This is a genomic window from Pseudomonas sp. RW409, from assembly GCF_003184125.1.
Lineage (GTDB): Bacteria > Pseudomonadota > Gammaproteobacteria > Pseudomonadales > Pseudomonadaceae > Aquipseudomonas > Aquipseudomonas chlororaphis_I.
Genome location: NZ_QHHP01000004.1, coordinates 54089 through 110936 on the forward strand (window position 1 = coordinate 54089; position 56848 = coordinate 110936).

The 56848-nt window shown below is 62.7% G+C and carries 52 protein-coding genes and 1 other RNA gene (1 of these 53 only partly in view); 19 read left to right on the plus strand and 34 right to left on the minus strand.

Going from position 1 to position 56848, the window contains the following annotated elements; genetic code table 11:
• From DK261_RS02790 to DK261_RS02825, 8 genes are all read right to left on the minus strand, one after another.
• Nucleotides 1-586: ABC transporter permease subunit (locus DK261_RS02790; protein WP_218278166.1), on the minus strand; the 586-nt coding region annotated here is incomplete at its 3' end.
• Nucleotides 583-1464: an ABC transporter permease subunit gene (locus tag DK261_RS02795; RefSeq protein WP_172833407.1), complete on the minus strand. Its 882-nt coding sequence runs from the start codon at nt 1462-1464 to the stop codon at nt 583-585. The genes DK261_RS02790 and DK261_RS02795, both read right to left, overlap by 4 nt.
• 35 nt (nt 1465-1499) lie before the next feature.
• On the minus strand, nt 1500-2642 hold the full coding sequence (locus tag DK261_RS02800) for an ABC transporter ATP-binding protein (protein WP_007928322.1): 1143 nt from the start codon (nt 2640-2642) through the stop codon (nt 1500-1502).
• 71 nt (nt 2643-2713) lie between these two features.
• Nucleotides 2714-3808 (minus strand): polyamine ABC transporter substrate-binding protein, encoded by a 1095-nt coding sequence (locus DK261_RS02805; RefSeq protein WP_009051375.1) that lies wholly within the window; start codon nt 3806-3808, stop codon nt 2714-2716.
• 186 nt (nt 3809-3994) lie between these two features.
• Nucleotides 3995-5089, minus strand: a complete 1095-nt coding sequence (locus tag DK261_RS02810) for a polyamine ABC transporter substrate-binding protein (RefSeq protein ID WP_016705051.1) — start codon at nt 5087-5089, stop codon at nt 3995-3997.
• Nucleotides 5090-5274: 185 nt separating this feature from the next.
• Nucleotides 5275-6639, minus strand: coding sequence for an aspartate aminotransferase family protein (locus DK261_RS02815; protein ID WP_016705050.1), 1365 nt, complete (start codon nt 6637-6639; stop codon nt 5275-5277).
• 57 nt (nt 6640-6696) lie between these two features.
• Nucleotides 6697-8055: a glutamine synthetase family protein gene (locus tag DK261_RS02820; RefSeq protein ID WP_009051378.1), complete on the minus strand. Its 1359-nt coding sequence runs from the start codon at nt 8053-8055 to the stop codon at nt 6697-6699.
• A 30-nt stretch (nt 8056-8085) separates the two neighbouring features.
• Complete coding sequence (locus tag DK261_RS02825) at nt 8086-8883, minus strand: gamma-glutamyl-gamma-aminobutyrate hydrolase family protein (RefSeq protein ID WP_016705049.1); 798 nt, start codon at nt 8881-8883, stop codon at nt 8086-8088.
• Between the two features lie 268 nt (nt 8884-9151).
• Here DK261_RS02825 and DK261_RS02830 point away from each other — a divergent pair, with 268 nt between their 5' ends.
• Together DK261_RS02830 and DK261_RS02835 are read left to right on the plus strand one after the other, a co-directional pair.
• A complete protein-coding gene (locus tag DK261_RS02830; protein WP_009051380.1) occupies nt 9152-10528 on the plus strand; it encodes a glutamine synthetase family protein in 1377 nt (458 codons plus the stop codon).
• 211 nt (nt 10529-10739) lie between these two features.
• Entirely contained in the window at nt 10740-11384 is a 645-nt protein-coding gene (locus DK261_RS02835; protein ID WP_103330872.1) for a TetR/AcrR family transcriptional regulator, read from the plus strand.
• A 163-nt stretch (nt 11385-11547) separates the two neighbouring features.
• On the opposite strand, the gene DK261_RS02840 is transcribed toward DK261_RS02835, so the two are convergent.
• The 10 genes from DK261_RS02840 to argE all read right to left on the minus strand — a co-directional run bounded on the left by DK261_RS02840 (nt 11548) and on the right by argE (nt 21936).
• Nucleotides 11548-11763, minus strand: coding sequence for a molybdopterin-binding protein (locus DK261_RS02840; RefSeq protein ID WP_007928303.1), 216 nt, complete (start codon nt 11761-11763; stop codon nt 11548-11550).
• A 106-nt stretch (nt 11764-11869) separates the two neighbouring features.
• Nucleotides 11870-12676 carry an aliphatic sulfonates ABC transporter ATP-binding protein gene (gene ssuB / locus DK261_RS02845; protein WP_009051382.1) on the minus strand — a complete coding sequence of 269 codons (807 nt, stop codon included), beginning with the start codon at nt 12674-12676 and terminating at the stop codon, nt 11870-11872.
• The gene (ssuC, locus tag DK261_RS02850) at nt 12673-13461 is read right to left on the minus strand and encodes an aliphatic sulfonate ABC transporter permease SsuC (protein ID WP_063433340.1); all 789 of its coding nucleotides are present in this window, start codon (nt 13459-13461) and stop codon (nt 12673-12675) included. Before ssuC ends, ssuB begins: the two co-directional genes overlap by 4 nt.
• 9 nt (nt 13462-13470) lie before the next feature.
• Entirely contained in the window at nt 13471-14619 is a 1149-nt protein-coding gene (gene ssuD / locus DK261_RS02855; RefSeq protein WP_009051384.1) for an FMNH2-dependent alkanesulfonate monooxygenase, read from the minus strand.
• Nucleotides 14620-14644: 25 nt separating this feature from the next.
• The gene (locus tag DK261_RS02860; protein ID WP_110175266.1) at nt 14645-15613 is read right to left on the minus strand and encodes a sulfonate ABC transporter substrate-binding protein; all 969 of its coding nucleotides are present in this window, start codon (nt 15611-15613) and stop codon (nt 14645-14647) included.
• A gap of 89 nt (nt 15614-15702) precedes the next feature.
• Entirely contained in the window at nt 15703-16296 is a 594-nt protein-coding gene (gene ssuE, locus DK261_RS02865; protein WP_007928287.1) for an NADPH-dependent FMN reductase, read from the minus strand.
• A gap of 254 nt (nt 16297-16550) precedes the next feature.
• Nucleotides 16551-17189, minus strand: coding sequence for a peroxiredoxin (locus tag DK261_RS02870; RefSeq protein WP_009051386.1), 639 nt, complete (start codon nt 17187-17189; stop codon nt 16551-16553).
• A gap of 272 nt (nt 17190-17461) precedes the next feature.
• On the minus strand, nt 17462-18835 hold the full coding sequence (locus tag DK261_RS02875; protein ID WP_025807108.1) for an OprD family porin: 1374 nt from the start codon (nt 18833-18835) through the stop codon (nt 17462-17464).
• 508 nt (nt 18836-19343) lie between these two features.
• Nucleotides 19344-20642: an amino-acid N-acetyltransferase gene (gene argA, locus DK261_RS02880; RefSeq protein WP_009051388.1), complete on the minus strand. Its 1299-nt coding sequence runs from the start codon at nt 20640-20642 to the stop codon at nt 19344-19346.
• Nucleotides 20643-20787: 145 nt separating this feature from the next.
• A complete protein-coding gene (gene argE / locus DK261_RS02885) occupies nt 20788-21936 on the minus strand; it encodes an acetylornithine deacetylase (protein WP_028683694.1) in 1149 nt (382 codons plus the stop codon).
• Nucleotides 21937-22094: 158 nt separating this feature from the next.
• On the opposite strand from argE, the gene DK261_RS02890 reads away from it, so the two are divergent.
• The gene (locus tag DK261_RS02890; RefSeq protein WP_009051390.1) at nt 22095-23462 is read left to right on the plus strand and encodes an inorganic triphosphatase; all 1368 of its coding nucleotides are present in this window, start codon (nt 22095-22097) and stop codon (nt 23460-23462) included.
• Between the two features lie 84 nt (nt 23463-23546).
• On the opposite strand, the gene DK261_RS02895 is transcribed toward DK261_RS02890, so the two are convergent.
• Complete coding sequence (locus DK261_RS02895) at nt 23547-24017, minus strand: Lrp/AsnC family transcriptional regulator (protein ID WP_007928270.1); 471 nt, start codon at nt 24015-24017, stop codon at nt 23547-23549.
• A gap of 124 nt (nt 24018-24141) precedes the next feature.
• Between DK261_RS02895 and DK261_RS02900 the strand changes: the two genes are divergently transcribed.
• Together DK261_RS02900 and DK261_RS02905 are read left to right on the plus strand one after the other, a co-directional pair.
• Entirely contained in the window at nt 24142-24462 is a 321-nt protein-coding gene (locus DK261_RS02900) for a hypothetical protein (RefSeq protein ID WP_009051391.1), read from the plus strand.
• 126 nt (nt 24463-24588) lie between these two features.
• Nucleotides 24589-26367, plus strand: a complete 1779-nt coding sequence (locus DK261_RS02905) for a GspE/PulE family protein (RefSeq protein WP_028683693.1) — start codon at nt 24589-24591, stop codon at nt 26365-26367.
• A gap of 9 nt (nt 26368-26376) precedes the next feature.
• Here DK261_RS02905 and DK261_RS02910 read toward each other — a convergent pair whose 3' ends face one another.
• Nucleotides 26377-27354: a hypothetical protein gene (locus DK261_RS02910; RefSeq protein WP_110175267.1), complete on the minus strand. Its 978-nt coding sequence runs from the start codon at nt 27352-27354 to the stop codon at nt 26377-26379.
• Nucleotides 27355-27562: 208 nt separating this feature from the next.
• On the opposite strand from DK261_RS02910, the gene DK261_RS02915 reads away from it, so the two are divergent.
• Nucleotides 27563-27880: a DUF2388 domain-containing protein gene (locus tag DK261_RS02915; RefSeq protein WP_009051394.1), complete on the plus strand. Its 318-nt coding sequence runs from the start codon at nt 27563-27565 to the stop codon at nt 27878-27880.
• A gap of 77 nt (nt 27881-27957) precedes the next feature.
• Here the strand turns inward: DK261_RS02915 and gcvP are convergent, their stop codons facing one another.
• Nucleotides 27958-30831, minus strand: coding sequence for an aminomethyl-transferring glycine dehydrogenase (gene gcvP, locus DK261_RS02920; RefSeq protein ID WP_110175268.1), 2874 nt, complete (start codon nt 30829-30831; stop codon nt 27958-27960).
• 174 nt (nt 30832-31005) lie between these two features.
• Between gcvP and DK261_RS02925 the strand changes: the two genes are divergently transcribed.
• The 3 genes from DK261_RS02925 (at nt 31006) to DK261_RS02935 (ending at nt 34149) form a co-directional block, all read left to right on the plus strand.
• Nucleotides 31006-32148, plus strand: coding sequence for a DegT/DnrJ/EryC1/StrS aminotransferase family protein (locus DK261_RS02925; RefSeq protein ID WP_028683690.1), 1143 nt, complete (start codon nt 31006-31008; stop codon nt 32146-32148).
• A gap of 390 nt (nt 32149-32538) precedes the next feature.
• Nucleotides 32539-33222 carry a hypothetical protein gene (locus DK261_RS02930; protein WP_009051397.1) on the plus strand — a complete coding sequence of 228 codons (684 nt, stop codon included), beginning with the start codon at nt 32539-32541 and terminating at the stop codon, nt 33220-33222.
• Nucleotides 33223-33441: 219 nt separating this feature from the next.
• Entirely contained in the window at nt 33442-34149 is a 708-nt protein-coding gene (locus DK261_RS02935) for a hypothetical protein (protein ID WP_110175269.1), read from the plus strand.
• A 92-nt stretch (nt 34150-34241) separates the two neighbouring features.
• Here DK261_RS02935 and gcvH read toward each other — a convergent pair whose 3' ends face one another.
• The 8 genes from gcvH to DK261_RS02975 form a co-directional block, all read right to left on the minus strand.
• On the minus strand, nt 34242-34625 hold the full coding sequence (gene gcvH, locus DK261_RS02940) for a glycine cleavage system protein GcvH (protein ID WP_009046109.1): 384 nt from the start codon (nt 34623-34625) through the stop codon (nt 34242-34244).
• Nucleotides 34626-34676: 51 nt separating this feature from the next.
• Nucleotides 34677-35759 carry a glycine cleavage system aminomethyltransferase GcvT gene (gene gcvT, locus DK261_RS02945; RefSeq protein ID WP_009051399.1) on the minus strand — a complete coding sequence of 361 codons (1083 nt, stop codon included), beginning with the start codon at nt 35757-35759 and terminating at the stop codon, nt 34677-34679.
• A gap of 156 nt (nt 35760-35915) precedes the next feature.
• Nucleotides 35916-37532, minus strand: a complete 1617-nt coding sequence (locus DK261_RS02950; protein WP_110175270.1) for an iron ABC transporter permease — start codon at nt 37530-37532, stop codon at nt 35916-35918.
• Nucleotides 37533-37626: 94 nt separating this feature from the next.
• Nucleotides 37627-38628, minus strand: coding sequence for an extracellular solute-binding protein (locus DK261_RS02955; protein WP_016703211.1), 1002 nt, complete (start codon nt 38626-38628; stop codon nt 37627-37629).
• Nucleotides 38629-38836: 208 nt separating this feature from the next.
• Nucleotides 38837-40054: a 2-octaprenyl-3-methyl-6-methoxy-1,4-benzoquinol hydroxylase gene (locus DK261_RS02960; RefSeq protein WP_164485218.1), complete on the minus strand. Its 1218-nt coding sequence runs from the start codon at nt 40052-40054 to the stop codon at nt 38837-38839.
• Nucleotides 40055-40175: 121 nt separating this feature from the next.
• On the minus strand, nt 40176-41363 hold the full coding sequence (gene ubiH, locus DK261_RS02965; RefSeq protein ID WP_101283896.1) for a 2-octaprenyl-6-methoxyphenyl hydroxylase: 1188 nt from the start codon (nt 41361-41363) through the stop codon (nt 40176-40178).
• On the minus strand, nt 41360-42694 hold the full coding sequence (gene pepP / locus DK261_RS02970) for a Xaa-Pro aminopeptidase (protein WP_009051405.1): 1335 nt from the start codon (nt 42692-42694) through the stop codon (nt 41360-41362). The genes ubiH and pepP overlap by 4 nt, the downstream gene beginning before the upstream one ends.
• Nucleotides 42695-42721: 27 nt before the next feature.
• Nucleotides 42722-43279 (minus strand): YecA family protein, encoded by a 558-nt coding sequence (locus tag DK261_RS02975; RefSeq protein ID WP_009051406.1) that lies wholly within the window; start codon nt 43277-43279, stop codon nt 42722-42724.
• Nucleotides 43280-43419: 140 nt separating this feature from the next.
• Between DK261_RS02975 and DK261_RS02980 the strand changes: the two genes are divergently transcribed.
• The 4 genes from DK261_RS02980 (at nt 43420) to DK261_RS02995 (ending at nt 44878) form a co-directional block, all read left to right on the plus strand.
• Entirely contained in the window at nt 43420-43629 is a 210-nt protein-coding gene (locus DK261_RS02980) for a TIGR02449 family protein (protein ID WP_007911197.1), read from the plus strand.
• Nucleotides 43626-43949, plus strand: coding sequence for a cell division protein ZapA (locus DK261_RS02985; protein ID WP_007926742.1), 324 nt, complete (start codon nt 43626-43628; stop codon nt 43947-43949). The genes DK261_RS02980 and DK261_RS02985 overlap by 4 nt, the downstream gene beginning before the upstream one ends.
• 24 nt (nt 43950-43973) lie before the next feature.
• Nucleotides 43974-44152: non-coding RNA, 6S RNA (gene ssrS / locus DK261_RS02990), on the plus strand.
• A 120-nt stretch (nt 44153-44272) separates the two neighbouring features.
• A complete protein-coding gene (locus DK261_RS02995; RefSeq protein ID WP_009051407.1) occupies nt 44273-44878 on the plus strand; it encodes a 5-formyltetrahydrofolate cyclo-ligase in 606 nt (201 codons plus the stop codon).
• Between the two features lie 34 nt (nt 44879-44912).
• Here the strand turns inward: DK261_RS02995 and DK261_RS33120 are convergent, their stop codons facing one another.
• Nucleotides 44913-45059, minus strand: coding sequence for a hypothetical protein (locus tag DK261_RS33120; protein WP_007926740.1), 147 nt, complete (start codon nt 45057-45059; stop codon nt 44913-44915).
• A gap of 195 nt (nt 45060-45254) precedes the next feature.
• Between DK261_RS33120 and DK261_RS03000 the strand changes: the two genes are divergently transcribed.
• From DK261_RS03000 to DK261_RS03015, 4 genes are all read left to right on the plus strand, one after another.
• Nucleotides 45255-45704 carry an EVE domain-containing protein gene (locus DK261_RS03000; RefSeq protein WP_028683686.1) on the plus strand — a complete coding sequence of 150 codons (450 nt, stop codon included), beginning with the start codon at nt 45255-45257 and terminating at the stop codon, nt 45702-45704.
• A gap of 134 nt (nt 45705-45838) precedes the next feature.
• Nucleotides 45839-46804, plus strand: a complete 966-nt coding sequence (locus tag DK261_RS03005; protein ID WP_009051409.1) for an HlyD family secretion protein — start codon at nt 45839-45841, stop codon at nt 46802-46804.
• A complete protein-coding gene (rbbA, locus tag DK261_RS03010; RefSeq protein ID WP_110175271.1) occupies nt 46801-49521 on the plus strand; it encodes a ribosome-associated ATPase/putative transporter RbbA in 2721 nt (906 codons plus the stop codon). The genes DK261_RS03005 and rbbA overlap by 4 nt, the downstream gene beginning before the upstream one ends.
• Entirely contained in the window at nt 49521-50636 is a 1116-nt protein-coding gene (locus tag DK261_RS03015) for an ABC transporter permease (protein ID WP_028683684.1), read from the plus strand. Before rbbA ends, DK261_RS03015 begins: the two co-directional genes overlap by 1 nt.
• A 106-nt stretch (nt 50637-50742) precedes the next feature.
• Here DK261_RS03015 and DK261_RS03020 read toward each other — a convergent pair whose 3' ends face one another.
• Nucleotides 50743-51150 (minus strand): flagellar basal body-associated protein FliL, encoded by a 408-nt coding sequence (locus DK261_RS03020; RefSeq protein ID WP_009051412.1) that lies wholly within the window; start codon nt 51148-51150, stop codon nt 50743-50745.
• 158 nt (nt 51151-51308) lie between these two features.
• Between DK261_RS03020 and DK261_RS03025 the strand changes: the two genes are divergently transcribed.
• Together DK261_RS03025 and glpT are read left to right on the plus strand one after the other, a co-directional pair.
• Nucleotides 51309-52286 carry an NADPH:quinone oxidoreductase family protein gene (locus DK261_RS03025; RefSeq protein WP_028683683.1) on the plus strand — a complete coding sequence of 326 codons (978 nt, stop codon included), beginning with the start codon at nt 51309-51311 and terminating at the stop codon, nt 52284-52286.
• A gap of 251 nt (nt 52287-52537) precedes the next feature.
• Complete coding sequence (gene glpT, locus DK261_RS03030; protein WP_007926732.1) at nt 52538-53887, plus strand: glycerol-3-phosphate transporter; 1350 nt, start codon at nt 52538-52540, stop codon at nt 53885-53887.
• On the opposite strand, the gene DK261_RS03035 is transcribed toward glpT, so the two are convergent.
• The 3 genes from DK261_RS03035 to ubiD form a co-directional block, all read right to left on the minus strand.
• Entirely contained in the window at nt 53884-54531 is a 648-nt protein-coding gene (locus DK261_RS03035; protein ID WP_009051415.1) for a gamma-glutamylcyclotransferase, read from the minus strand. The genes glpT and DK261_RS03035 overlap by 4 nt on opposite strands.
• 221 nt (nt 54532-54752) lie before the next feature.
• Nucleotides 54753-55721, minus strand: a complete 969-nt coding sequence (locus DK261_RS03040; RefSeq protein ID WP_038635977.1) for a CDP-6-deoxy-delta-3,4-glucoseen reductase — start codon at nt 55719-55721, stop codon at nt 54753-54755.
• A protein-coding gene (ubiD, locus tag DK261_RS03045; protein WP_009046125.1) for a 4-hydroxy-3-polyprenylbenzoate decarboxylase crosses the window boundary here: on the minus strand, nt 55721-56848 show its 3' portion. It continues 339 nt past the right edge of the window; 1128 of the gene's 1467 nt are visible here — the last part of the coding sequence; its start codon lies beyond the right edge, outside the window; its stop codon occupies nt 55721-55723. Before ubiD ends, DK261_RS03040 begins: the two co-directional genes overlap by 1 nt.

Consider the following 56848-nt stretch of genomic DNA (forward strand, 5'->3'; position numbering starts at 1 on the left):
CGCCCGCCGCCAACGAGGGCGCGATCATCGGGATGGTGATCAGGAAGAACACCTTCCACGGCCGTGCCCCCAGGTCCATGGCCGCCTCTTCAATGGACAGGTCCAGCTCACGCAGGCGCGCCGACACCACCACCGCCACATAGGCCGCGCAGAACGTGGTGTGGGCGATCCAGATGGTGACGATGCCACGCTCCTGCGGCCAGCCGATCATCTGCGCCATGGCCACGAACAGCAGCAACAGCGACAGGCCGGTGATCACTTCCGGCATCACCAGCGGCGCGGTGACCAGGCCGCCGAACAGCGTGCGGCCCTTGAAGTGAGTGATACGGGTCAGCACGAAGGCCGCCAGGGTGCCCAGGGCCACCGCGGCAATCGCGGTGTAACAGGCGATCTCCAGGGAGCGCACCACCGAGCCCATCAACTGCGAGTTGTCCAGCAGGCCGACGTACCACTTCACCGACCAGCCGCCCCAGACCGTCACCAGCTTGGAGGCGTTGAACGAGTAGATCACCAGGATCAGCATCGGCAGGTAGATGAATACCAGCCCCACCACCAGCATCAGGTTCGAGAAACTGAAGCGCTTCATTCCTTGCCCTCCATTTCTTTGGCCTGACTGCGGTTGAAGAGGATGATCGGCACAATCAGGATCGCCAGCATCACCACTGCCAGGGCCGAGGCCACCGGCCAGTCACGGTTGTTGAAGAACTCTTGCCAGAGCACTTTACCGATCATCAGGGTTTCCGGACCGCCGAGCAGTTCCGGGATCACGAACTCGCCCACCACCGGGATGAACACCAGCATGCAGCCGGCGATGATGCCGTTCTTCGACAGCGGCACGGTGATTTTCCAGAAGCTGTTGAAGGTGCTCGAACCCAGGTCCGAGGCGGCTTCCAGCAGGCTGGTATCGTGCTTCACCAGGTTGGCGTAGAGCGGCAGGATCATGAACGGCAGGTACGAATAGACCACGCCGATGTACACCGCCAGGTTGGTGTTGAGGATCTGCAGCGGCTCGTCGATCAAGCCCATGCCCATCAGGAAGCCGTTGAGCAGGCCGTTGTTGCTGAGGATGCCCATCCAGGCGTAGACGCGGATCAGGATCGCGGTCCAGGTCGGCATCATGATCAGCAGCACCAGCACGGTCTGCAGCTCTTTGCGGGCGCTGGCGATGGCATAGGCCATCGGGTAGCCGATCAGCAGGCACAGCAGGGTGCTGAAGAAGGCCATCTTCAGCGAGCCGAGGTAGGCGGCGATGTACAGTTCGTCGTCGCCGAGCATCGCGTAGTTGCCCAGGTTGAGCAGCACCTGCAGCTTCTGGTCGATGAAGCTGTAGATCTCGGTGTACGGTGGAATGGCCACGTCCGCTTCGGCGAAGCTGATCTTCAGGACGATGAAGAACGGCAGCATGAAGAACAGGAACAGCCAGAGGAACGGGACTCCGATGACCATCTGGCGGCCACCGGGAATTATTCGATTGAGGCGGCGCTTGAGCTTTCGCATGTTCATGAGCGCAGTACCACGCCGCTGTCGTCTTCCCACCAGACGTACACCTGGTCGCCCCAGGTCGGCCGCGCGCCGCGACGCTCGGCGTTGGCCACGAACGACTGCACCAGCTTGCCGCTCGGCAGCTCGACGTAGAACACCGAGTGCCCGCCCAGGTAAGCGATGTCGTGCACCTTGCCGCTCGACCAGTTGTATTCGCAGGTCGGCATGTCCGGGGTCACCAGGAGTTTTTCCGGGCGGATGGCGTAGGTCACCGACTTGTCCTGCACCGAGGTGCTGATGCCGTGGCCCACGTAGATGTTGCGATCCAGGTCCTTGCAGGTGATGGTCGCGTGGCCTTCGGCGTCGTCGATCACTTCACCTTCGAAGATGTTGACGTTGCCGATGAATTCGCAGACCAGGCGGCTGGTCGGGGTTTCGTAGATGTCGATCGGGCTGCCGATCTGGGCGATCCAGCCCAGGTGCATGATCGCAATACGCTCGGCCATGGTCATGGCCTCTTCCTGGTCGTGGGTCACCATCACGCAGGTCACGCCGACGCGCTCGATGATCTCCACCAGCTCCAGTTGCATCTGCGAGCGCAGCTTTTTATCCAGCGCGCCCATCGGCTCGTCGAGCAGCAGCAGTTTCGGCCGCTTGGCCAGGGAACGGGCCAGGGCCACGCGCTGGCGCTGGCCGCCAGAGAGCTGATGCGGCTTGCGCTTGGCGTACTGGCTCATCTGCACCAGCTTGAGCATCTCGGCCACGCGGGCATCGATCTCGGCCTTGGGAATCTTGTCCTGCTGCAGGCCGAAGGCGATGTTCTGCGCCACGGTCATGTGCGGGAACAAGGCGTAGGACTGGAACATCATGTTGATCGGCCGCTCGTAGGGCGGCATGTCGGTGATGTCCACACCGTCCAGGTAGATGCGTCCCTCCGTGGGCCGTTCGAACCCCGCGAGCATGCGCAGCAAGGTGGACTTACCCGAGCCAGAACCGCCGAGCAGGGCGAAGATCTCGCCTTTCTTGATTTCCAGGGACACGTCGTCCACGGCAATCGTCTCGTCGAACTTCTTCGTGACCCGGTCGATCTTGACCAACACCTGCTTCGGTGTCTGGTCGCCCTCGAGGGCTTTCTTGTAGGCGCCGGAGGCAACTGCCATTTACGAAACTCCCAACAGAATTTGCAGTTCGCCCCATGCGGGCGAACTCTGGATAGTTTGAGCGATTGACGCTATTTGCCCGACTTGACCTTGGTCCAGCTGCGGGTCATGAGTCGTTGGATCTTGGGCGGCAACTCTGAGTTGACATACAGCTTGTCGACAATTTCCTGCGCCGGGTAAACCGCTTCGTCCTTGCGCACCGACTGGTCCATCAGCTCACCCGCCTTGGGGTTCGGGTTGGCGTAGCCGACGGAGTCGCTGACCTGGGCAATCACCTCAGGCTTGAGCAGGTAATTGATGAAGGCATGGGCCTGCTTGACGTTACCGGCGTCCTTGGGAATGGCCAGCATGTCGAACCAGAGGTTGCCGCCTTCCTTGGGGATCACATAGGCGATCTCGATGCCCTTGCCGGCTTCGGCGGCGCGCGCCTTGGCCTGGAACACATCGCCGGAGAAGCCCGCGGCCACGCAGATTTCGCCATTGGCCAGGTCGGAGATGTATTTCGAGGAGTTGAAGTAGGTCACGTAAGGCCGCACCGCCAGCAACTTGGCTTCGGCCTTCTTGTAGTCGTCGGGGTTCTGGCTGTTGGGGTCCAGGCCCATGTAGTTGAGTACCGCCGGGAGCATTTCATCGGCGGAGTCGAGGAAGGCGACGCCGCAGCTCGACAGTTTCTTGATGTTTTCCGGTTCGAACAGCATGGCCCAGGAGTCGATCTTGTCCACGCCCAGCGCGGCCTTGACCTTCTCGACGTTGTAGCCGATGCCGTTGGTGCCCCACAGGTAAGGCACGGCGTACTGGTTGCCCGGGTCGTTCTTCTCCAGGCGCTTGAGCAGCACCGGGTCGAGGTTCGAATAGTTGGGCAACTGCGCCTTGTCGAGCTTCTGGAACGCCCCGGCCTTGATCTGCTTGCCCAGGAAGTGGTTGGACGGCACGACCACGTCATAGCCGGTACGACCGGCGAGCAACTTGCCTTCCAGGGTTTCGTTGGAGTCGAACACGTCGTACAGCGGCTTGATGCCGGTGGCCTTTTCGAAGTCCGCCAATGTGCTCTGACCGATATAGTCAGACCAGTTATAAATATGCACGGTTGGCGCGGCATAGGCGCTGACGGCCAGCGTCAGCCCGGCGCCCACCAGCATGGCTTTGCGAAATAAAGAAATAGGCAAGTGGAGGTCCTCTAAACAATTGGGCCTGAGTTGCCCGCACTACATGACAGCCAAGAGCTGCCCAGCAACAAAACCGGCGCGCAACTTACCTTCGATAAACCGATCCAGCAAAACTTTCTGTCATTTAATTGCACCGCTGACCGCCCTCGCGGGGACGACGGCCAGCGGTTGCTGCCTCAAACCGGCTTATTTGCCGGATTTGATCTTGGTCCAGCTGCGGGTCAGCTCACGCTGGGTAGCGGCCGGCAGATCGGCGATCGCATACAGCTTGGCCTGCACGTCGGCTGGCGGGTAGATGCCTGGATCGCTGGTGATGTCTTTTTCCACCAGTGCCGTTGCGGCGGCGTTGCCGTTCGGGAAACGCACGGCGTTGGTGATGCTGGCCATGACTTCAGGCTTCTGCAGGAAGGTCATGAACTTGTAGGCGCCCTCGACGTTTTCCGCATCCTTGGGGATAGCGACCATGTCGTAGAAGGTGCCGGCGCCTTCTTTCGGAATGGCGTAGCTGACTTTCACCTTGTCGCCGGCTTCGGCGGCACGGGACTTGGCCTGCTGCACGTCACCCGAATAGCCGACCGCTACGCAGATGTTGCCGTTGGCCAGGTCCGAGATGTACTTGGAGGAGTGGAAATAGGTGATCGAAGGACGAATCTTGAGGAACAGCTCTTCGGCTTTCTTGATGTCGTCTTTCTTCTGGCTGTCGGTCGGCAGGCCCAGGTAATGCAGGGCGACCGGGATCATTTCGGTTGGCGAGTCGAGGAAGCTCACGCCGCAGCCCTTGAGCTTGGCAATGTTCTCGGGCTTGAGCAGGGTGTCCCAGGAATCGATCTTGTCGACGCCCAGCGCAGCCTTGACCTTCTCCGGGTTGTAACCGATGCCGATGGAACCCCACATGTATGGGAAAGCGTGCTTGTTGCCCGGGTCACTGACCGAAACTGCCTTGAGCAGATCCTGGTTCAGGTTTTTCCAGTTGGGCAACTTGGAGACATCCAGCTCCTGATAGACACCGGCCTTGATCTGCTTGGCCAGGAAGTTGTTCGACGGCACGACCACGTCGTAACCGGACTTGCCTGCCAGCAGTTTGGCTTCCAGGGTTTCGTTGCTGTCGAAAACGTCGTAGACCACCTTGATCCCGGACTCTTTCTCGAAGTTCGCGATGGTGTCGGGTGCGATGTAGTCGGACCAGTTGTAAACGTGCAGCACCTTGTCGTCTGCCTGGGCCACTGCCGCCATCGCGCCCATCAGGGACATGGCGAGGAGGGTCTTGCCAGCTTTCTTCATACCTATTGCCTTCATGCGTCATGCTCCAATTATTCTTTTTAACCTTGTGTTCAGCGACCGGTTGCCAGGCAACTAAAAACAGGCGGTAGTCTGGCAAGTTCCAAGGCGGGCTTTCAACAAAAGACCCAGCCTTTATGGCCGCCCCGAGCGAAGTACCACGGGGTACTTCGCTCAGAGCCTAGCACTTAGCCCTGCAACGCACTCAAGGTCAGGTCCAGGCACTTGCGGGCCTTGCTCACCAGCTCATCGATCTCCTCCTTGGTGATCACCAGGGGCGGAGCAATGATCATGGTGTCGCCCACGGCGCGCATGATCAGGCCGTTGTCGAAGCAGAACTGCCGGCAGATCATGCCGACGCCTTTTCCGACATACCGCGCACGGGTGGCCTTGTCCTGAACCAACTCGATGGCGCCCAACAGGCCGACTCCGCGAACCTCACCCACCAGCGGGTGATCGTTCAGTTCCCGCAGACGTTTCTGCAAATAAGGTGCCGTTTCTGCCTTGACGCGCTCGATAATTTTCTCGTCGCGCATGATGCGGATGTTTTCCAGGGCCACGGCGGCGGCCACCGGGTGCCCGGAATAGGTGAAACCGTGGTTGAAATCGCCGCCCTCGTTGAGCACCGCCACCACTTCGTCGCGCACGATCAGGCCACCCATGGGGATGTAGCCGGAGGTCAGGCCCTTGGCGATGGTCATCATGTCCGGCTTGAGGTCGTAGAAATCGCTACCGAACCACTCACCGGTACGCCCGAACCCACAGATCACCTCGTCGGCGACGAACAGGATGTCGTACTTGGCAAGGATCTCCTTGATCCGCGGCCAGTAGCTTTCCGGCGGCACGATCACGCCGCCCGCGCCCTGGATCGGCTCGGCAATGAAGGCACCGACGTTGTCGACGCCGAGTTCGAGAATCTTCTCTTCCAGCTGGTTGGCCGCCCAGATCCCGAACTCGTCCGGGGTCATGTCGCCGCCTTCGCCGAACCAGTAAGGCTGCGGGATATGCACGATGCCCGGGATCGGCAAGTCGCCCTGTTCGTGCATATAGGTCATGCCGCCCAGGCTCGCGCCGGCCACGGTGGAACCGTGATAGCCGTTGACCCGGCTGATGATGGTTTTCTTCTTCGGCTGGCCCTTGATCGCCCAGTAATGGCGAACCATGCGCAGCATGGTGTCGTTGCCTTCGGAGCCGGAACCGGTGAAGAACACATGGTTCATGCCCTGCGGGGCAACATCGGAGATGGCCTTGGCCAGTTCCAGCGCCGGCGGGTGAGCGGTCTGGAAGAACAGGTTGTAGTACGGCAGCTCGCGCATCTGCTTGCTGGCGGCTTCGGCCAGTTCTTCGCGGCCGTAACCGATAGCCACGCACCACAGCCCGGCCATGCCGTCGAGGATCTTGTTGCCCTCGCTGTCCCAGAGGTAAACGCCCTCGGCATTGGTGATGATCCGCGGCCCCTTCTCCTTCAACTGCTTGAAGTCGCTGAAGGGTGCCAGGTGGTGCTCGCTGCTGAGGGTTTGCCACTCACGGGTTTGCGGGTTGTTGCTGGTCATTGGAACTCTCCTGATTTTCCGGTGAGGGCGCCGCCGGTGACGGCGGCGCCCCGCGCATCAGACGGCGAAGAGCAGGAACTCCCGCTCCCACGAACTGATGACGCGCTTGAAGTTTTCATGCTCGGCCCGCTTGACCGCGACGTAGCCAGTGATGAATTTCTTGCCCAGGTATTTCTCGATGGTCTTGCTGTTTTCCATGCGCTCCAGAGCGTCCTCGATGGTCAACGGCAGGCGCAGGTTGCGGCGCTCGTAACCGCGGCCGACCACCGGTGCGCTCGGGTTGTGGCCTTCGACCATGCCGATGAAACCGCACAGCAGGCTGGCGGCGATGGCCAGGTAAGGGTTGGCGTCGGCGCCCGGCAGGCGGTTTTCCACCCGACGGTTCTGCGGCCCGGCATCCGGCACACGCAGGCCCACGGTGCGGTTCTCTTCGCCCCACTCCACGTTCACCGGTGCCGAGGTGTCCGGCAGGAAGCGGCGGAACGAGTTGACGTTGGGCGCGAACAGCGGCAGCAGCTCGGGGATGAACTTCTGCAGGCCGCCGATGTGGTTGAGGAACAGCTGGCTCATGGTCCCGTCGTCATTGGAGAAGACGTTCTTGCCAGTCTCGATGTCGATGATGCTCTGGTGCAGGTGCATGGCGCTGCCCGGCTCGCCGGTCATCGGCTTGGCCATGAAGGTGGCGGCCACCTCGTGCTTGAGCGCGGCTTCGCGCATGGTGCGCTTGAACACCAGGATCTGGTCGGCCAGGGACAGAGCGTCGCCGTGACGGAAGTTGATTTCCATCTGCGCCGTGCCGTCTTCGTGGATCAGCGTGTCGAGGTCCAGTTCCTGCAGTTCGCACCAGTCGTAGACGTCCTCGAACAACGGGTCGAATTCGTTGGCCGCTTCAATGGAGAACGACTGGCGACCGGTTTCCGGGCGACCGGAACGGCCGACCGGTGGCTGCAACGGGTAGTCCGGGTCGTCGCTGCGCTTGGTCAGGTAGAACTCCATCTCCGGCGCCACGATCGGCTGCCAGCCGTGGTCGGCGTAGAGTTTCAGGACCTTCTTGAGCACGTTGCGCGGCGACAGCTCGATCGGGTTGCCCTGCTTGTCGTAGGTGTCGTGGATCACCTGGGCGGTCGGTTCGATGGCCCAGGGCACGAGGAATACCGCGTTCTGATCCGGGCGGCAGACCATGTCGATGTCGGCCGGGTCCAGCAGTTCGTAATAGATGTCGTCTTCGACATAGTCGCCGGTCACCGTCTGCAACAGCACGCTCTCGGGCAGGCGCATGCCTTTTTCGGCGATGAACTTGTTGGTTGGCGAGATCTTGCCCCGGGTGATCCCGGTCAGGTCGCCAATCATGCATTCGACTTCTGTGATCTTGTGGTCTTTCAACCAATCGGTGAGCTGGTCGAGGTTGTTACTCATAAATGCCTCTAGGCGTGAGTTTCCTGGCTCTTATAAGCCAGGTTTTTGTGACGCATTGGCGTCGCGTTGCATTACCCGCTTGCGACAGGCATCGCCAAATGCCTGGAAGATGGCGAGGTAGTGAGGGTTAGAGCTTACCTGCCATTCAGGGTGCCATTGCACCCCCAAAGCAAAAGCCTTGCCTCCCTCGATCGGCGCGCCCTCGACGGAGAAGGCTTCGATCAAGCCGTCGGGTGCCAGGGCCTCTATCTTCAGGCCCGGCGCCAGACGTTCAACGCCTTGGCCATGAATCGAATTGACTTCAATCTGCGCCGGCAGGCCGAGGCCGGCCAGCACCCCGCCCGGCTGCACATGCAGCGCATGGGCGGGGCCGTATTGCACTTCCACCGGCTGGCTCTCGTCCTCACGGTGGTCCATGAACGGGCCGGCTTCGTGGACCCGCTGGTGCAGGCTGCCGCCGAAGGCCACGTTCATTTCCTGGAAGCCGCGGCAGATCCCCAGTACCGGAACCCCGGCCGCCACTGCGGCGCGGATCAGCGGCAGGGTGCTGGCATCACGGGCAGGATCGTGCGCGGTTCCCGGCGCGCTGGCGGGACCTCTATAGTGAAAAGGCTCGATATTGGAGGGTGAACCGGTAAAGAGGATGCCATCCAGACCGTCCAGAATATCGGACGGGCTTAGAATATCGGCCAGGGACGGGAGGATCATGGGCACGCCCTTGGCTGCTACTGCCACTGCGCGGACGTACTTGTCGCCACTGATGTGATAAGCATGCAGACCGATCTGCCTGGAGCAGGCGGTGACGCCGATTAACGGCAGGCGAGACATGAAACACCCCGGTATTATTGCTGTTATGGGTTTAAATCGAGCTTAGCCTTGTTCATTTTTTTACACAACACCCCCGTAAAAAATACAACACGGCCCGCTCAAGGCCGCGGCGGCCAAGCCCTCCGAAGCCAGAAAAGCGCCCCAAAAATGCCCCGCAGGCGCTTTTTTAGGGCAAAAAAGGCCTCGCTTGACTTCGGCATGCCGTTCGGGTTGACTGAAACCTGAAAAGATCAATGATTGATATTTTTAACAACAAAGGTGTTGCATCATGTCGGTACCCCCGCGTGCCGTTCAGCTTAACGAAGCGAACGCGTTCCTTAAGGAACATCCTGAGGTTCTGTACGTTGACCTTCTGATTGCGGATATGAATGGTGTGGTGCGCGGCAAGCGCATCGAACGCACCAGCCTCCACAAGGTTTACGAGAAAGGCATCAACCTGCCGGCCTCTTTATTTGCTCTGGATATCAATGGCTCGACGGTGGAAAGCACCGGCCTGGGCCTGGACATCGGCGACGCCGATCGAATCTGCTATCCAATCCCCGATACCCTGTGCAATGAACCCTGGCAGAAGCGCCCCACCGCGCAACTGCTGATGACCATGCACGAACTCGAAGGCGACCCTTTCTTCGCCGACCCGCGCGAAGTGCTGCGTCAAGTCGTGGCCAAGTTCGACGAGCTGGGCCTGACCATCTGCGCCGCGTTTGAACTGGAGTTCTACCTGATCGACCAGGAGAACGTGAATGGCCGGCCACAGCCGCCACGCTCGCCGATCTCCGGCAAGCGCCCGCATTCGACCCAGGTGTACCTGATCGACGACCTCGACGAATACGTCGACTGCCTGCAGGACATTCTCGAAGGCGCGAAAGAACAAGGCATCCCGGCCGACGCCATCGTCAAGGAAAGTGCTCCGGCGCAGTTCGAAGTGAACCTGCACCACGTCGCCGACCCGATCAAGGCCTGCGACTATGCGGTACTGCTCAAACGTCTGATCAAGAACATCGCCTACGACCATGAGATGGACACCACCTTCATGGCCAAGCCTTACCCAGGCCAGGCGGGTAATGGTCTGCACGTCCACATTTCGGTCCTGGACAAGGACGGCAAGAATATTTTTGCCAGCGAGGATCCCGAGCAGAACGCCGCACTGCGTCACGCGATCGGCGGTGTGCTCGAGACCCTACCGGCGCAGATGGCTTTCCTCTGCCCGAACGTCAACTCCTACCGTCGTTTCGGTGCGCAGTTCTATGTGCCGAACTCGCCGAGCTGGGGCCTGGACAACCGCACCGTCGCCCTGCGCGTACCGACCGGCTCCGCCGACGCGGTCCGCCTGGAGCACCGTGTGGCCGGCGCCGATGCCAACCCGTACCTGCTGATGGCTTCGGTCCTGGCGGGCGTGCACCACGGCCTGGTCAACAAGATCGAACCGGGCGCGCCAACCGAAGGCAACTCCTACGAGCAGAACGAGCAAAGCCTGCCGAACAACCTGCGCGACGCACTGCGCGAGCTGGACGACAGCGAAGTCATGGCCAAGTACATCGACCCGAAATACATCGATATCTTCGTGGCCTGTAAGGAAAGCGAGCTGGAGGAGTTCGAGCACTCGATCTCCGACCTCGAGTACAACTGGTACCTGCACACCGTGTAAGCGGCTGTAGCCCAGAAAAACGCCACCGGCCGAAGGGCCCGTGGCGTTTTTTATGGCCGCCTTGCGGCGGATCGCGGGCAAGCCTCGCTCCTACAGGTTCGAGGTGTATGCCATTTCCATCTTGTAGGAGCGAGGCTTGCCCGCGAAGGCGTCCTGGCAGACAACACCCGACACGCCTCGTACAATGCCCGCTGCCCCGCAGGAGACTCCAATGACACGCGTAGCCACCCCCCGCAAACCCCGCGCACGCAGCCAGGCCCGGATCGACTCGATACTCGATGCCGCCCGCACCCTGCTTGCCGCCGAGGGCGTGGCCAGCCTGTCGATCTACAGCGTGGCCGAGCGCGCGGAGATCCCGCCCTCCTCGGTCTATCACTTCTTCGCCAGCGTTCCCGCCCTGCTTGAAGCCCTGACTGCCGACGTCCACGCCGCGTTCCGCGCCTGCCTGCAAGAGCCTATCGACCACGCGACCCTGAGCAGCTGGCACGACCTGTCGCGGCTGGTCGAACAGCGCATGCTCGCCATCTACAGCGCCGACGCTGCGGCTCGCCAGTTGATCCTGGCCCAGCATGGCCTCACCGAGGTCACCCAGGCCGACCGCCAGCACGACATCGAACTGGGCGACCTGATGCACAAGCTGTTCGACCAGCACTTCCAGTTGCCGGCGCTGCCCGCGGATGTGGATGTGTTCGCCCTGGCCATGGAACTGGGCGACCGCGTCTATGCGCGCTCGGTCCAGCAGCACGGGCAGATCACCGAGCGCATGGCCGAGGAAGGCATGCGGGTATTCGATGCCTACCTGGGGCTGTACCTGCCGCCCTACCTGCCCAAGCGCGAGATAGCACGGTCGGGCTGATGCCCTATCGCGAGCAAGCTCGCTCCTACAAAGGTTCGCGCCGTTCTTGTAGGAGCGAGCTTGCTCGCGATAGCGGCCTTGCTCCTTCCGCACCGCTCAAGCCCTGCCCCACAAAAAAGCCCCGAAGGGCTCACGCCGTCCGGGGCCGGTTGTCGTGCATCGATCACAACTTGGCGATCGACACCTCGGTGGATTTCACGAACGCGATCACTTCGCTGCCGATTGCCAGTTCCAGCTCCCGCACCGAACGGGTGGTAATCACCGACGTGACGATGCCGGAGGCGGTCTGCACGTCGATTTCCGAGAGCACGTCGCCTTCGACGATTTCCTTGATGGTGCCTTTGAACTGGTTGCGAACGTTGATGGCCTTGATAGTCATGGTATTTCTCCTGAGGTCGAAATAAGCCACAAGCTTCAAGCGATAAGCTGCAAGCAAAAGCGCTCGGCTCTTTCTTGCCGCTTGCAGCTGGAAACTTGCTGCTGCTTTAAAGCGCCCAGCGCAATTGCGTGGGCAAGGGTGAAACGGGTTCCGGCTCGGGTGGCGACCCGGGCAGCGACAACACGCGGTTGAGTACTTCGGCTTCCAGCGCTGCCAGCCGATGGGAGCCACGCACCCGTGGGCGCGGCAGCTCCACCAGCAGATCGAGACCGACCTCGCCTTCTTCGATCAGGATCACCCGGTCGGCCACCGCCACCGCTTCGCTGACATCGTGGGTCACCAGCAGGACGGTGAAGCCATGCTGCTGCCACAGGCGCTCGATCAGTTGCTGCATCTCGATCCGGGTCAGGGCATCCAGCGCGCCCAGGGGCTCGTCCAGCAACAACAGGCGTGGCTGGTGAATCAGCGCCCGAGCCAGGGCCACGCGCTGCTTCTGGCCGCCGGACAAGGCGGCCGGCCACTCATTGGCGCGATCGGCCAGGCCCACCGCCTCCAGGGCTTCCAGGGCCTGGGGGCGCCAGTCGCCCTTGAGGCCCAGGCCGACGTTGTCGATGACCTTCTTCCAGGGCAGCAGGCGCGCCTCCTGGAACATCAAGCGGGTGTCCTCGATGGCCTGGCTCAGCGGCGCGGCACCGGCCAGCAGTTCGCCGCCGGTGGGTTTGTCGAGGCCGGCCAGCAAGCGCAGCAAGGTGCTCTTGCCGCAGCCGCTACGGCCAACCACCGCGACGAATTGCCCGGCCGGAATATGCAGGTCGATCTCGCGCAGCACCTGGCGCGAACCGAAGGTCTTTTGCAGCTTGCGCACCACCAGCGGAATACCGCGCAGCAGGCGTGGAGGTTGTTGAGCCGTCATTGCGCACCTCCCTTGGCCACTTGATAGGCCGGATGCCAACGCAGCCAGGCACGTTCCAGACCGCGTGCGGCGAGGTCCGCCAGTTTGCCGAGCACGGCGTACATGACGATGGCCAGCACCACCACATCGGTCTGCAGGAATTCCCGGGCGTTCATCGCCAGATAACCGATGCCGGAGCTGGCGGAGATGGTTTCCGCGACGATCAGCGTCAGCCACATGAAGCCCAGGGCAAAACGCACGCCCACCAGGATCGAAGGCAAGGCGCCGGGCAGTATCACCTGACGGAACAGGCTGAAGCCGGACAGGCCATAACTGCGCGCCATTTCCACCAGCGCCGGGTCGACGTTGCGAATGCCGTGGTAGGTGTTCAGGTAGATCGGGAACAGGGTGCCCAGGGCCACCAGGAAAATCTTCGCCGACTCATCGATGCCGAACCACAGGATCACCAGAGGAATCAGCGCCAGGTGCGGTACGTTGCGGATCATCTGCACCGAGCTGTCGAGCAGGCGTTCGCCCCACTTCGACAGACCGGTGATGAAACCCAGGGCCAGGCCGATGCTGCCGCCGATCAGGAAGCCGATTGCCGCGCGCCAGCCGCTGATAGCCAGGTGGGTCCAGATTTCGCCGCTGCGCACCAGGCCGACCCCGGCTTCGATCACCGCGCTGGGTGCCGGCAGGATTCGCGTCGACAGCCAGCCGGCCGAGACCGACAATTGCCACACCGCTAGCAACAGCAGCGGCAGGGCCCAGGGTGCCAGGCGATGGAACAAGGATTGTCTGTTCATGGCCACGCCTCAGCTCTGGGACGCAGCTTTGGGAATGATGTCGTTGGCGACCATTTCGCCGAACGGGCTGACGTACCCGGCGCCCTTGGGCAGCTCGGGACGTTCGATATCCAGATGCGGGAACAGCAGCTCGGCCACCCGGTACGACTCTTCCAGGTGGGGGTAACCGGAGAAGATAAAGGTGTCGATACCCAGGTCCGCGTACTCCTTCATCCGCGCCGCCACGGTCGGGCCATCGCCGACCAGCGCGGTGCCCGCGCCCCCCCGTACCAGGCCGACGCCGGCCCAGAGGTTGGGGCTGACTTCCAGTTTGTCGCGGCGCCCGCCGTGCAGCGCCGCCATGCGCTGCTGGCCGACCGAGTCGAAGCGCGCCAGGGAAGCCTGGGCCCGGGCGATGGTGTCGTCGTCCAGATGGGAGATCAGGCGTTCGGCTGCTTGCCAGGCCTCGGCGTTGGTTTCACGCACGATCACATGCAGGCGAATGCCGAAGCGCACACTGCGCCCCTGCTTGGCGGCCTTGGCCCGGACCTGCTCGATTTTCTCGGCCACCGCGGCCGGCGGTTCGCCCCAGGTCAGGACCATGTCCACCTGTTCGGCGGCCAGGTCCTGCGCGGCTTCCGAGGAGCCGCCGAAGTACAGCGGCGGACGCGGCTGCTGGATCGGCGGATAGAGCAGCTTGGCGCCCTTCACGCTGATGTGCTGGCCATCGTAGTCGACGGTTTCGCCTTCCAGCACCCGACGCCAGATACGGGTGAATTCCACCGAAGCCTGGTAGCGCTCTTCATGGCTGAGGAACAGTCCGTCGCCGGCCAGTTCGTCCGGATCGCCACCGGTCACCAGGTTGAACAGCGCCCGGCCGCCGGACAGGCGATCCAGGGTTGCCGCCTGGCGTGCCGCCACCGTCGGGGAAATGATCCCGGGGCGCAGGGCGACCAGGAACTTCAGGCGCTGGGTCACCGGGATCAGCGAGGCCGCCACCAGCCAGGAGTCCTCGCAGGAACGCCCGGTGGGGATCAGCACGCCGCCGAAACCGAGGCGGTCGGCCGCCTGGGCGATCTGCTGCAGGTAACCGTGGTCGACGGCGCGAGCGCCTTCGGCGGTGCCAAGGTAATGGCCGTCGCCGTGGGTAGGCAGGAACCAGAAAATATTGAGGCTCATGGAGTTGTCTCCTAAGGGGATCGAGTTACGGCGCTTTGGCAACGGCGGCTGGAGGCGTCCAGATCACGTCTTTGATGTTCAGGGGCTTGGGAATCAGCTTGAGCTGATGGAAGCTGTCGGCGATTTTCTGCTGGGCCGCCACCACGTCCGGGGTCAGGAAGTTCGCGCCATAACCCTGGCGTTTCACCGAGGTCAGGGTGATGTCCGCCGGCAGGCCGAGCAGTGGCGCCACCTGCTGGGTCACCTCGTCCGGGTTGGCCTTGGACCATTCGCCCACCGCGCGCACTTCCTCCACCAGGGCCTTGATCACCTCGGGGTGTTGTTGCGCGTAGGGTTTGGTCGCCAGGTAGAACTGGTGGTTGTCGACGATGCCGCTGCCGTCACGCAGGGTGCGGGCTTGCAGCTGCTTCTCGGCCGCCGCCTGATAGGGGTCCCAGATCACCCAGGCATCGACGCTGCCACGCTCGAAGGCGGCGCGAGCATCGGCGGGCGGCAGGAATACGGTCTGGATGTCGCTGTACTTGAGGCCGGCGTCTTCCAGGGCGCGGACCAGCAGGTAGTGCACGTTGGAGCCCTTGTTGAGGACCACCTTCTTGCCCTTGAGCTCCGCCACCGACTTGATCGGCGAATCCTTGGGCACCAGGATCACTTCGCTGGTCGGCGCCGGTGGCTCGTAGGCCACGTACAACAGGTCGGCACCGGCGGCCTGGGCGAATACGGGCGGGGTCTCGCCGGTGACGCCGAAGTCGATGGAGCCGACGTTCAGCCCTTCCAGCAGCTGCGGACCGCCGGGGAACTCGGTCCATTGCACCTGCACGCCCTGCTCCGCCAGGCGCTTCTCCAGCGAGCCCTTGGCCTTGAGCAGCACCAGGGTGCCGTATTTCTGATAGCCGATACGCAGGGTCTCGGCCGCTTGGGCTTGAACGATGGCGCCGAAGGACACAGCCGCAGCAAACAGAGCGACCAGACCACGACGCAAAATCACAGGGCGCATGGCGCTCTCCTTTTTGCTGTTGGGTTTTGGCTGCACCTGCTAGGCCGTTGGCGGCGAAGTAAGGCCAGTACTTCAGATTCGGGTAGGACTCAAATGCTCCAGCGAGCACTCAACAAACGATCATTCAACAGATTCGGGTCCAGCGGCTTGGGACGCCGCGCCATGGCGCTGTGGAACTGTTCCAGGGCTTCGCGCAGGCGCTGCTCCAGGGCCGGCGCCAGCTGCGCCTGGGCACTGCCTTCGCCGTAGGCGATCTGGCTGTCCTCGGCGAAGATACCCTGGAGCATCTCCTGGGCCTTGAGGGCCGACAGCACCGGCTTGAGCGCGTAGTCCACCGCCAGCATGTGGGCGATGCTGCCGCCCGTGGCCATCGGCAGCACCACCTTGTGGTTCAGGGCGCGTTCCGGCAGCAGGTCGAGCACGGTTTTCAGCGCACCGGAAAACGATGCCTTGTAGACCGGCGTGGCGATCAGCAAGCCGTCGGCCTGTTCGATCTGTTGCAACAGGTCGATCACCATCGGGCTGTCGAAGCGCGCGTGGAGCAGATCCTCGGCCGGGAAATCCCGGACCTGATAGTCGACCACTTCCACACCTTGTTGCTGCAACCAGCGTTTGGCGTGTTCCAGCAGCACCCCGGAGCGGGAGCGTTGGCTGGGACTGCCACCGAGTGAGACGACCAGCATGCAGAGGTTTCCTTTAGCGGTAATGGGCGATTCGCGGTTTGCGATCTCGCTGAGCTGAGCAGACCTTAACAGTCTATTTATATATCCATAAATCTTATTTTTTCATTTGTTTATTCCTTAAATGAATATAAGAAAAGCCATTCTCCAGGCAAAAAAATAGGCCGTCGAAACGGCCTTAAAACCCCTGCTTTGTGGAAGCGGTACATGACCCGCAGGCGGCGGCAATGCCGGCTCGCGCCTGCGGGCCCACGGTGTCAGCGATTCGGTTGCGGCGTCAGGCGCAGGTAGGGTTTGACCGCGCGATAACCTTTGGGGAAGCGTTTCTTGATTTCCTCTTCGTCCTTGAGCGACGGCACGATCACCACTTCATCACCGTCCTGCCAGTTGGCCGGGGTGGCCACCTTGTAGTTGTCGGTGAGCTGCAGCGAGTCGATCACCCGCAGGATCTCGTGGAAATTGCGCCCGGTACTGGCCGGATAAGTGATGGTCAGGCGCACCTTCTTGTTCGGGTCGATGACGAACAGCGAACGCACGGTCAGGGTGTCGTTGGCATTCGGGTGGATCAGGTCGTACAGGTCCGAGACCTTGCGGTCGGCGTCGGCCAGGATCGGGAAGTTGACGAGGGTGTTCTGGGTTTCGTTGATGTCCTCGATCCACTTGTGGTGCGAGTCCACCGGGTCCACCGACAGGGCAATGGCTTTCACGCCGCGCTCGGCGAACTGGTCCTTGAGCTTGGCGGTGAACCCCAGCTCGGTAGTGCACACCGGGGTGAAGTCCGCCGGGTGGGAAAACAGCACGCCCCAACTATCGCCGAGCCACTCGTGGAAACGAATCTTGCCGGCACTGGAATCCTGTTCGAAGTCGGGGGCGATGTCGCCAAGTCTGAGGCTCATGTTGCTGCTCCTGTGAGTGCGTTATGAGCCCTACTGTGCCTGCGCCTGGGAATATTTAAAAAGAATAAATATCGATTTATTTAGACTATAAATGAATATTAAAAATCTCTTCACTGGATTCGCGCGCGCCCAGGGCACACCATCTTCGACAAGGTTCGAGAAGGCCTTGAGTAGCTGTAAAGAGGGGTTTCAGGGAGGACCTGCGGGGGTGGGTCCGACCTGGATGACAACACCTCGCCCGGCATTGCGCCGGGCGAGGTTTTAACGTCGGATTACAACAGCGGGATCGAGTAGCTGACGATCAGGCGGTTTTCGTCCTGCGAGCGCTGGCCCGGAATATCGTTACGCCACATGGCGTTTTTCCAGGTCAGGCCCAGGTTCTTCAGCGGACCTTCCGGAATCACGTAGGCCACGGTCAGGTCCCGTTCCCACTCGCTGGCGTTGGTCGCCGAAACGGTACGCTGAGGGAGAACGGAACCCTCTTTGCCGGAAGTGTCGATGTTATCGCCACGCAGATAGATCACACCGGCGGTCAGGCCAGGCACGCCTACCTTGGCGAAATCGTAGGAGTAGCGAGCTTGCCAGGTACGTTCGCCAGCACGGGCGAACTTGGCGATCTGCATGTCGGTAGTCAGGTAAGCCGACGAACCGTCACCCTGGTTCAGCCAAGGGAAGTCGCTGTCACCGTTACTCACCTGGTAGCCGCCACCGAAGGTATGGCCGGCAACCGAGTACAGGAACAGGCCGCTGATCAGGTTGTTATCAACCTTGCCCTTGGTGATGCCAGTGCCGTAGTCACCGGTGGTGTAGTAGGCCGAGTCGTGGCCGTTGGCACCGTCGTCACGGCTGTTGAAGTAACGCAGGTCAGACTTCAATACGCCCGGGCCGATAGCCCAGTTGTGCAGCAGGCCAACGAAGTGCTGCTTGTAGAAGTCTTTCAGGTTGCCGTAGTAGTACTGAGCGGTCAGATCTTTAGTGATCTTGTAGTCACCACCACCGTAGATGAACTTGTTGCTGTCACGACCAGCAGCGGTGTGAGCGTTGGCGCCCGCAATCGACAGCTCTTCGTTGTTGCTGGAGTTACGCCCCTTGGCATGCTCGATCTGACCACCCACCAGTGTCAGGTCCTTGATGTCGTTCGAGGTGATCTGACCGCCCTGGAAGGTTTGCGGCAGCATACGACCATCGTTGGTCACGATAACCGGCAGTTTTGGCTGCAGGGTGCCGAGCTTCAGTTCGGTCTGGGAGATCTTGGCTTTGGCGGTCAGGCCCAGGCTGGAGTAGTTATCGACCGCTTTGCCGTTGGACTCGCTTGGGAAAACAGTGCCGCCATAAGAGGTAGCAGTGGCGCCGTTGGTGCCGCCGCCCGAATCCAGCTTGATGCCCAGCAAGCCGATTGCATCCAGACCGAAACCGACGGTGCCTTCGGTGTAGCCGGAAGTGAAGTTGAGCTGGAAGCCCTGGCCCCACTCTTCCCACTTGTTCTGTGCGCCGGACGCCTTGGTGTCGGCATCGCGGTTGTCAGTATTGATGTAGAAGTTACGCAGACCCAGAGTGGCCTTGCTGTCTTCGATGAAACCGGCGGCGCCTGCCTGCTGCGCCATAACCCCAACGGCCACAGCCAGGGCCAAGGTGGACTTGTTCATGTTTCGCTCCTCTCGTTTCTAATTCTTGTGTACTCAGGCCCAGGGTCTGCTGCCCCGGGTCCATCGGTGGGCGATTAGCGCCAGACCGTGACTCATAAGTCAATCGTAACCAACTGTGTCTACGACCAAGGTCTAATCGCGATGATTGGGTCCTTGCAGGGTAATGAATTTCTCATAAACCCAAAAAGAATTATTTCATTCTTTTTCATACCGTTCGGGAATATCGACAGGTACGTTCGTTTGAGCCGTGGCCCAAGGTATCGGCGTCCTGTTTAATTCCTGAATGGTATTTCCCCGCTGATCTTTAGATCGATCAGTTAAAACATAAGCCAGATACGTCAACCAGTATCGAAAAGGCGACGCAATAATGGCTAGGCGCCGATGGTCCCGTCAATTTGTTACAGTTTTTGTATCGCACGCATTTATTTTTCTGAAACATAAATCAGGCTCGGCAGACGCAACGAAAAACCCGCCCCTGTCAAGAGCGGGTTGCCGAACGGGATGAAGCTCAGAGGGCTTTTTCGAAGATCTTCGAGTTGCGCTGGTAGTTGTACAGCGAGGCCCGCGCGGAAGGCAGACGCTCGACGCTGCTAGGGGCAAAACCGCGCTCACGGAACCAGTGAGCGGTACGGGTGGTGAGGACAAACAGGGTTTTCAGGCCCTGGGCCCGGGCCCGGGTTTCGATCCTTTCCAACAGTTCGTCGCCACGACCGCCGTGGCGGTATTCCGGGTTCACCGCCAGGCAGGCCAGCTCCCCGGCGTCGGAGTCGGCGATCTGGTAGAGCGCGGCACAGGCAATGATCATCCCCTCGCGCTCGACCACGCTGAACTGCTCGATCTCACGCTCGAGCACCTCGCGGGAACGCCGCACCAGAATGCCCTGCTCCTCCAGCGGACTGATCAGATCCAGCAACCCGCCGACGTCCTCGATGGCCGCCTCGCGGACCAGTTCGAACTGCTCCTGGGCCACCAGCGTACCGCCACCGTCACGGGTGAACAGTTCGGTCAGCAGCGCGCCGTCTTCGGCGTAACTGACGATATGGCTGCGCCCTACGCCACCCCGGCAAGCCTCGGCCGCGGCATCCAGCAGCTCCGCCTGATAGTTGCTGCCCAGGCGCTGCAAATGCGCCGGCACCTGTTGCGGACGCAGTTCGCGCACCAGATTGCCGCTTTCATCCAACAGGCCACGCTCGGCGCCGAACAGCAGCAGCTTGTCGGCAGCCAGGTCGATGGCCGCGCGGGTGGCGACGTCTTCGCAGGCGAGGTTGAAGATTTCCCCGGTCGGCGAGTAGCCCAAGGGCGACAGCAGGACGATCGAGCGCTCGTCCAGCAGGCGGTTGATGCCCTTGCGGTCGACCCGGCGCACTTCGCCGGTGTGGTGATAGTCGACACCCTCGAGCACGCCGATCGGCCGGGCGGTCACCAGGTTGCCGCTGGCGACCCGCAACCGCGAGCCCTGCATGGGCGAGGACGCCATGTCCATGGACAGCCGCGCTTCGATAGCGATGCGCAACTGGCCGACGGCGTCGATCACGCATTCCAGGGTCGCCGCATCGGTGATGCGCATGCCGTGGTGGTAATGCGGGGTCAGGCCGCGCGCAGCCAGGCGGGCTTCGATCTGTGGACGCGAGCCGTGTACCAGCACCAGGCGCACGCCCATGCTGTGCAGCAGCACCAGGTCATGGACGATGTTGCCGAAGTTCGGATGTTCTACGCCGTCGCCGGGCAGCATGACCACGAAGGTGCAGTCGCGGTGGGCATTGATATAAGGCGAAGCGTGACGAAGCCAATTGACGTATTCGGGCATAACCTGAGCCTGTAAATAAGAAGCAGCCTATAAAAGGACGAAACGGGAAAACGCACAGCGGGCTGGTGGTTATCGTCGGAACAGGCTTGGCGACACGCTCGCTCTCCTTGAGGTACGGGCTTGGCCGTCGGTGATTTAGTAGAAATCAGGCCGGCGTCAGGCAGTAATGATTAATCAGTTCACGTAGTAGATGCACGGTAGGCTGCAAGCGTGACATTTCGAGGTATTCCCCCGGCTGGTGAGCACAGGCGATGTCGCCCGGGCCCAGCACCACTGTCTCGCAGCCAAGGCGCTGAAGATAAGGCGCTTCGGTGCCGAACGCTACTGCTTCGGCGCGATGACCGGTCAGGCGCTCGGCCACCCGCACCAGTTCGCAGTCTTCGGCCTGCTCGAAGGCCGGTGCTTCGGGGAACAGCGGCGCGTAGTCGATCTTCACCTGGTGCCGCTCGGCCACGGGCACCAGCTTCTGCCGGATGGCCGCGCGCAGCGCCTGCGGGTCCATGCCCGGCAGCGGCCGCAGGTCGAATTCCAGCGAGCATTGGCCGCAGATGCGGTTCGGGTTGTCGCCACCGTGGATACACCCAAGATTCAGGGTCGGCTGCGGCACGCTGAACTGCGGGTTGCGGAATTCGCGCTGCCACGCCAGGCGCAGGCCGCGCAGTTCGCCGATGGCATCGTGCATGGCTTCCAGGGCGCTATGGCCCAGGCTCGGGTCGGAAGAATGGCCGCTGCGCCCGAGAATATCGATGCGCTCCATCATCACCCCTTTGTGCATGCGGATCGGCCGCAGCCCGGTCGGCTCACCGATCACCGCGGCGCGCCCCAATGGCCGGCCGGCTTCGGCCAGGGCGCGGGCGCCGGCCATGGAGCTTTCCTCATCACAGGTGGCGAGGATCAGCAGAGGTTGCTTGAAGGGCTGCTCCAGCAGCGGCCGGACCGCCTCGATGACCAGGGCGAAAAAACCTTTCATGTCGCAACTGCCCAGGCCGACCCAGCGCCCGTCGACCTCGGTGAGCTTCAGCGGGTCGGTCTGCCATAGCGCGCCGTCGTAGGGCACGGTGTCGCTGTGCCCGGCCAGCACCAGGCCGCCGGGGCCGCTGCCGAAACTGGCGAGCAGGTTGAATTTGCCAGGGCTGACCTGCTGGATATCGCAGGCAAAACCCAGGTCGCCGAGCCAGCTCGCCAGCAAATCGATGACCGCACGATTGGACTGATCCAGCGCCGGCTGGGTACAGCTGACCGAAGGTGTGGCAATCAGCGCAGCGAACTGCTCTTTCATGGACGGCAATGGCATGCGCTGGCTCCCGGGTTCCAAGATGAAGTCCATCATAGAGCCATCCTGCGACAGGAATAAACCGCCACGGCACCTCGGCGCGGCGAGTCCTGTACACTGCACGACCTTGGCAGCCACACATTCCCCCGGCTGCGCTCCCGATCCTGGATTTTCCGGCCATGCAGAAAGAAACCGAAATCAAACTCCGCGTCAGCCGCGAAACCCTCGCCGCCCTGCGTGAGCACCCGCTCCTGAAAAAACGCAACAAAAGTGGCTGGGAACACCGCGAACTGATGAACCAGTACTTCGACACGCCCGAGCGCGACCTGGCCCGCGCCAAGGTCGCCCTGCGCCTGCGCCGCGACGGCGAAGAAGTGATCCAGACCCTCAAGACCCGCGGCCAGAGCGTCGCCGGCCTGTCGGAACGCAACGAGTACGACTGGCACCTGGCCAAAGCCAAGCTCGACCTGAAGAAACTCGACGGCGAATGCTGGCCCGAGCAACTGGCCGAGCTGGACAAGAAAACCCTCAAGCCGATCTTCACCACCGACTTCGTCCGCGAACGCGCGGAAATCGCCTGGGGCCGCGGCAAGGCCAAGGTGGTGATCGAGGCCGCCCTGGACCTGGGCCACGTGATCGCCGGCAAGCAGAAGGAAGAGATCTGCGAGCTGGAACTGGAACTGCGCGAAGGCGAACCGGCCGCCCTGCTGGAACTGGCCGCCGAGCTGGCCGCCACCCTGCCGCTGATGCCCTGCGACATCAGCAAGGCCGAGCGCGGCTACCGCCTGTTCGACGCCAACAGCTACTCCCTGAGCCTGCCCGCCCCGGAACTGAGTGCGGAAACGCCGCTGGACGACGCCTTCGCGGCGCTGACCTGGCACCTGCTGGGCAGCAGCCAGCGCCTGGCCGAGCAATATCGCTTCAACGGTCACTGGCGTTTGCTGCAGGACTGGGTCGAGAACCTGGCAGAACTGCGCGCCCTGGTCAGCAGCCTGGGCCAGGCCGCACCGCGCCAGGCGACCGCCGAGTTGCGTGCTTCGCTGGACGGCCTGCTGGAAGACTGGCGCCCGCTGGTGCAAGCCGGCCTGGACGACGAAGACGTGCGCAAGGCCGCGCCCGAGCAGTTCATCGAAGAGCTGCAGGACGTGCGCTGGGGCCTGTTCTCGCTGAACACCTCGCGCTGGTTGCTGGCCCGCAGCTGGACCGCCGAGCGCAATACCCGTGGCAACCGCCAGGGTGCGGCGCAACTGGGCAGCTGGTTACCGCGCCTGCTGGCCGACGAAGCCAGCTCCCTGCAACTGCCGCGCTACCAGCAACAGCCGGAAGACCTGGCCGAGCAGCTGCCACGTATCGAACGCATCCAGTCCTGGCTGCATCACGCACGCAACGTGCTGGAAATCCCGGAGCTGGACCGTCTGTACGGCGAGTTGAACAAGCTGGCGCAACTGGCCAACGAGCCGATCACCGACGAAGCCCTGGATGCCCGCAAGCAACAGGCGATCACGGTGTTCCAGAACCGCGCGTGGAAGACCTTGCTGCGCATGTGACAGCCTCATCGCGAGCAAGCTCGCTCCTACAAGACCGGCATAGTCCCTGTAGGAGCGAGCTTGCTCGCGATGGCTTCAACCGCATCAACGCAGAACGGGCAAACTCGTCGTGGACTTGATCTCCGACAGCGCCACGATCGAATTCACTTCCTGAATCCCCGGCACCATCGACAGTTTCTCGAAGAAGAAACGCTCGTACGCCTCGATGTCCGCCGTGACGATGCGCAACAGGAAATCCACCGCCCCCATCAGCACATAACACTCCAGCACTTCCGGAAAACCGCGGATCGCCTCGGTGAACTCGGTGAAGTTGGAACGGCCGTGGGCGTTGAGTTTGACCTCGGCGAAGATCTGCGTGTTGAGGCCGATCTTCTTGCGGTCGAGCAAGGTCACCTGGCCACGGATCACCCCCTCCTCCTTGAGCCGCTGGATCCTCCGCCAGCAAGGTGACTGGGACAGCCCTACCTGTTCGGCGATCTGCGCGCTGGACAGCGAAGCGTCTTCTTGCAGCAGCGCCAGGATGCGGCGGTCGTAGGCGTCCAGTTCGCTATGCATAGATATTCCTCAATAACCCATAAATACGAATCACATGATTCGATAGTTTCGAAAATCCCTTCATCTTAGATAAGAAATACCTGCAACCGAATGTAAAAATTTCTCCATTGATCCGGAGAATCCCATGCCCCCTCTCGAAGCCGTCAGTTCCCGCGCCGATGTGTGGAATGTCGCCAACACCCATTGCCGGGTGCATTACCAACTGGTCACCGACGCCGAGGCCGATGTGCTGTGCCGGGTGCTTAATCATTTCGCCCTGCAGTCCCTGCTGCCGCAGCAGGTCCAGGTGCAACAACAGGACGGTTCGCTGCTGATGGAAGTGCTGCTCGATGGCCTGAGCTGGCACCGCGCGCAAGTCATCGCGGAAAAACTGCGCAACCTGGTGAGCGTGTGTTCGGTACAGCTGCAGCTCGCCGAGCGCGAGCCGTTGCAGGCCGCCGGCTGAAGGCGCCGGGCAAAACCCTGCAACGCTTGGGCGACTGATGGTCGCCATCCCGGGACTATTCTTGGCATTCCGTGGTCAGAGGCGCATCTAACCCGCCCGCTGCCGGATTGTTCACAAGGAGCCCGCATGTCCGTTCCTCTCGTTACCCAGGACCGCTGGCTGGATCTCAACGATCTGCTGCGCGACCTGGTCGCCCAGGGTTTCATCAGCCAGGACTCGGCCGAACACGCCCTGACCACCCGCCGCAACGCCGCCAACAGTCAGCTGCATCCGCTGGAGTTTCTCGCCAGCCAGCACCTGGACGACCTCAGCCGGCCCGGCAGGCGCCTGGACCTGGAAAGCCTGACCCTGTGGCTGGCGCAACAGGCCGGCCAGCCATACCTGCGCATCGACCCGCTGAAAATCGACGTTGCCGCCGTCACCCCGCTGATGTCCTACGCCTTCGCCCAACGCCACAAGATCCTTGCGGTGTCGATCGACGCCGAGGCCGTCACGGTGGCCAGCGCCCAGCCTTATGTCAGCGCCTGGGAAGCCGACCTGACTCACGTGTTGAAGCTGCCGATCAAGCGGGTCGTAGCCAACCCGGTGGAAATCCAGCGCCTGACCGTGGAGTTCTTCCGCCTGGCCAAGTCGGTAACCGGCGCCAGCGCCGACCAGAAAAGCCACGCCCCGGGCAACTTCGAGCAACTGCTCAACCTCGGCGCCAGCGATCAGGAGCCCGACGCCAACGACGCGCACATCGTCAATATCGTCGACTGGCTGTTCCAGTACGCGTTCCAGCAGCGGGCCAGCGATATCCACATCGAGCCGCGCCGCGAACAAGGCACCGTGCGCTTTCGCATCGACGGGGTGCTGCACAACGTCTATCAGTTCCCGCCCCAGGTCACCATGGCGGTGGTCAGCCGCCTGAAAAGCCTGGGCCGGATGAACGTCGCGGAAAAACGCAAACCCCAGGACGGCCGGGTCAAGACCAAGACTCCGGAAGGCGGCGAAGTGGAGTTGCGCCTGTCGACCCTGCCTACGGCTTTCGGCGAGAAAATGGTCATGCGCATCTTCGACCCCGAGGTGCTGCTCAAGGATTTCGACCAGTTGGGTTTCTCCAGCGACGACCTGCGGCGCTGGCAGGAAATGACCCGCCAGCCCAACGGCATCATCCTGGTCACCGGCCCCACCGGTTCGGGCAAGACCACCACCCTGTACACCACCCTGAAGAAACTGGCGACGCCGGAGGTCAATCTCTGCACCATCGAGGACCCGATCGAGATGGTCGAGCCGGCGTTCAACCAGATGCAGGTCCAGCACAACATCGAGCTGACCTTCGCCAGCGGCGTGCGCGCACTGATGCGCCAGGACCCGGACATCATCATGATCGGCGAGATCCGCGACCTGGAAACCGCGGAGATGGCGATCCAGGCCGCCCTCACCGGCCACCTGGTGCTATCGACCCTGCACACCAACGATGCCCCCGGCGCCATCAGCCGCCTGCTGGAACTGGGCGTCGCCCCCTACCTGATCAAGGCCACGCTGCTCGGGGTCATGGCCCAGCGCCTGGTGCGCACCCTGTGCCCGCACTGCAAGACCCCGCTGACCCTGGACGAAGGCGACTGGCAAAACCTGACCCGGCCCTGGCAGGCGCCGCTGCCCAGCCATGCCCACGGCGCCACCGGCTGCCTGGAATGCCGCGATACCGGTTACCGGGGCCGCGCCGGGGTGTACGAAATCATGCAGTTGAGCGACAGCCTCAAGGCCCTGATCAGCGCCGACGCCGACCTGCTTGCCATACGCCGCCAGGCCTTTTTGGAAGGCATGCGCAGCCTGCGCCTGTCCGGAGCGCAGAAAGTCGCCGCCGGGCTGACCACCCTCGAGGAGATATTGCGGGTAACGCCACAAAGCGAGCAGCGATGAGCCGTCCGGCTACCAGTCGACACCCAACCCGGTATTGGGCTTGATCCACAGCACCGCGCCGTTCTCCCTGCGTTGCTGTATCGAGCGCCCGGCATCGAGCGTTTCCCCCGTGCGCAGGTTCTGCGCGGAGTCCGATTTGCTCGGGCTGAACATCAGGGTCCCCGGCGTATCCTGGCGAACCCTCATGCCGCGGGGGTAGTGCCAATCGCCCAGGGTCAGGTCTTGCGCCAGTTGCCCGCTCCAACGTCCCGGTTGCCGCTGCTTGTCGAGATCCAGGCTCAGGCTCGACAGCGCTATCCCCTGGATAACCACCGCCGGTGAAGCCAGACCGATGGTGTCGATGCTGAACCTGCCGTCGTACTGCCTGACCTCGCTGGAGCTCGGCCACTTCACCCCTGCCACATCGGCCCCGGTCACCAGGGTGCATTCAGAGAAGCTCCAGCGGCTCGGCTGCAAGCGGTCCGCGTCGGCAATGTCCAGCGTTACCCAGGTGCCGCCGGCGCAGGGCCAGCCCGCGACGATCTGATCACGGCTCAGCAGCATCTTTGAGAAAGGGCCGCTGCCGTACATCTGCAACTCTGTAACCTCCACACCGTTGATGGTGTGTGGTGCAGCGAATTTGGCGTAATAGAGGCTGCGCAGTCCATGAGGTTGCGGCTGGCCTTGCGAATCCAGAGGTTCAAGTGTTCCCAGATTCAGTTGGGCGCCTGCGGGCAATGGCAGGCCATCAAGCTGCACGTCCTGCTCAAGTTGCGGGTGGAGCGCCTTTCTAAGCTGATCGTCGCTATAGATCTTCCACAGCGTGCAAACCACGATGATTGCGCATACCCCTGCAAGCGCACCGAAGTGCAGGGGCTGACGACGCATCCGGTGTCGGAAGGCCGGAATGAGCCAGGCTATCAGCAGCAAGGGAAGTCCGATAAAGGACAGCAACACCAGGTTCAACAGGGTTGCGTAGATCATCGCGCCAAAAATCAAGGCCAGCATCCGTGCAGTCGAGAAAGTCGCCCATGGTGTCAAATGCCACCCCTGCGTTCCAGCACATTGACTCAATACCGAGGTGCAGCGGTCGCTCCCGAAGAGCTCGTTCGGCCCCTGTCCACGCGGGCGAAAGCTTGTTGCAGCAGCAGGGAACTCAATTGGGCCAATGCCTATCAAAGGGCTCAGTTTTCCCCCCTAGCTGGAGTCACCCACCATGCGTTTCAAAACAGCTGTCGCCACCCTGGCCCTGCTTTCCCTGCCTGTAGGTTCGGCAATGGCCGACAGCTTCTGGCGTAACATCCTTTCCACCGGTGCCACCACCGCTTCCACCTACCTGACTTCCAAGGATCACAAGCTGGTCGCCGCCGCCCAGGACGACGCCAGCAGCTTCGTCGCCAGTGAAGGCAGCATCCGCGGTCCGTACCTGGAAGCCGCGATGCAGAAAGTCCGTGCCGACAACCCGGGCCTGCAGGCCACCGACATGGAGCTGGCCAACGCCATCCTGGCGAAAAACGCCATCGCCCAGCAGTGACCGCCAGCCGGTAGCCAGGCTGACGCAACGAAAAATGCCGCTCACAAGAGCGGCATTTTTTTGCCCGCCGTTCGAGCTCAGCGGTAGGCATCCACCGGTACGCAGGCGCAGAACAGGTTGCGGTCGCCGTAGACATTGTCGACCCGGTTCACCGTCGGCCAGTACTTGTGTGCCCTGGCGTGGGGGCTGGGGATCACCGCCTGCTCGATGCTGTAGGGCCGCTCCCAGACTCCGGCGATGTCCGCCAGGGTATGGGGCGAACGCTTGAGCGGGTTGTCTTCGGCCGGCCAGTTGCCTTCCTGGACCTGGGCGATCTCGGCGCGAATGCTCAGCATCGCCTCGATAAAGCGGTCCAGCTCGGCCTTGGACTCGCTTTCGGTGGGCTCCACCATCAGCGTGCCCGGCACCGGGAACGACATGGTCGGCGCGTGAAAGCCGTAGTCCATCAGGCGCTTGGCCACGTCCTCTTCGCTGATGCCGGTCTGCGCCTTGAGCGGTCGCAGGTCGAGAATGCATTCGTGGGCGACCCGGCCATTGCGCCCGCTGTAGAGCACCGGAAAGGCCCCGCTCAGGTGCTCGGCCAGGTAGTTCGCGGCGAGGATCGCCACCTCGCTGGCATCCGCCAGCTGCGGCCCCATCAGGGCGATGTACATCCAGCTGATCGGCAGGATGCTCGCGCTGCCCCAGGGCGCCGCGCTGACCGCGCCGTTCTGCGGCAGCGGCCCGTCGATGGTCACCACCGGGTGGTTGGCCACGAACGGCGCCAGGTGCGCCCGCACGCCGATCGGCCCCATGCCCGGGCCACCGCCGCCGTGGGGAATGCAGAAGGTCTTGTGCAGGTTCATGTGGGAAACGTCGGCGCCGATATCGGCCGGCCGCGTCAGCCCGACCTGGGCATTGAGGTTGGCGCCGTCCATGTACACCTGGCCGCCGTGGCTGTGGATCACTTCGCAGATCTCGCCGATGCCCTCCTCGTACACCCCGTGGGTCGAAGGATAGGTGGCCATCAGGCACGCCAGGTGTTCGCCCGCGGCCAGGGCCTTGTCCTTCAGGTCTTGCAGGTCGACGTTGCCGGCGTCGTCGCAATCGACGATCACCACCTGCATCCCGGCCATCTGCGCCGAGGCCGGGTTGGTGCCGTGGGCCGAGGCGGGAATCAGGCAGATGTTGCGCTCTCCCTGCTGGCGGCTCTCGTGGTATTTGCGGATCGCCAGCAACCCGGCGTACTCGCCCTGGGCCCCGGAGTTGGGCTGCATGCAGATCGCGTCGAAGCCGGTAATGGCGCATAACCAGCGCTCCAGTTCCTCGATCATCAGCGAATAGCCGAGTGCCTGCTCCGGCGGGACAAAGGGATGCAGGTTGGCGAAACCGGGCCAGGTGATGGGGATCATCTCGCTGCTGGCATTGAGCTTCATGGTGCAGGAGCCCAGCGGGATCATCGACTGGTTCAACGCCAGGTCCTTGTTCTCCAGCTGCTTGAGATAACGCAGCATCTCGGTTTCGCTGTGATGGCTGTTGAACACCGGATGGATCAGGTAAGGCGTGCTGCGCAGCAGGTCCTGGGGAATGCCCGGGACCAGGCTTTCAGCGTCCAGTTGCGCGACGTCCAGGCCGTGGTCGGCGCCGAGGAACACATCGAACAGGCGGGCGACGGTATGCTCGTCGCAGGTTTCATCCAGGCTCAGGCCCAGGTGCCCGCGCCCGAGGATCCGCAGATTGATCTGCGCGGCCTTGGCGCTCTCGATGATGGCCGTCTGGCTACCGCCGACCTCCAGCGTCAGGGTGTCGAAGAACTGCCTGTTCAGCCGCTCGATGCCCTTGCGCTCAAGGCCGGTGGCGAGGATGCAGGTCAGCCGGTGGACACGCTGGGCGATGCGCCGCAGACCTTCCGGACCGTGATAGACCGCGTAGAAACTGGCGATATTGGCCAGCAGCACCTGGGCCGTGCAGATGTTCGAGTTGGCCTTCTCGCGGCGGATATGTTGCTCGCGGGTTTGCAGGGCCATGCGCAGCGCCACATTGCCCCGGGCATCCCTGGACACGCCGATGATCCGCCCCGGAATCGCCCGCTTGTACTCTTCGCGACTGGCAAAGAACGCCGCATGGGGCCCGCCGTAGCCCATGGGCACGCCAAAGCGCTGGGACGAACCGAACACCACGTCGGCCCCCAGCTCGCCCGGCGGCGTCAGCAGCAACAGGCTCAACAGGTCGGCCGCCACGCAGGCCAGCGCCTGCTGCGCATGCAGGTGATCGATCAGCGGCCGCAGGTCGCGAATCTCGCCGTGGGTGTCCGGGTACTGCAACAAGGCGCCGAACACCTGGTGCTGCTTGAGGTTGTCCAGGGTGTCGACCACCAGTTCGAAGCCGAACCCTTCGGCGCGGGTCTGCACCACCGAGAGAGTCTGCGGATGGCAGTTCTGGTCGACGAAGAACAGATTGCTTTTCGACTTGGCCACGCGCTTGGCCAGGGCCATGGCTTCGGCGGCGGCGGTCGCTTCGTCCAGCAGCGAGGCGTTGGCCAGCTCCAGGCCGGTGAGGTCGATGGTCAGTTGCTGGAAATTGAGCAGGGCTTCGAGCCGGCCCTGGGCGATTTCCGGTTGGTAGGGTGTGTAGGCGGTGTACCAACCGGGGTTTTCCAACACGTTGCGCAGGATCACCGTGGGGGTCAGGGTGCCGTGATAACCCATGCCGATCAGGCTGGTCCAGACCTGGTTCTGCTCGGCATAACCGCGCAGCTTGGCCAGGGCGGCCTGCTCGTCCAGCGCCGGCGGCAGGTCCAGCGGACGGTTGAAACGGATGCCCGGCGGCACCGTCTGTTCGATCAGCTCGACCCGGCTGCCCAGGCCCAGGCTGTCGAGCATCGCTTGCTGCTCGGCGGCGTCGGGCCCGAGGTGACGCCGCAGAAAGGCATTGGGATCGCGTAACTGGCTCAAGGACGGCAACTGGGACATGACGGGCTCTCTCTCAGGCGGCGCTCGGCGTCGATGGAACACGGTCAAAGCAGCATAGCAGCCGATCCCGGACGCCGACGGTGTGGCACCCCGGGCCAACCGGTAGCATGATGCTCGACTCCGGCGCGGCCCGCCGCCCTGCCTCGACCTCTGCTTATCGGGTACCCCATCGTCATGAGCCAGCTGCCTTTCCTGCCGTTCTCCAAACCCACCATCGATGAAGCCACCATCGCCAGCGTCGGCGAAGTCCTGCGTTCGGGCTGGATCACCAGCGGGCCCAAGGTCCAGGCCTTCGAAGCGCAACTCTCGCAGTATTGCGGCGGGCGCCCGGTGCGCACCTTCAATTCCGGCACCTGCACCATGGAGATCGCCCTGCGGATCGCCGGCATCGGCCCTGGCGACGAAGTCATCACCACGCCGATTTCCTGGGTGGCCACGGCCAACGTGATTCTCGAAGTCGGCGCCACCCCGGTGTTCGCCGACATCGACCCGGTTACCCGCAACATCGACCTGGCCCAGGTGGAAGCGGCCATCACGCCACGGACCAAAGCCATCATCCCGGTATTTCTCGCCGGCCTGCCGCTGGACATGCCGCGCCTGTATGCCCTGGCGCGCAAATACGGCCTGCGGGTCGTGGAAGACGCCGCCCAGGCGCTGGGTTCGAGCTGGAACGGCGAGCGCATCGGTGCCGGCGGCGACCTGGTGTCTTTCAGCTTCCAGGCCAACAAGAACGTCACCTGCAGCGAGGGTGGCGCCCTGGTGCTGAACACCGCCGAAGAGGCCCGCCTGGCGGAGAAGTACCGCCTGCAAGGCGTGACTCGCCACGGCTTCGATGGCCTGGACGTGGACGTGCTGGGCGGCAAATTCAACATGACCGACGTCGCGGCCGCCATCGGCCTGGGCCAGTTCGCCCATCTCGAAGCCCTCACCGCGCACCGCCGCGAACTGGCCCGGCATTACTTCGAATGCTTCGGCAGCGGCTTCGAAGCCCGCTACGGCGCCCAGCTGCCACCAGCAGATTTCAGCAACAGCAACTGGCACCTGTTCCAGCTGGTACTGCCGCAGCGGCATGACGGCAAACCGGCGCGGGCGACCTTCATGGAGCAGATGCAGGAACGCGGGATCGGCATCGGCTATCACTACCCGCCGATTCACTTGCTAAGCCTGTACCGCGAGCGCGGTTTCAAGGAGGGGATGTTCCCGGTGGCGGAACGGGTAGGACGACTGATCGTCTCGTTGCCGATGTTCACAGCCATGAACAAGGGCGATGTTGAGCGCTCGGTAGCGACGGTGAAGGCTGTCTTGCAAGATGCATAAATAAATAGATACCCAGCCCTTGAACGGCTGGCTTGTGCAATATTCAAGACGCTCAATGCCCAGGCATTGGGCGTTTTTATTTCAGCAATAAATACAGTTGCCAATAGTTATATAAGTGTCCACTTGTCCGATCCTTTGCGCCAAAAACCAGACTCCCGGCAAGACTCACTTTAATCGCACACATAAACACATGATAAATCAGCACGAACCAATGCATTAAATTTCCGAAATACAGACGACTTTCACAACAATAGCCAATCATTCTATAGGTCAACTTTCCGCCTGCTATGTTTACTTATGACTGCGCCTTGGAAACAAAAGGCCATTACGCAGTTGAAAAGACCGTTACAAAATCCATGTTTCAATTTACTCGAAATGGAGTTCACAGAAATGAGCAGCCAACAAATAGTTGTATACATCGAAGAAGAACAGTTGATTGCGCAAAAGAACAACAACTACAGCCTCTATCTGGCCAAGAAAGTAAATAATGACTTTACTGTCATCTGGCAATCAAAAGGCCCCGTTGCGACAGTCAACAACCCTAGTTACCAATATAGAAACACCTTTGATATCGCCACCCCGTCGTTCATGGTCAACTTCACCAATGACCCGGTCAGCAGCGGCGATGTCACCTTCACCTCCGGCGGGAAAAACCTGCCCATCAGCACCGGCCAGACCACGACGCTCGATGCGAACGGCGTGTTCACACCGGCCAAGAATGGCGGCGTCCCCTCGGATGTTCTCATCAAAAATGAGCTGCAAGGCAATCCGCATGCAATCCTCCTGGATTCCAACGGCAACAACATCTGGGTGAACCGTCAGAGCGGCATGAACATCGGCCCTGCGACGCTGACACCAAAGAGCCAATATCAACTCTGGTTCGGCAACATTCAGGAAACCGGTTCGTTGATCGCCATCAACCTGTCCAACCCCTATGTAGCGACCCTGCAGGATGGCGGCAGCGTCACCATTACCTACACCGACAGTGGCACCTGGGTGACCGGCGAACCGGCCAGAGTCCTGAGCGCCTCCGAAGTCAGGGCACTGCACGCCAGGCTCGGGATCGCGGCCTAGTCCGCCGGGCGGATCGAGCATCGGTTGCGCGAAGGACATAGAGCACTGCGCGATGCCATTGGCAGTCTTCCGTTCGCAAGTTCCGCTCATGCAAGAAAACCCTGTATATCGTAGATCTACAGGGTTTTTTATTGATGGTGTCGAAGCCATAGTCGAACGGGCCAGGTGGAGTCGAGACTCTGTGCCTGAATCATCCACAGGATGAGCGTGAGATTAGCCATGAGTAAGCAAACCATAATTGTCTATATTGAAGAAGAGCAACTTGTTGCACAAAAGATAAACAATTACAGCCTCTACCTGGCCAAGAAAGTAAACAGTTCCTTCACTGTCATCTGGCTTTCAAAACCACCATTCACCGCCCCCAACCAACCGACGTATCAATACAAGAACATCTTCAATATCACCAATGATTCCTACATGGTGAATTTCACCAATACACCGCTGCAAGAAGGAGACGTCAATTTTACTTCAGGCGGAAAGAACCTACCCATCAACACAGGCCAGATAACCACCCTGGATCAATATGGTGTATTCAGCCCTGCAAAGAATGCTGGAACGCCAGGAGATGTTTCAATAAATAACGAACTTCTGGCCAACCCCAGCAATATATTGTTGGACTCCACCGGACTCAGTCTCTGGGTGAACCGCTCAGGTGGCATGAATATAGGCATAACCACCATGACCCCCAAAAACGAGTTTCAACTATGGTTCGGTCCGGCCCAAGCGGCGGGTTCGCTGATCCCCAGCAACCTGTCCAGCCCTTACAACATCAGCGTGAACGACGGAGAAACCAAAACCGTCACCTACACCAATCAGGGCGCCTGGGTTAGCGGCGCACCCGCGGCGAGTTTGACGGCAGAAGAAGTGGCAGCGCTTCACATCAGGGTGAACAAAGCCGTGCTGCGGGCCAGATCGCTCCGCCGCTAGGCCAGCCCCAGACGTCGCCTGCAAACGAAAAACGCCGCGTACCCGATAAGGGCAACACGGCGCTCTTGTAGCGGATTCGCTTCCGGCAGGGGTTATTCGCCGATAGCGGCCTTATAACCGGCTGCGTCGAGCAGCTTCTCAAGGTCAGCAGCGTTGGCCGGCTTGAGCTTGAAGATCCAGGCGCCGTACGGGTCGCTGTTGAGCAGCTCGGGGCTGCCGCTCAGGTCTTCGTTGACCGCGATCACTTCACCGGCCACTGGCGCGTAGATATCGGAAGCGGCCTTCACCGATTCCACCACACCGGCCTGGTCGCCAGCGCCGAAGACATTGCCGACTTCGGTCAGCTCGACGAACACCACGTCGCCCAGGGCTTCCTGAGCGTGGTCGCTGATGCCCACGGTCACGGTGCCATCGGCTTCCAGACGGGCCCATTCGTGACTTTCGGCAAAACGCAGGTCAGCAGGGATATCGCTCATGTTCTGTGTCCTCAAGAAGAAATGTCAGCGGTCGATCCCGCCGGAAATAAGTTAGATCAAGGTCTTGCCATGACGCACGAAGGTCGGTTTTACCACCCGGACCGGGTACCACTTGCCACGGATTTCCACTTCTGCACGGTCGGCGGTAGCCATGGGCACCCGTGCCAGGGCGATCGATTTGCTAAGCGTAGGAGAGAAACTACCACTGGTGATCTCTCCTTCGCCAACATCGGCGATGCGCACCACTTGATGGGCACGCAGCACGCCGCGTTCTTCCAGCACCAGGCCGACCAGTTTGTGCTTCACCCCACCCGCGCGCTCGGCCTCCAGCGCGGTGCGCCCGATGAACTTACGCGACGCCGGTTCCCAGGCGATGCTCCAGGCCATGTTGGCCACCAGCGGTGAAACCTCCTGGTGAATGTCCTGGCCGTACAGGTTCATGCCGGCCTCCAGGCGCAGGGTGTCCCGGGCGCCGAGGCCGATCGGCGAGATGCCCGCGCCGACCAGATCGTTGAAGAACGCCGGGGCCTGGTCGGCCGGCAGGACGATTTCCAGGCCATCTTCACCGGTGTAGCCGGTGCGCGCGATGAACCAGTCGCCATCGGCCTGGCCTTCGAAGGGCTTGAGTTGCTGGATCAGCGTGCCGCGCGACTGGGTCACCAGCTCGGCGATCTTGTGGCGGGCGTGGGGCCCCTGGATCGCCAGCATCGCCAGCTCGGAGCGTTCGTGCAGTTGCACCTGGAAATCGCCCAGCTGCGCGTGCATCCAGGCCATGTCCTGGTCACGGGTGGCGGCGTTGACCACCAGCCGGTAACCGGCGTCGGTGCGGTAGACGATCATGTCGTCGACAATGCCGCCGTGCTCGTTGAGCATGGCGCTGTACAAGGCCCTGCCGGGGCTTTGCAGGCGTTCGACGTCGTTGGCCAGCAGGTGCTGGAGCCAGGCCTTGGCCTGGGGTCCGTCGACATCGATCACGGTCATGTGGGATACATCGAAAACCCCGCAATCGCGTCGCACCTGATGGTGCTCCTCGACCTGCGAGCCGTAATGCAGAGGCATATCCCAACCGCCAAAATCGACCATCTTCGCGCCCAGGGCGAGATGAAGGTCATACAGAGGCGTGCGCTGTCCCATGGGTTTCTCCTTCCGGGCGTGGCGAAGGTGCGGGCGGTCGCCGTATGAGCTGAAAGCCTTGAAATAGATGGCTCTCAGACAATTCAAGAGACCCGATCAGAAAGATCGACCGCACCGAATGCCGCGCATTGTAGCCGCAAGGTGTGACACTGGCACCTAACCGATTCGATGAGCGGAGCGTCGGATCAGTCCGATCACCGGCAGCAATCCCACCAGGACCAGGGTCAGGGCCGGCAACGCGGCACGCGCCCATTCGCCCTCGCTGGTCATCTCGAAGATCCGCACCGCCAGCGTGTCCCAGCCGAACGGGCGCATCAGCAGGGTGGCGGGCATTTCCTTGAGCACATCGACGAACACCAGCAACGCCGCGCTCAGGGTGCCGGGCAGCAAAAGTGGCAGATACACTTTGAAAAACAGTCGTGGTCCACTGACCCCCAGGCTGCGCGCCGCTTCCGGCAGCGACGGGCGGATCCGCGCCAGGCTGCTTTCCAGCGGCCCGTAGGCCACCGCGATAAACCGCACCAGATAGGCCAGCAGCAACGCCGCCAGACTGCCCAGCAGCAAGGGTTTACCCGCCCCACCGAGCCAGCCCGACAGCGGGATCACCAGCTCGCGGTCCAGATAACTGAAAGCCAGCATGATCGACACCGCCAGCACCGAACCCGGCAAGGCGTAACCCAGGTTGGCCAGGCTGACGCCGGAACGGATCGCCCGGGTCGGTGCCAACCGTCGGGCGAACGCCAGCAGCAGGGCCACGCTGACCGTGATCAGGGCCGCCATGGCGCCCAGGTACAGGGTGTGCAGGATCAGCCCGGCATAACGCTCGTCGAGATCGAAGCGGCCACGCTGCCAGAACCACACCACCAGTTGCAGCACCGGGATGACGAAGGCACAGGCGAACACCAGCGCGCACCAGCTTGTGGCCGCCAGGGCCTTGATGCCATGCAGGTGGTACAGCGCCTTGCCCCGTGGCCGCTCGTTGCCGGAGCGACTGGCGCCGCGGGCGCGACGCTCGCCGTACAGCACCAGCATCACCGCCAGCAGCAACAGGCTGGCCAGCTGCGCGGCGCTGGACAGGCTGAAGAAGCCGTACCAGGTCTTGTAGATGGCGGTGGTGAAGGTGTCGAAGTTGAACACCGCCACCGCGCCGAAGTCCGCCAGGGTTTCCATCAGCGCCAGGGCCACACCGGCGCCGATGGCTGGCCGCGCCATGGGCAGGGCCACGCGCCAGAACGCTTGCCAGGGCGTCTGCCCCAGCACCCGCGCGGCCTCCATCAGGCCTTTGCCCTGGGCCAGGAACGCGGTGCGCGCCAGCAGATACACATAGGGATAGAACACCAGCACCAGGACCAGGATCACCCCGCCGGTGGAACGCACCCGCGGCAGGCGCAGGCCCGTGCCGAACCATTCGCGCAGCAGGGTCTGCACCGGGCCGGAAAAATCCAGCAGGCCGACGAAGACAAAGGCCAGCACGTAGGCCGGAATCGCAAAGGGCAGCATCAGCGCCCAGTCCAGCCAGCGCCTTCCGGGAAACTCGCAGAGGCTGGTCAGCCAGGCCAGGCTCACCCCCAGCAGCGTCACGCCCACACCGACGCCCAGCACCAGGGTCAGGGTGTTGCCCAACAGGCGCGGCATCTGGGTCTCCCACAGGTGCGACCAGATCTGCTGGTCGACCACCTGCCACGACAGCAGCAGCACGCTCAGCGGCAGCAGCACCAGGGCGGCGACGGCAAAAACCAGCGGGTACCAGCGACGTTGGGCGGGATGGGCCACGAAAGACTCTCGAGCGGGATGGATCAATAAAAGGCAATGGCGAACCGGCTAAACAAAACGCCCCGCAAAGGCGGGGCGCAGTATAACCAGCGGATCAGTTCCAGCCAGCACGGTCCATCAGGCGAATGGCCTCGGCCTGACGCTTGCCGGCGACTTCCACCGGCAGGGTGTCAGCCACGAACTTGCCCCAGGCGGCCACTTCAGCGGACGGCGGCACGCTCGGGTTGGCCGGGAACTCCTGGTTCACGTCGGCGAAGATCTTCTGCGCTTCCTCGGTAGTCATCCACTCCACCAGGGCCTTGGCGGCTTCCGGATGCGGAGCGTGCTTGGTCAGGCCGATGCCCGACAGGTTGACGTGCACGCCGCGATCGCCCTGGTTCGGCCAGAACAGTTTGACCGGCAGATCCGGCTTCTGCTTGTGCAGGCGGCCGTAGTAGTAGGTGTTGACGATGCCCACGTCGCACTGGCCGGCGTTGATCGCCTCGAGCACCGCGACGTCGTCGGAGAACACGTCGGTGGACAGGTTGTTGACCCAGCCCTTGACGATTTCTTCGGTTTTCGCCGCGCCATGGGTTTCGATCAGGGTCGCGGTCAGCGACTGGTTGTAGACCTTCTTCGCCGTGCGCAGGCACAGGCGGCCTTCCCACTGCTTGTCAGCCAGGGCTTCGTAGGTGGTCAGCTCGGACGGTTTCACCCGCGCGGTGGAGTAGGCGATGGTCCGCGCCCGCAGGCTCAGGCCGGTCCAGGCGTGCGAGGCGGCGCGGTATTGCAGGGGGATGTTGGCGTCGATCACCTTGGAGGTGAACGGCTGCAGGATGCCCATCTGCTCGGCTTGCCACAGGTTGCCGGCATCGACGGTGAGCAGCAGGTCGGCGGTGGCGTTCTCGCCCTCGGCCTTGATCCGCTGCATCAGCGGCGCTTCCTTGTCGGTGATGAACTTCACCTGGACCCCGGTTTTCTGGGTGTAGAGATCGAAGACCGGCTTGATCAGCTCGTCGATACGCGAGGAGTAGACCACCACTTCGTCGGCTGCCTGGACAGTACCGCCAATGAGGGTGAGGGCCAGGGCGGTCAGTAGACGCTTCGGTGCCAACATGGGAGCGGTCTCTCGAAATCAAAGGGGAGTAAATGATAAGGACTACTATTTAGCTTCTCAAACTGAACCGGCGGCCGAGGCGTTACGAGATGTTGCATAACCCGTCGAGGGAACATTGGCCGGGCGATCCGATCGCGAGCAAGCTCGCTCCTACAGGGGGAGCGCCGATACTGTAGGAGCGAGCTTGCTCGCGATGAGGCCATTGGGATCAGGCCTTGGCCAGTTCCGGCAGATCCCCGGTGAGGCCCAGTGCCTGGCGCACGAACAGCGCCTTGGCCTCGGGCATCTGATCGACCATTTTCAACCCGGTGTTACGCAACCAGCGCAGCGGCAGCGGATCGGCCTGGAACAGCCGCTCGAAGCCCTCCATCGCCGCCATCAGCGCCAGGTTGTGCGGCATGCGCCGCCGCTCGTAACGGCTGAGCACCTTGGTGTCGGCCAGGCGTTCGCCGCGGCTGGCCGCCTGCAGCAGCACCTCGGCCAGCACCGCGGCATCGAGGAAGCCCAGGTTGACCCCCTGCCCGGCCAGCGGATGGATGGTATGAGCCGCGTCGCCGATCAGCGCCAGGCCTTCCGCCACGTAACGCTTGGCATGACGCTGGCGCAACGGCACACAGAGCCGCGGATCGGCGCTCAACACCGCGCCCAGGCGGCCTTCGAAGGCGCGCTCCAGTTCTCGGCAGAAATCGCTGTCGTCCAGCGCCATCAGGCGTTCGGCCTCGCTGGGCGTGGTCGACCAGACAATCGAGCACCAGTCATGCTGACCGTCGCGCTCCAGCGGCAGGAAGGCCAGCGGGCCGTTGTCGGTGAAACGCTGCCAGGCGGTCCTCTGGTGTGGCTCGGCGCAGCACACGCTGGTCACGATGGCGTGATGCAGGTAATCCCATTCGCGGGTGGCGCAGCCGGTCAGGCGCCGCACTGCCGAGTTGGCGCCATCGGCGGCGATCACCAGCGGCGCGCGCAGGCTGCGGCCATCGGCCAGGGTCAGCAGCCAGTCGTCGCCGGAACGGCGCATCTGCTCCAGGCGGGCATTGGCCAGCAGGCCGATGTCGCAGTTGTGCAGGCGCTCCAGGAGCGCGTCCTGGACCACCCGGTTTTCAACGATGTGGCCCAGCGCCTCGGCATGCACGCTGGCGGCCGAGAAGTGAATCTGCCCGGTGCCGCTGCCATCCCAGACCTGCATCTCGGCATACGGGCTGCTGCGCCGCCGGGTTACCCCTTCCCAGACACCCAGGCGCTCGAGAATCCGCTGGCTGGCCGCCGACAACGCGCTCACCCGCGGCTCGAACGGCGCTTCGCTGTCGAAGGGCTTGACCTTCAGCGGGCTGCCATCGAGCAGCAGCACTTCCAGGCCGCTGTCCTGCAACGCCAGCGCCAGGGCGCTCCCGACCATTCCGGCCCCGACAATCAGCAGATCTGCACGCATTTCCATGCTTTAAGCCTGTCTCGCTTGCGGCTTGAGCCGCACGTAAAGGGTTTTGTCGAGCCGCGCTGCCTGGCTGCCGACACTGTGCTGGATTTCCATGCCCGGTCGCGGGCTCAGCCACTCACGCATCGGGACGGGTACCCAGGCCCATGGCTTGCCGGGCGAACCAGCGCTTGGCCGGCGGCAGCAGGTCCAGGCCCAGCAGCCCGATATTGCGCCCCAGGGACACCAGCGGCAGCTTGCTGCCGAACAAGCGGGTGACCTGGTCGGAGAAGCCCACGGTCAGGTCCTGGTCCAGGCGCTGCCGCTCGCGGTAGGCCTGCAAGATGCTGAAATCGCCGGGCGGCGTCGGGCTGACCAGCAAGGCATCGGCCAGCGCCTGGGCGTCACGCAACGACAGGTTGAAACCCTGCCCGGCAATCGGGTGCAGGCTGTGGGCGGCGTTGCCCAGCACCACCAGATGAGGGCGCACCTGCTCCTCGGCCTCCACCAGCGACAGCGGATAAAGATGCCGCGCACCGACCTGTTTCAGGGTGCCCAGGCGATAACCGAATATTCCCTGCAATTCGCTGAGGAAGCTGCGATCATCCAGCGCGGCCAGGCGCTGCGCGTCCATGCCCAGACGGGTCCAGACCAGCGCGCAGCGGTTCTCCGGCAGCGGCAGCAGGGCCATCGGGCCGTCGTCGGTGAAGCGCTCGAAGGCCATGCCGTTATGGGCTTCGCTCGGGGTGATATTGGCGATCAGCGCGCTCTGGTTGTAGGGGCGCTTTTTCACCCCGATACCCAGTTGCTCGCGCAGCCCGGAGCGACCGCCGTCGGCCAGCACCGCCAGCTCGCAATCCAGGCTGGTTTCATCGTTGAGGGTCAGGCGATAGCCGTCTTCCAGCGGCTCCATGCGCGTGACTTCGGCCGGGCAGCGCCAGCTCACCACGTCCTTGTCCAGCCCCTGCCAGAGGCATTGGCCGAGCCAGGCGTTTTCCACCACATAACCCAGGGCGGGAACGCCCTCCTCCATGGCCGACAGCCGCGCGGTGGAAAACCGTCCACGGTCGGAGACATGGATCTGTTTGATCGGCTCGGCGCGACGGGAGATTTCCTGCCACACACCCAGCCGTTGATAGATCTGCCGCGCGCCGAACGACAGCGCCGAAGAACGCGCGTCGTAGCTGGGCTGATAGGTATCGCCCGGAGCGAACGGCTCGATCAGCACGATTTTCCAGCCGCGCTCCTTGGCGCCGGCCTGCAAGGCCAGGGCCAGGCTGGCACCGACCAGGCCACCGCCGATGATCGCCAGATTGACCCGGTTCATGCTGCATGGCTCCGTGCGGCGGCCATCAGGGCCTCGATCTCGGCCACGGTCTTTGGCACGCCACCGGTGAGAATTTCACAGCCTTGCTTGGTTACCACCACGTCATCCTCGATGCGCACGCCAATGCCGCGCCATTTCTTCGCCACGTTCTGATTGTCCGGCGCGATGTAGATACCCGGCTCGACCGTCAGGGCCATGCCGACTTCCAGCACCCGCCATTCGCCGCCGACCTTGTACTCGCCGACATCATGCACATCCATGCCCAGCCAGTGGCCGGCGCGGTGCATGTAAAACGCCTTGTAGGCTTCGCTGGCGATCAACTCGTCCACCTCGCCTTCGAGCAGCCCCAGCTTGACCAGCCCGGCGGTGATCACCTTGACGGTCGCCTCGTGAGCCTGGTTCCAGTGCTTGTTCGGCGCGATCTCGGCAAAGGCGGCTTCCTGGGAGGCCAGCACCAGCTCGTAGATCGCCTTCTGCTCGGCGGAAAACTTGCCGTTCACCGGCCAGGTGCGGGTGATATCGCTGGCATAACAATCGATCTCGCAACCGGCGTCGATCAGCACCAGATCGCCGTCCTTGAGCAACGCGTCGTTCTGCTGGTAATGCAGGATGCAGCTGTTGCGCCCGGCGGCGACGATCGAGCCGTAGGCCGGCATCTTCGCCCCGCCCCGGCGGAACTCGTAGTCCAGCTCGGCTTCCAGGCTGAACTCGTACAAGCCGGCGCGGCTGGCCTGCATGGCCCGAATATGGGCCTGGGCGGAAATCCGCGCGGCCTCGCGCATCACCTTCACTTCCGCCGCCGATTTATACAGGCGCATGTCGTGCAGCAGATGATCCAGGGCAACGAATTCGTTCGGCGGCTGGGCGCCCAGGTGCGCCTTGGAGCGGATCACATTGATCCATTCCATCAGGTGGCGATCGAACTCGGGGTTGCTGCCCATGGCCGAATACACCCGGTCGCGGCCTTCGATAAGGCCCGGCAGGATGTCGTCGATATCGGTGATGGGAAAGGCATCGTCGGCGCCGTAATCGCGAATCGCGCCTTCCTGGCCAGCCCGCAGGCCGTCCCAGAGTTCACGCTCGGCATTGCGCTCGCGGCAGAACAGGATGTACTCGCCATGCTCGCGACCGGGCATCAGCACGATCACCGCCTGGGGTTCGGGGAAACCGCTGAGGTACTGGAAATCGCTGTCCTGGCGGTAGACATGCTCGACGTCGCGGTTGCGGATCGCCACCGCGGCAGCCGGCAGGATCGCGATGCTGTTGGGTTCCATCTGCGCCATGAGCGCCTTGCGGCGGCGGGTGTATTCCGATTTCGGGATATGGATCATGGGCAGACGGATTTCCCTATCGAACGATCAGTGCAGAGAAGGCTTGGCGGCCGGTTCAACCGTCTTGTTGGTCTCGGTAAACAGCAGCAGCGGGGCGACCCGCAGGTATTCCATCACTTCCATGTAGTCGCTTTCGCCGTCGTCGGACTCTTCCAGTGCGTCCTGGACCTGGGCGATCGCCGCAAGGTCCTGCAACACTTCCGTGGCCTCGGCGCTCAGGGCGCTGCTGTCACGGGAGTTCAGGCCAAAGCCGGTGAGGAAACCCTGGCACCATTGACCCAGGGCCGCGGCGCGCTCGGCCAGCGGAGCGTCGTCGGTGGGCAGCAGCAGAACGACGGTCATGTCGTCGCTGGTCAGCTCGCCCTTGACCATTTCCTGCAGGCCGATCAAGGCGTTGCGAACATTGTCCTGCGGCTCGCCTTCGAGCAGTTCGGCGGCGTCGATCAGCCAGCCGTCGACCTCGAAGCCGGCGCCGGCGCAGCTGCGACCCAGCAACAGGCCATGCAATTCGGCAGGCGAGACAGGGTGACCGCTGCTGCTGAGCAGGGTGGCGAAGGCGTTGTACGGGGAATTCTGAATGGGCATGGGTAGCTAGGCGCCAAGCGGCGCAATGTCTAGAATGGAGGCCTTGTATCCTAGCATCGGCAGACGCGCCAAGACCATCGAGGCCGTCAACTCGTTTGCCCGGGCAGTTGCCACTCATCAGACAAATCCAGTGGGATCCAATGGAAGACACCGATCTGCAAGCGCTGATGGCTAGACTCGAACTGCTAATTGGCCGGGTCGAGCAACTAAAGAGTCAAAACGCACTCTTATTAGCTCAGGAAAAGACTTGGCGCGAGGAACGCGCGCACCTCATTGAAAAAAACGAAATCGCCCGGCGTAAGGTCGAATCGATGATTTCGCGCCTCAAGGCCCTGGAGCAAGACTCATGAGTTCAAGCAATAGCGTTACCGTGCAGATCCTCGACAAAGAGTATTCGATCATCTGCCCCCAGGAAGAACGTAGCAATCTGGTGAGCGCCGCCCGGTACCTGGATGGCAAGATGCGTGAGATCCGCAGCAGCGGCAAAGTCATTGGCGCCGATCGTATCGCCGTGATGGCCGCCCTCAACATTACCCACGATCTGCTGCACAAGCAGGACCGCCCTGACGTGCAAGCCAGCGGTTCGACCCGCGAACAGGTGCGCGATCTGCTCGAGCGCGTGGATCTGGTGCTTGCCACCGACACCGATACAACCAAGGCTGATTCCTGAGGGTGGTTGCGGTATAATCCCCACCACTCCCTGGGGTGCTTGCCAGTTGGCGATGTCCCTGAGCCGATTCGCACTACCCTGGAAGTTGCACGTTGGGCCGGTGTGCATGTCCGCTAGACGGAAAGCCTTAACGCCTACTGCATCTTCCGCCTTGAACTTTCGGGTTCAAGGGCTAAGTCGACAGCGGTTCATCCGGGGAGCCTGAATTCAATACCAATGCCAGTTATGCAAATAGCTGGCATTGTTTTTTTCGGCTCCGTTTTTTTCAGTTCAGGGTTATTTGATACGCTGTCCTGCCGTACCCCACCCGGACCCGAGCGACCATGACCGAACCGGCGCCGCTTTCCCGCCCGCAACTTCGACGCATACTGCGCAAAGCCCGCCGCGCCCTCACCGCCAGCGAACAACGCCAGGCCTCTCGTGGGCTGTATCGGCAACTGGCGCAGCATCCGCTGTTCCGCCGCGCCAGGCACATCTCCCTTTACCTGCCCATGGACGGTGAAATCGATCCGCGCCCGCTGCTGCTGGCCGCGCAACGCCGGGGCAAGGCGACCTATCTGCCGGTGCTCAGCGCCTGGCCCCAGACCAAGATGGTGTTTCAGCGCGTTCGCCCCGGGGAAAAACTGCGCCCCAACCGCTTCCGCATTCCCGAGCCACGGAGAAGCCTGGCCCGGCAACGCAAGGTCTGGGCGCTGGACCTGGTGCTGTTGCCGCTGGTCGGCTTCGATGAGGCGGGTGGGCGCCTGGGAATGGGCGGTGGTTTCTATGATCGCAGCCTGGCCTATCTGGCACGGCGCAAAAGCTGGCGCAAGCCGACGCTGCTGGGGCTGGCCCATGAATGTCAGAAAGTCGCGAAACTGGATCAGGCGAGCTGGGATGTACCGCTGCAAGGAACGGTGACAGACAAGAAATGGTATTTCGCGAAATAGGCGCCACCACAAGAGAGCGGCGCCCTGGAAGGGATCAACGTTTGTAAGGCTGCTGCTGTTGCGCGAGTTCGACCGGAGCGTCGGTCTTGTTGGCCCACAAGCTCTGCGCATAACCGGTTGTCACCACGCCCAAACCGAACAAAATAACCAAAATCCATAGTAAATCCGGTTTGCGTTGCATCGATTGCCCCCCTCAGGCAAATCACACACGATGACAGCAACGGTTTCCATAACAGGCCGTGCAGCAGCGTCAAGCTTAAAATCCCGGCATTCTGCGATAACGTGAACCGACACGCAAATGCTGACGTCAACCGACTGTCGGTTTGTCATAAAATCGCCCGACAACTTGCCCACGTCCCTCTGGAGAGCAAAGAAAATGGCCTATTGGCTGATGAAATCCGAACCGGAAGAACTCTCGATCGAGGGCCTGGCACTCAAGAAACAGGCGCGCTGGGACGGCGTGCGCAACTACCAGGCGCGAAACTTCCTGCGCAACATGGCGGTGGGTGACCAGTTCTTCTTTTATCACTCCAGCTGCCCCGAGCCGGGCATTGCCGGGATCGGCCAGATCATCGAGGCCGCCTACCCGGATCCGACCGCCCTGGAACCGGAAAACCCACACTTCGATCCCAAGGCCAGCGCCGAGAAAAACGCCTGGAGCGCCGTCGACGTCGCCCATGTCGAAACCTTCCCCAAGGTGCTGCGCCTGGATTATCTGAAGCAGCAAAGCGCCCTCGCCGAGCTGCCCCTGGTGCAGAAAGGCAGCCGGCTGTCCGTGATGCCGGTGACCGCCGAACAGTGGGCGGCAGTACTCGCGTTGCGCTGAACAGGCCGCCAGCGCTACTCAGGCAGGCATCCCGCGCACAACGTACTAGGCTTGCCCGTTCATTTGACGGACATCAAGTCGCCTAACGGCTTGAGCCGCCAGACTAGAACGCTATAGCCGCAGGGATACCCCCAATGCCGACGAATCACCGCTCCTCCCGTCTTTTTGCCTTCGCCTTGCTGGCATTGCTGCTGATCGCGGGCGGTTTTGGTTATTGGAAATCCACCCTGGACCGCCTGCCCGAAGGCCTGAGCATGGGCAACGGCCGGCTTGAAGCCACCGAAGTGCAGATCGCCAGCAAGACGCCCGGACGCCTGGCCGAAGTGCTGGTCGACGAAGGCGACAAAGTATCCAAGGACCAGCTGCTGGCCCGCATGGACACCCGCACCCTGGAAGCCCAGCGCGCCCAGGCCGAGGCCGATGTGGTGCGCACCCGGGAAAACCTCGCGGCGGCCGAAGCCAACGTGCAGCTGCGCCAGAGCGAACTGCTGCTGGCCAACCAGGAACTCAAGCGCTCCCGGGAACTGTTCAAGCGTGGTTTCGCCAGCCAGCAGATCATCGACCAGCAGCAGGCGCGCCTGAACACTGGCAACGCCGCCGTCCAGGCAGCCCAGGCCCAGGTCGCCGCGGTGCGCGCTGCCATTGGCTCGGCCAAGGCGCTGGTTGCCCAACTGACCAGCGAGATCGACGACAGCAGCCTGCGCGCGCCCATCGACGGCATCATCCAGCTGCGCCTGGCCGAACCGGGCGAGGTGCTGGGCGCCGGCGGCCGGGTGTTGCTGCTGATCGACCCGAGCGACCAGTACATGAACCTCTACCTGTCCGCTTCAGTGACCGGCCGCCTGGCCGTCGGCAGCGAGGCGCGGATCCTCCTCGACGCCCTACCCGATCAACCGCTGCCGGCGAAAATCAGCTTTGTCGCGGCCAAGTCCCAGTTCACCCCCAAGGAAGTGGAAACCCGCGATGAGCGCCAAAAACTGGTGTTCCGCGTCAAGCTGCGGCTGACCGAACCCAGCGCCGTTCCGCAGGCCAAGCCGGGCATGCCCGGCGCCGGCTACGTGCGCACCGCGACCGTGGACTGGCCGGCCAACCTGCAATGAACGAGCTGGCGCTGCAGGCCACCGGCATCAATCACCGTTATGGCTCGCAACAGGCCCTGGCCGACCTCACCTTCAGCCTGCCCGCCGGCACCCGCTGCGGGCTGATCGGCCCGGATGGCGCCGGCAAGTCGAGCCTGCTGGGCTTGATCGCCGGGGTGAAGAAGCTGCAGCAGGGCCAACTGCAAGTGTTCGGCGGCTCCATCGAGCAACGTCGCCATCGCAACAGCCTGTACGCACGGATCGCCTTCATGCCCCAGGGCCTGGGCGGCAACCTGTATCCCGAGCTGTCGATCCAGGAAAACATCCGCTTCTTCGCCACCCTGTTCGGCCTGTCGAAAAGCCAATGCGAACAGCGCATGCACAACCTGTTGCTGGCCACCGACCTGCTGCGCTTCGCCGAACGGCCCGCGGGCAAGCTGTCCGGTGGGATGAAGCAGAAGCTCGGGCTGTGCTGCGCGCTGATCCATGAGCCGGACCTGCTGATCCTTGACGAGCCCACCACCGGTGTCGACCCGCTGTCGCGGCGGCGCTTCTGGGAACTGGTGGACGAGGTTCGCCGCCAGCGCCCGCAACTGACGCTGCTGGTGGCCACCGCCTATATGGAGGAAGCCGAACAGTTCGAACACTGCCTGATGCTCGACCGCGGCCGGCTGATTGCCCAGGGCTTGAGCCGGGAACTGGCCATCGTCACGCCCAGTGGCAAGCTCGACGATGCCTTCACCCACTTTCAGGGCGACAGCGGGCATGACAACCAGCCGCTGGTGATCCCGCCAAGAACCACAGACAACCAGCAAATCGCCATCGAGGCCCATGAGCTGACCTTGCGTTTCGGCGATTTCACCGCCGTGAACAAGGTCAGCTTCGCCATTGGCCGGGGCGAGATTTTCGGCTTCCTCGGTTCCAACGGCTGCGGCAAGACCACCACCATGAAGGTCCTGACCGGGCTGATGCCGGCCACCGAGGGCAGCGCCAAACTGCTGGGCAACCCGGTGGACGCCAAGGACCTGGCCACCCGCAAGCGCGTGGGCTTCATGTCCCAGAGCTTTTCGCTGTACGGCGAACTCAGCGTGCGCCAGAACCTGGTGCTGCACGCCCGGCTGTTCGACCTGCACAAGGCCGAGAGCGGCCCGCGGATCGAAGAGCTGATCCGCCGTTTCGCCCTCCAGGAGATTGCCGAACAACCCTCCGGCGCCCTGCCCCTGGGCTTGCGCCAGCGCCTGTCCCTGGCGGTGGCGGTGCTGCACCGCCCGGAAGTGTTGATCCTCGACGAGCCGACCTCGGGCGTCGACCCGGCGGCCCGCGATGACTTCTGGCGCCTGTTGATCGAGCTGTCGCGGGAGCAGGGGGTGACGATCTTTCTGTCCACCCACTTCATGAACGAAGCCCAGCGCTGCGACCGCATCTCGCTGATGCACGCCGGCCAGGTGCTGGCTTGCGATACGCCGGCCGCCCTGCAGCAACAGTTCGCCGGCGAAACCCTGGAAGCCGCCTTTGTCCGCTGCCTGGAAGACGCCCAGGGCACGTCGGAACCACCGCCCCCAGCCACGGAACAGCCCGAGGTCGCCAGCGCCATGCACAGTGACGGTCGGCGCTTCAGCCTGTCGCGCCTGATCGCCGTGGCCACCCGTGAAGGCAAGGAGCTGATGCGCGACCGGGTGCGCCTGAGCTTCGCCTTGCTCGGGGCGCTGTTCATGATGGTGATCTTTGGCTACGGCATTTCCCTGGACGTGGAAAACCTCGCCTTCGCCGTCTACGACCAGGACCAGACGCCGCAAAGCCGCGCCTACCTGGAAGCCTTCCGCAGCTCCCGCTACTTCAAGGAGCAGAAGCCGATCCGTGACGCCGCCGAGCTGCACCGGCGCCTGCAACGCTCGGAGATCAAGCTGGCCCTGGAGATTCCCCCCGGCTTCGGTCGCGATCTGTACGCCGGGCGCCAGCCCGCGGTGGCCGCCTGGCTCGACGGCGGCATGCCGTTTCGCGCCGAGACCAGTCGCAACTATGTCGAAGCAGTGCATCAAGCCAATATCGAATTGCTCGCCGAACACAGCAGCCGGGCCCCGGGGCGGCCCCCCGCGGCCCGCCTGGAAACGCGCTTTCGCTACAACCAGGACGTGGTCAGCGTGAATGCCATCGGCCCCGGGGTGATGGCGCTGATCCTGGCGTTCATCCCGGCGATGCTCACGGCGCTGGGCATCGTGCGCGAGAAGGAACTGGGCTCGATCACCAACTTCTACGCCACACCACTCAAGCGCCTGGAGTTTCTCCTGGGCAAGCAGGCGCCTTACCTGGGCCTGAGCCTGATCAACCTGGCGCTGCTGGTGGCCATGAACCGCTGGCTGTTCGGCGTGCCCTTCAAGGGCAGCGGCCTGACCCTGGCCTTCGGCGGCCTGCTGTACGTGCTGGCCACCACCAGCCTGGGCCTGCTGATTTCCGCCTTCACCCGCACCCAGATCGCGGCGATCCTCGGCACCATGATCATCACCAGCCTGCCGACCATCCAGTTCTCCGGACTGATCGTGCCGCGCTCGTCGCTGGACGGCGCCGCGGCGCTGATGGGGCAGCTGTTCCCCGCCGGTTACTTCCTCGACATTGCCGTCGGCACCTTCACCAAGGCCCTGGACCTGCGCCAGCTGTGGCCACAGTGCCTGGCGCTGTTCGGGTTCTTCCTCGGGTTCACCGGGCTGAGCCTGGCGATGCTGAAAAAGCAGGAGGCCTGATGCACCGGTTCAACCACATCCTGCGCCTGGGCCTCAAGGAACTCACCAGCCTGCGACACGACAGCGTGTTGCTGCTGTTCCTGCTGTACGCCTTCACTGTGGCCATCTACATGCCCGCGGCCGGGTCGGTGATCGGCGTGCACAACGCCAGCGTCGCGCTGGTGGACGAAGACCACAGCCATCTCTCGCGCCAGCTGGCCGAGGCCCTGCAACCCCCGGAATTCCAGAACCCGGAGCCGTTGCCCTACGACCAGCTGGACCAGGTCATGGACAGCGGCCAGTTCACCTTCGTCATCAATGTGCCAGCCAACTTCCAGAACGACCTGCTGGCCGGGCGCCAACCCAGCGTGCAAGTGAATGTCGACGCCACCGCCATGAGCCAGGCCTTCATGGGCGCCGGTTATATCGGGCGGATTTTCCAGCGTGAACTGTCGAACTACAGCCAGGCCGACCCCGCAAGCCGGATGCCGGCCCAACTGACCAGTCGCGCGCTGTTCAACACCAATCTGCAGGGCGGCTGGTTTCTGGCGGTGATCCAGATCGTCAACAACATCACCATCCTGGCCATTATCCTGACCGGTACGGCGCTGCTGCGCGAGCGCGAGCACGGCACCCTAGACCATCTGCTGGTGCTGCCGCTGACCGCCCTGGAAATCATGCTGGCGAAGATCTGGAGCAACATGCTGGTGGTGGTGCTCTGCACCTGGGTGTCGCTGGAGGTGATCGTCAAAGGCGTGCTGGGCGTGCCGCTGGCCGGTTCGCTGGGGCTGTTCCTCGCGGTGACCGCGCTTTACCTGTTCGCCAGCACCGCGCTGGGGATCTTTCTCGCCACGCTGGCGCGTTCGACCCCGCAATTCGGCTTGCTGGCGATTCCGGTGATCATCCCGATGTTGCTGCTGTCGGGCGGCAGCACCCCGTTGGACAGCATGCCTCAGTGGCTGCAATGGGTGATGCAGGGCTCGCCGTCGACGCACTTCGTCAGCCTCAGCGCCGCGATCCTGTTTCGCGATGCCGGCATCAGGGTGGTCTGGCCAGACCTGCTGGCCCTGGCGGTGATCGGCCTGCTGTTCTTTGGCATTGCCCTGGCGAGGTTTCGCAGGAGCCTGGCGTCCTGAGCGACTGGTAGGAGCGAAGCTTGCTCGCGATCAGCCGTCAGGCTGGAATTTGGCGGGGTCCGCGATATCGCTATCGCGGGCAAGCCTCGCTCCTACGGATCCAGCGTTACTGGATGATCAGGTTGTTGAACAGCAGGTCTTCCACCACCGGCTTGCCGGTTTCGTCGTTCATCACCTGCTGGGTCTGCTTCAGGGCTTCCTGGCGCAGCTTTTCCTTGGCTTCGACGTTGTTCATGGTTTCCGTGGTCTGCTGGGCGAACAGCGCCACCAGCTGGTTGCGGATCAACGGCTCGTTGGCCCTCACCGCCTGGGCGGCGGCATCGCCGGTCACCCGCAGGGCGACGTCAGCCTTGTAGACCTTGAGCTTGGGGCCGCCATCCAGGCCGTAGTTACCCACGAACGGCGGGTTCAGGCTGATGTAACTGACTTTCGGTGCTTCGCCCTCTTTAGCTTCCTCGGCCATGGCTGCCATGGGCAGAGACAGGGCCAGCATCAACATGATCCACGCTTTCACAATTCGCTCCTTATCCGGTAGGCGGTCTAGCATAAAGGCCCCTCTGCCTGAGCCCAAGCACAAAGCTTATGGCTGGTTATCAGGCCGGGGCATGCTCGTTGACCGCGTTATTCACCCACCTACACTTATCGGCCATCACTCCCAAAGGAATAGCCCTGATGAAAGCCGTGCTGTGCAAAGCCTTCGGCCCCGCCGAAACGCTGGTGCTGGAAGACGTCGCGAGTCCTGTACCGAAGAAGAACGAAATCCTGCTGCAGGTGCACGCAGCCGGGGTGAACTTCCCGGACACGCTGATCATCGAGGGCAAATACCAGTTCAAGCCACCCTTCCCGTTCTCGCCCGGTGGCGAGGCCGCGGGAGTGGTCGGCGCTGTCGGCGAGAAGGTGAGCCACCTCAAGGTCGGCGACCGGGTCATGGCGCTGACCGGCTGGGGCAGCTTCGCCGAGGAAGTGGCGGTGCCGGGCTACAACGTCCTGCCGATTCCAGCGTCGATGGACTTCAATACCGCTGCCGCCTTCAGCATGACCTACGGCACCTCGATGCATGCCCTCAAGCAGCGCGGCAACCTGCAACCGGGTGAAACCCTGCTGGTGCTCGGCGCTTCCGGCGGTGTCGGCCTGGCGGCGGTGGAAATCGGCAAGGCCATGGGCGCCCGGGTCATCGCCGCCGCCAGCAGCGCCGAGAAACTCGCGGTGGCCAAGGCCGCCGGCGCCGATGAGTTGATCAACTACAGCGAAACCAGCCTGAAGGACGAGGTCAAGCGCCTGACCGACGGCCAGGGCGCCGACGTGATCTACGACCCGGTCGGCGGCGACCTGTTCGACCAGGCCATCCGCTCCATCGCCTGGAACGGCCGGCTGCTGGTGGTGGGTTTTGCCAGCGGACGCATTCCCGAGCTGCCGGTCAACCTGGCGCTGCTCAAGGGCGCCGCGGTGGTGGGTGTGTTCTGGGGTTCGTTCGCCCAGCGCCAGCCCCAGGACAACGCGGCGAACTTCCAGCAGTTGTTCGGCTGGTTCGCCGAAGGCAAGTTGAAACCGCTGGTCTCGCAGGTCTATCCGCTGAGCAACGCCGCCAGCGCCATCAACGATCTTGGCCAGCGCAAGGCGGTGGGCAAGGTGGTGGTCCAGGTTCGCTGAATCCCCTGCGCTCTACCGGAGCCTGCTCGCAATAACCGGATGAACCTGTTTATCGTGAGCAAGCTCTTCTCCCACCCGCCGCAGCCGCCGGCACCAGAAACGCCCCCTGCTTATCTTTAAGCGACATGTTCGTAAAAGAACATGCAAATGCTCCTGTGTTGCGTGCTCCCAGATAAGATGCAGTGCTATTTTCGGTAACGAAACTGTAACATTCGCATCCGCAGTCAAAACAAGAAATTTGGAGCTCTTGAATGTTTGCTTTCTTTCGACCTGCCGCACACCAGGCGCCCCTGCCTGACGAAAAAATAGACAGCACCTACCGCCGCCTGCGCTGGCAGATCTTCGCCGGGATCTTCATCGGCTACGCCGGCTACTACCTGCTGCGCAAGAACTTCTCCCTGGCCATGCCGTACCTGATCGAAGAGGGTTACACCCGCGGTCAGCTGGGCTTGGCCATGTCGGCGATCGCCATCGCCTACGGCCTGTCCAAGTTCCTCATGGGCCTGGTGTCCGACCGCTCCAACCCGCGCTACTTCCTGCCCTTCGGCCTGCTGGTGTCGGCCGGGGTGATGTTCATTTTCGGTTTCGCACCCTGGGCCACATCCAGCGTGACCATGATGTTCATCCTGCTGTTCATCAACGGTTGGGCCCAGGGCATGGGCTGGCCGCCAAGCGGGCGGACCATGGTGCACTGGTGGTCGCAGAAGGAACGCGGCGGCGTGGTTTCGGTATGGAACGTTGCGCACAACGTCGGCGGCGGCCTGATCGGCCCGCTGTTCCTGCTCGGCATGGGTTGGTTCAACGACTGGCACGCGGCGTTCTACGTCCCGGCCGCCGTGGCCTTGATGGTGGCGCTGTTCGCCTTCGTCACCATGCGCGACACCCCGCAATCGGTCGGCCTGCCGCCAATCGAGAAATACAAGAACGACTACCCGGAAGGCTACGACGCCAGCCACGAAGAAGAATTCAGCGCCAAGGAAATCTTCGTCAAATACGTGCTGCGCAACAAAATGCTCTGGTACATCGCCATGGCCAACGTCTTCGTCTACCTGCTGCGCTACGGCGTACTGGACTGGGCGCCGACCTACCTCAAGGAAGCCAAGCACTTCACCGTGGATAAAACCTCGTGGGCCTACTTCTTCTACGAGTGGGCGGGGATTCCGGGCACCCTGCTGTGCGGCTGGATGTCGGACAAGATCTTCCGTGGCAACCGTGGCCTGACCGGCATGGTGTTCATGGCCCTGGTGACCGTGGCGACCCTGGTGTACTGGCTGAACCCGGCCGGCAACCCGACCATCGACATGATCGCGCTGTTCTCCATCGGCTTCCTGATCTACGGCCCGGTGATGCTGATCGGCCTGCAGGCCCTGGAGCTGGCACCGAAGAAAGCCGCCGGCACCGCCGCGGGCTTTACCGGTCTGTTCGGCTACCTGGGTGGCTCGGTCGCGGCCAGCGCGGCGATGGGCTACACCGTGGACCACTTCGGCTGGGACGGCGGTTTTGTCCTGCTGGTAGGCGCCTGCCTGCTGTCGATGGCCTTCCTGGCCCCGACCCTGTGGCACAAACAGGTCGCCAGCCAGAGCCGCGAAGCCATTGCCTAGTGGGTTGCTGACTTACAGCGCTTGAGCCGCGCCTCCAGATTACGGTCTGGCATGGCGTGGCTACGCAGGGCGTGCACGGTCTGCTCGACATAATCGCGAGTGGTGCCGTAGCGCCCGCAGGCGCTTTCAAATACCTGGCTCAGCACATGGTCCGGCAGGTTGCCGGCATAGCTGGGCAGGTGTCGCTCCAGAACGAACCCCAGGGCCTGAACCCGGCTACCGTCTTCGAGACGGCAGTTGAGCCAGTGCGGGCGATAGGACGGGTACGGCATCTCGCGCTGCCACAGCGCATACAGCGAGGTTTCCAGCTGTTCTTCCGGCAAGCGGTAGGCGAAGCCGCTGCAGGAACCGCCACGATCCAGGCCAAAGACCAGCCCCGGCTTCTCCGGCGTGCCACGGTGTTCATGGGACCACAGGTACAAGCCGCGATGGTAGCCATGCACCCGCCCGCGCATGCGCTCGACCGCCGAACATTCGGGGCGCCAGATCAGCGAACCGTAGGCAAACAACCAGACCGGCCCGCCCTTGTGGCGTGCCATGGTGGACTGCATCGAGCTGAGGAGCTGTTCGTGGGTGAGCTGCGGCCCCAGGTCGAGCCGCGGAGGGTAAGCCAGATTCAAAAAACTGGATTCAATGGCTGTCATGGCGAATAGCGTTCGGCTCCCCGCGTATAAAGAATTACTTAATAGAACGCACGGCTGTAACTCCAAGACACATATGTTTCAAGTGTTTCAAGGCAAGTTAAGTGCCATCGAAGAGTTTTAACTTTCAATAATGCGTGGCATATAACCTACCGGCATTTATCTAATTAAATAAATACCGATGGGCTATATCGGAAGTTATAACGAGGGACAGTCCCGAGAACTCAGGACCGAGGAGCGTAGGCAAATACATCGGCGCGCATCTGGTGCGCATCCATGCCCGCTTCAACCAGCGCGTCCAGGGTCGCGTAGATCATCGCTGGCGAGCCGCTGGCGTAGACATGCACCGCCGACAGGTCGGCAATGTCCTCGCTCACCGCCTCGTGCAGCATGCCGCAGCGCCCTTCCCAGCCACAGAGGTCGCTGACCACCTTGTGCAGGAACAGGTTGGGCAGCTTCTTCCATTCGTCCCAGTGTTCGATCTGGTAGAAGTCGTCCGGCCGGCGCACACCCCAGTACAGGTGCACCGGGTATTTGAAGCCCTTGGCGCGGCAATGCTCGATCAGGCTGTGCATCTGCGCCATGCCGGTGCCGGCGGCGATCAGCACCAGCGGCCCGTCCGGCAGCTCGGCCAGGTGGGTATCGCCAAACGGCAGCTCGATGCGCACATTGCCATTGCGCTGCAGCTGTTCAATCAGGCTTTGTGCACTGCTTTCGCGCACCAGTACGTGCAGCTCCAGCTCGCGCCCGGCGTGCGGTGCCGAGGCCAGGGAGAAGGCCGATTTTTCGCCATTCTCCCGCTCGAGCATCAGGTACTGGCCGGCGTGATAACGCGGTGGCTTGCCGGCCGGCGCCCGCAGGCGGACCCGCCAGACATCGCCGCCGACCTCCAGACACTCGGTGACCTGACACGACAGACTGCGCACCGGCAGCTCTCCCAGCGCAAGGACGCCATCCCACAGCACGATGCAGTCTTCCAGCGGCTCTGCAATGCAAGTGTAGAACTCGCCGTGATCGCGCACATCGCCGGCCTGCAGGACCCTGCCCTCCACCAGCAAGGCACAGCACACATGACAGTTGCCATTGCGGCAGCTTTGCGGGCATTCATAGCCCAGGCGCCGCGCCGCATCGAGAATCCGCTCGCCGGGCAGCGTCTCAAGCACCGCTGCGGAGGGCTGCAAGGTTACACGCATCAATCTATTCCTAACTGATTCCAGATGGCATCGATCCGGCGAGTCACCGCCTCATCCTTGACGATCACCCGGCCCCACTCGCGAGTGGTTTCACCGGGCCACTTATGCGTGGCATCGAGCCCCATCTTCGAACCCAGGCCGGAAACCGGCGAGGCGAAATCGAGGTAGTCGATCGGCGTGTTATCGATCATCACCGTGTCGCGCTTGGGGTCCATGCGCGTGGTGATGGCCCAGATCACGTCGTTCCAGTCGCGCGCGTTGATATCGTCGTCAGTGACGATAACGAACTTGGTGTACATGAACTGTCGCAAAAACGACCAGACACCGAGCATTACCCGCTTGGCGTGGCCGGGGTACTGCTTCTTCATGGTCACCACCGCCATGCGGTACGAGCAGCCTTCGGGCGGCAGGTAGAAGTCGGTGATTTCCGGGAACTGCTTCTGCAGGATAGGCACGAATACTTCGTTCAGCGCCACGCCGAGAATCGCCGGCTCATCCGGCGGACGACCGGTGTAGGTGCTGTGGTAGATCGGCTTGATCCGGTGGGTGATGCGCTCGACGGTGAACACCGGGAAGCTGTCGACTTCGTTGTAGTAGCCGGTGTGGTCGCCATACGGGCCTTCATCGGCCATCTCGCCCGGATGAATCACCCCTTCCAGGATGATTTCCGCGGTGGCCGGCACTTGCAGGTCGTTGCCACGGCATTTCACCAGCTCGGTGCGGTTGCCCCGCAGCAGGCCGGCGAAGGCGTATTCGGAGAGGCTGTCCGGCACCGGCGTCACGGCGCCGAGGATGGTCGCCGGGTCGGCTCCCAGGGCCACGGATACCGGGAACGGCTGGCCCGGGTGCTTCTCACACCATTCGCGGTAATCCAGCGCGCCGCCACGGTGGCTCAACCAGCGCATGATCACCTTGTTGCGACCGATCACCTGCTGGCGATAGATCCCGAGGTTCTGCCGGTCCTTGTTCGGGCCCTTGGTGACGGTCAGGCCCCAGGTGATCAGCGGGCCGACATCGCCCGGCCAGCAGGTCTGCACCGGCAGCATCGCCAGGTCGACGTCATCGCCTTCGATGACCACTTCCTGGCAGATCGCGTCCTTGACGACTTTTGGCGCCATGGAAATGAT

Coding starts and splice junctions, on each gene's coding strand:
- DK261_RS02800 (WP_007928322.1), bottom strand. CDS start 2,642: ATGGCAGTTGCCTCCGGCGCCTACAAGAAAGCCCTCGAGGGCGACCAG.
- DK261_RS02810 (WP_016705051.1), bottom strand. CDS start 5,089: ATGAAGAAAGCTGGCAAGACCCTCCTCGCCATGTCCCTGATGGGCGCG.
- DK261_RS02815 (WP_016705050.1), bottom strand. CDS start 6,639: ATGACCAGCAACAACCCGCAAACCCGTGAGTGGCAAACCCTCAGCAGC.
- DK261_RS02820 (WP_009051378.1), bottom strand. CDS start 8,055: ATGAGTAACAACCTCGACCAGCTCACCGATTGGTTGAAAGACCACAAG.
- DK261_RS02825 (WP_016705049.1), bottom strand. CDS start 8,883: ATGTCTCGCCTGCCGTTAATCGGCGTCACCGCCTGCTCCAGGCAGATC.
- DK261_RS02830 (WP_009051380.1), top strand. CDS start 9,152: ATGTCGGTACCCCCGCGTGCCGTTCAGCTTAACGAAGCGAACGCGTTC.
- DK261_RS02835 (WP_103330872.1), top strand. CDS start 10,740: ATGACACGCGTAGCCACCCCCCGCAAACCCCGCGCACGCAGCCAGGCC.
- DK261_RS02840 (WP_007928303.1), bottom strand. CDS start 11,763: ATGACTATCAAGGCCATCAACGTTCGCAACCAGTTCAAAGGCACCATC.
- ssuB (WP_009051382.1), bottom strand. CDS start 12,676: ATGACGGCTCAACAACCTCCACGCCTGCTGCGCGGTATTCCGCTGGTG.
- ssuC (WP_063433340.1), bottom strand. CDS start 13,461: ATGAACAGACAATCCTTGTTCCATCGCCTGGCACCCTGGGCCCTGCCG.
- ssuD (WP_009051384.1), bottom strand. CDS start 14,619: ATGAGCCTCAATATTTTCTGGTTCCTGCCTACCCACGGCGACGGCCAT.
- DK261_RS02860 (WP_110175266.1), bottom strand. CDS start 15,613: ATGCGCCCTGTGATTTTGCGTCGTGGTCTGGTCGCTCTGTTTGCTGCG.
- ssuE (WP_007928287.1), bottom strand. CDS start 16,296: ATGCTGGTCGTCTCACTCGGTGGCAGTCCCAGCCAACGCTCCCGCTCC.
- DK261_RS02870 (WP_009051386.1), bottom strand. CDS start 17,189: ATGAGCCTCAGACTTGGCGACATCGCCCCCGACTTCGAACAGGATTCC.
- DK261_RS02875 (WP_025807108.1), bottom strand. CDS start 18,835: ATGAACAAGTCCACCTTGGCCCTGGCTGTGGCCGTTGGGGTTATGGCG.
- argA (WP_009051388.1), bottom strand. CDS start 20,642: ATGCCCGAATACGTCAATTGGCTTCGTCACGCTTCGCCTTATATCAAT.
- argE (WP_028683694.1), bottom strand. CDS start 21,936: ATGCCATTGCCGTCCATGAAAGAGCAGTTCGCTGCGCTGATTGCCACA.
- DK261_RS02890 (WP_009051390.1), top strand. CDS start 22,095: ATGCAGAAAGAAACCGAAATCAAACTCCGCGTCAGCCGCGAAACCCTC.
- DK261_RS02895 (WP_007928270.1), bottom strand. CDS start 24,017: ATGCATAGCGAACTGGACGCCTACGACCGCCGCATCCTGGCGCTGCTG.
- DK261_RS02900 (WP_009051391.1), top strand. CDS start 24,142: ATGCCCCCTCTCGAAGCCGTCAGTTCCCGCGCCGATGTGTGGAATGTC.
- DK261_RS02905 (WP_028683693.1), top strand. CDS start 24,589: ATGTCCGTTCCTCTCGTTACCCAGGACCGCTGGCTGGATCTCAACGAT.
- DK261_RS02910 (WP_110175267.1), bottom strand. CDS start 27,354: ATGCTGGCCTTGATTTTTGGCGCGATGATCTACGCAACCCTGTTGAAC.
- DK261_RS02915 (WP_009051394.1), top strand. CDS start 27,563: ATGCGTTTCAAAACAGCTGTCGCCACCCTGGCCCTGCTTTCCCTGCCT.
- gcvP (WP_110175268.1), bottom strand. CDS start 30,831: ATGTCCCAGTTGCCGTCCTTGAGCCAGTTACGCGATCCCAATGCCTTT.
- DK261_RS02925 (WP_028683690.1), top strand. CDS start 31,006: ATGAGCCAGCTGCCTTTCCTGCCGTTCTCCAAACCCACCATCGATGAA.
- DK261_RS02930 (WP_009051397.1), top strand. CDS start 32,539: ATGAGCAGCCAACAAATAGTTGTATACATCGAAGAAGAACAGTTGATT.
- DK261_RS02935 (WP_110175269.1), top strand. CDS start 33,442: ATGAGTAAGCAAACCATAATTGTCTATATTGAAGAAGAGCAACTTGTT.
- gcvH (WP_009046109.1), bottom strand. CDS start 34,625: ATGAGCGATATCCCTGCTGACCTGCGTTTTGCCGAAAGTCACGAATGG.
- gcvT (WP_009051399.1), bottom strand. CDS start 35,759: ATGGGACAGCGCACGCCTCTGTATGACCTTCATCTCGCCCTGGGCGCG.
- DK261_RS02955 (WP_016703211.1), bottom strand. CDS start 38,628: ATGTTGGCACCGAAGCGTCTACTGACCGCCCTGGCCCTCACCCTCATT.
- DK261_RS02960 (WP_164485218.1), bottom strand. CDS start 40,054: ATGCGTGCAGATCTGCTGATTGTCGGGGCCGGAATGGTCGGGAGCGCC.
- ubiH (WP_101283896.1), bottom strand. CDS start 41,363: ATGAACCGGGTCAATCTGGCGATCATCGGCGGTGGCCTGGTCGGTGCC.
- pepP (WP_009051405.1), bottom strand. CDS start 42,694: ATGATCCATATCCCGAAATCGGAATACACCCGCCGCCGCAAGGCGCTC.
- DK261_RS02975 (WP_009051406.1), bottom strand. CDS start 43,279: ATGCCCATTCAGAATTCCCCGTACAACGCCTTCGCCACCCTGCTCAGC.
- DK261_RS02980 (WP_007911197.1), top strand. CDS start 43,420: ATGGAAGACACCGATCTGCAAGCGCTGATGGCTAGACTCGAACTGCTA.
- DK261_RS02985 (WP_007926742.1), top strand. CDS start 43,626: ATGAGTTCAAGCAATAGCGTTACCGTGCAGATCCTCGACAAAGAGTAT.
- DK261_RS02995 (WP_009051407.1), top strand. CDS start 44,273: ATGACCGAACCGGCGCCGCTTTCCCGCCCGCAACTTCGACGCATACTG.
- DK261_RS33120 (WP_007926740.1), bottom strand. CDS start 45,059: ATGCAACGCAAACCGGATTTACTATGGATTTTGGTTATTTTGTTCGGT.
- DK261_RS03000 (WP_028683686.1), top strand. CDS start 45,255: ATGGCCTATTGGCTGATGAAATCCGAACCGGAAGAACTCTCGATCGAG.
- DK261_RS03005 (WP_009051409.1), top strand. CDS start 45,839: ATGCCGACGAATCACCGCTCCTCCCGTCTTTTTGCCTTCGCCTTGCTG.
- rbbA (WP_110175271.1), top strand. CDS start 46,801: ATGAACGAGCTGGCGCTGCAGGCCACCGGCATCAATCACCGTTATGGC.
- DK261_RS03015 (WP_028683684.1), top strand. CDS start 49,521: ATGCACCGGTTCAACCACATCCTGCGCCTGGGCCTCAAGGAACTCACC.
- DK261_RS03025 (WP_028683683.1), top strand. CDS start 51,309: ATGAAAGCCGTGCTGTGCAAAGCCTTCGGCCCCGCCGAAACGCTGGTG.
- glpT (WP_007926732.1), top strand. CDS start 52,538: ATGTTTGCTTTCTTTCGACCTGCCGCACACCAGGCGCCCCTGCCTGAC.
- DK261_RS03035 (WP_009051415.1), bottom strand. CDS start 54,531: ATGACAGCCATTGAATCCAGTTTTTTGAATCTGGCTTACCCTCCGCGG.
- DK261_RS03040 (WP_038635977.1), bottom strand. CDS start 55,721: ATGCGTGTAACCTTGCAGCCCTCCGCAGCGGTGCTTGAGACGCTGCCC.